Source organism: Paenibacillus sp. NMA1017 (assembly GCF_058895805.1).
This window is the reverse complement of record NZ_JBZXYR010000005.1, coordinates 230687-288357: the sequence shown is the minus strand read 5'-3', so window position 1 is coordinate 288357 and position 57671 is coordinate 230687. Positions and strand designations below refer to the sequence as shown.

Here is a 57671-nt window from a genome sequence, read left to right as displayed (position 1 = left end):
GTTGAAACGCGTTTCATGTCAAGTATTTTTTTCTTATGTGAGGAGAAGCACCATGTCGAATCTTGATCAAATTGCAAAACTGGCGGGCTTTTCCAAAGCTACGGTATCCAGAGTATTAAATCAGTCCCCCCATGTCAGTCACGAAACAAGAACTAAGATTTTGAAAATCATGCAGGAATTAGATTATGTTCCTAATCGGAATGCCATTTCTCTATCCAAGGGTCAGACGCTTCAGATCGGTATCATTACTTCAACTATTAATGAAATTGTTCTCGCTTTTCTGGACAGCTTTGTAGAAGTAGCGGGCCAATATGAATTTCAAACCATTATTTATACTTCAGGAGAAGACAAAAAGAAAGAGCTTCAAGCCTTTGAGGACTTAAAAAGAAAAAGAGTCGATGCGCTGGTCATCATTTCCTGTGTGAATGATACTAATTTTTTGAGTACCTATTGCAAATATGGCCCGATCGTGTCGTGGCAACGAATGGAGCATACCGATATTCGCTCCGTTGCTATGGATCAGTATGAAGGATATATGTTAGCGCTCAAGCATTTGATACAAAAAGGCTATACTCGCATAGCCAATGCTTTTGGCCGTCCGAGCAGCATCAATACCCATAGCAGACAACGAGCCTATGAACAGATCATGAGTGAGCACAATCTGCCAGTGTTGCAACACTGGAATCACTCTTCTATTTATAATATCCGTGATGGCGAACAGGTCGTAAGGGATTTGTTACAGCGTCGGAACGAATTCCCAGAGGCTATTTTATGTGCTAACGATTATGTAGCAGTGGGCATTCTCTGTGAAGCACGCAGACAACGGCTGAATGTACCGGGGGATCTGGCGATTGTTGGTTTCGATAACACGGAGCTGGCGCATACATTGGGGATTACAACGATTCAAAATCCTATCATGGCTCAAGCACAAAATGCCTTTTTCATGCTTTCCCCTCAGCTGATTGGACGCCAAATGGAGCTTCATTCGTTAGAATACAGTCTCATTGAACGTACGACCACGTAAGGTAACGATGTACTTGCAAATTAGGCAAAAGGGCCTTGATATGAAATATTTTTTGTCGAAACAGAATAAAATATGTTGAAATCGCTTTTTTTTGTGCTACAATAGCACTATATCGAAGGATTGTGACCGGTGATGCGGGCAATGCCTGAGTTCAATTGAGTGCTATTGCTAACAATAGTATTGAATTGTGCTTAGGCATTTTTTATTGGTAAAGGATGGGAGGGGGAACTTCAATGATTATTGAGAAGGTGCTCAATAACAACGTCCTATTGACTAAAAACGATAAAGGCAAAGAGGTCATCGTGATGGGAAGAGGTATTTCCTTCAAAAAGGTGGCTGGCGATCAAGTCGATGATGATAAAATAGATAAGATTTTCATGTTAAATGAAAACGAGTTCACGGCCAAACTAACCGAGCTGCTGAACGATATTCCTGTATCTCATCTGGAGGTCGTGAATGAAATTGTAACCCATGCAGCAGAAGTGCTGGATACAGAGTTAAGTGATAATATTTATTTAACATTGACCGACCATATTCATTTTGCCATACAACGGCAAGAAAAAGGACTGGCACTCCAAAACGCGATGCTGTATGAAATTAAACGCTTTTACAAAAAAGAATTTGCAGTTGGACTGGATGCTCTCCAAAAAATTGAAAATACGCTCGGAGTAAAATTGGGCGAAGATGAAGCGGGATTTATTGCATTGCATATGGTGAATGCACGAATCGACGGTAACGAAATGAAATCTACGCTGAAAATGACTGAGATCGTCCAACATATCTTGAACATTATTACGTACCATTACGGGATTGTGCTGGATGAGTCTTCTTTTAGCTATTCGAGATTTTTGACACATTTGCAATATTTTGCGATGCGAGTGATTCGCAAAGAAGTCATTCACAGTGGCGAAGAATTTTTGTACAACCAGGTGAAGCAGACGTATACCGAAGCTTTTGCTTGTGCCCAAAAGATCAATGAGTATCTGGAAAAAACATACGATCAATATTTAAGCAAGGATGAATACGTATATCTAACTATCCATATTCATCGGGTAACTGAGCGTAATAACATATAAGACTAACAACTTCATACCCCTCATCGTTCATGGATTGTGACTGGTAAGGCAGGCAAAACCTAAACTGATGGTGAAATCGACGTTCCTCTATAGGAGAGAGTGCGTAGTTTTCACCACGAGTTTAGGTTTTTCTTGTTTACGAGTTTAAAAAGATGCACGCCGGCGCATCTTAGCAACAGATGTAAACAGTAAACCCTATCAGTAGCAAGAATAACCCATAAGGAGTTCTGAATATGAGTGATAAAGAACTATCTAAAAAAATAGTGACCCTCGTTGGTGGCGAAGAGAATGTCAATTCGGTATTCCATTGCGCTACACGCTTGAGATTTAAATTAAATGATCGTACCAAAGCAGACAAAGCCGCACTGGAGGCAACCCCTGGTGTCATTACAGTAGTGGAAAGCAGCGGCCAGTTTCAAGTGGTCATCGGCAACAATGTAGGTCAAGTGTTTGAGCATATGATGGCAGAAACGAATTTGCAGGATGCAGACAATCCTAATGCCAAAAAGGAAGAATCTTCAGAAAAAACGAATTTCCTTGGCAAAGCGGTCGATATCATTTCCAGCATTTTCTCTCCTCTCTTGGGCGCTCTAGCCGGAGCAGGTTTGCTCAAAGGGATTTTGGCATTAATTTTGTCGCTTCATTGGATTAATGATAAAAGCGGTACGTATATGATCCTAAACGCAGCTTCGGACAGCGTATTTTATTTCCTTCCGGTATTTCTAGCTGTTACATCGTCCCGTAAATTTAAGACAAACACCTTTGTATCGGTGGCAATCGCCGGAGCTCTGGTCTATCCAGCAGTTATAGCGGCGGTAAGTAACCCAGAAAGATTGGCGTTCCTAGGTATTCCAATTATTCTGATTAATTATAGTTCTAGTGTCATTCCCATTATTCTGGCGGTCTGGGTACAGTCCTATGTAGAGCGCTGGTTCAATTCCTTTATCCATCAATCGGTTAAAAACATTATCGTACCGATGCTTTCACTACTGGTCGTTATTCCGTTAACATTCCTTGCCTTTGGTCCAATAGGTAACCTGATCAGTCAAGGCCTGGCAAACGGTTTTACATGGGTATACAACTTAAGTCCATTAATCGCCGGGGCTGTGGCTGGTGCATTCTGGCAAGTGTTTGTTATTTTCGGTGTACATTGGGGCTTCGTTCCGGTCATGCTGTCGAATATTGCAACATTGGGTTATGACACGATGCTTCCAATGCTTACAGCTGCCGTACTTTCTCAAGCAGGTGCGACACTGGGGGTATTCCTGAAATCACGGAATACTCAAATGAAGGCTTTGGCTGGTTCCTCTACACTGGCAGCTGTATTCGGGATTACTGAACCAACGATTTATGGTGTAACTTTAAAATTGAAAAAGCCTTTCATTTATGCTTGTATTTCCGGTGGTATTGGGGGCGCTATTATCGCTTCTGGCGGAGCGACTGCAAAATCCTTCTCCCTGCCTAGTTTACTGGCGCTGCCAACATATTTTGGAGCTGGATTCTTGTGGGTAGTCATCGGTTTACTCGTTGCCTTTGTACTCGCAGTTGTGTTGGTTATGGTTTTAGGCTTTGATGATCCAAAAGAAGAAACTGCAAAAACAGAAGCTGCACCTATAAAGAAAGAAGTGGCAATCGAGAAAGAAATTCTCGTAAGCCCACTGCAAGGTAAAGTGTTGCCTTTGGAACAATCTTCTGATGTAGCTTTTGCTTCAGGTGCTATGGGGAAAGGAATCCTCATTGATCCTACAGAAGGTGTGCTGACATCTCCTGTCAATGGAACGATTACGACCGTATTCCCGACCGGACATGCCATCGGTATTACTTCCAATGACGGAGCAGAAATTCTGATTCACGTTGGTGTGAATACAGTGAAGCTGAAAGGACAATTCTTTGACAAGCGCGTCAAGGAAGGCGATGTGGTTAAGCAAGGACAACTGTTGCTTGAATTTGATATCGAGCAAATTAAGGCGGCAGGCTATACTACGGCTACACCAATTATCGTAACAAATTCCGCTCAATACCTGGATGTGTTGAACACAATGGAAACTGAAGTGAAGCGTGAGGATTACTTGTTGACTGTTGTGGTCTAACATTTAATTTTCAGACTAGAGCATTTTGCATACATCCCAGAGCGTTTTCAAATCAGCAGTATATAGATCGAAACGCTTTAGTTCGTCTATATACTGTACTTACAAGCGTTGGGAATCGAATTATGCAAAATGCTGACTAAAGAAGCTTTCCCAATGGAAGGCTTCTTTTTTTAACCATAATGAGACAAGTGTTACAGCGAAAAATGGAAATATCATTTATTGTAAGTGTAAGAATGTAAAAAAAGGAGGATTTCTGTGAAAAAAGGATATATCGCCGGGTTAAGTGTGATTGTGTTACTTGTCATTGGTATAGCTATTTCAGCTGTAGTTAAATTTCAAGACCTGGAGCAGGTTGTTCAACAAAAAGACAAAGAAATCCAAGCGAGCAAAAGCAATTACCCCGAAATATATGACCACTTGAATGCGGTTACAGTTGATGGCTTTAAGAGTTTGATTCAACAGGATCAAAGTGTATTTATCTATGTTGGCAGACCGAGTTGTGGCGATTGCAATCGGTTTGAGCCTAACTTTAACAAGATGATTGAGCAGTATAATCTAGGCTCTAAAATCACTTTTTTGAACGTTCACAAAATCCATAAGGACAAGCCCCAATGGAATAAATTCAAAGAGGACTACAACGTTAAATACACCCCCACCATTGCAGAATTCAGAAACGGCAAGCTGGTTGATAAAATAGAATGGACGCCTAAAAGGGACCTCAGTACGGACGCCGTAAAAGAGTGGCTGACTTCCAAGAAAATTATTTTATAACTCTCTTTTCTATTCATTTCATTACAAACACAAAGAAATGTTTATGCAAAAAAAGGTATTCATCCATATATCGCATGAATACCTTTTTTTAGGAATGTACAGGTCATCTAAGCTCTAATAAAAAATAGTTCCTACTACTCTTCATTGCCATCTAATAAACCTCGTTCGTATCTATCAGTCCCTATGTTGTAGACAATTCATACAGTATGGCCGTCAATCGAATCGGGAAATTCATATCGGATAATATCCGTTTCGGATACAATATGTCCGATTTGTGACTCAATGAATTCTAAATCTCCCTCTACTGCCCCTATAAAATGCTTTGTACCGGGTTCTATGACGATGACCTCACCAGGGCTGACTGTCTGTGTCACGCCATTGATAGAGACACTTCCGGTTCCAGAAACTATGGTCCAAACTTCTTTACGAAACTGATGCTCATGATAGCTGATAAATCTCCCGTTTGAAATGACCACGCGTTTGGTCACTGTCTGCAATCCACTTGCTGCCTGCTGATGGGATAATACCGTTTGCCTCCCCCAGAAGCGCTCCTCAAAACGCGGACCGATTTCAATTTCCGCCACCATATCCTTAATTCCAGTTGACGACTGTCGATCCGTAACCAGCACGCCATCTGGACCAGCAACGACGATAATGTTAGGGACATTCCAGATACTGACCGGAATCTCCAGTTCATTGATGATATGCGAGTCATGTGAAGCTTCTGAGATATATCCTGGACCACTTAGCTTCGAACTTACTTCCCGCACCAACGAATCCCACGTCCCCAAATCCCTCCACTCTCCATGATAAGGAAGCACGGAGAGCTTACGAGTATGCTCTACTACCGCAATATCGAAGCTGGTTTTAGGCAAGTCTGCGTAATTTGTCGAAAGAGATTCATAGTCGACTGGTAAACTCATTTGCTTCAGAATATCCAACAAAAAGCCCAGCCTAAAAGCAAACACCCCGCAATTCCATAAGGCCCCTTCACGGATCAATGCTTCCGAACGGATCAGATCCGGCTTTTCTACAAATGAACTAACCCTATAATATGGCTGGTCAAGTGAAGGAGAGGCTGAAGGCACAATATATCCGTATTTATCTGAGGGTTCCGTTGGAGCAGCCCCCATTAATGCGATATGGCATCCTGATTGCTCTAATATGGAAGGAAGCCTGCGCAGATGCTCAAAAAATTCATCCCCCGCATACCCGTCCACGGGCATGACCCCTACGATCTCGTCGCGTGATGCGCCTGCAACGTCATGCAAGTAGGCCGTAGCCAGGGAAATGGCCGGGAAGGTATCCCGTTGAGTCGGCTCCTCAATCACTACAGCATCTCCGCCAATTTGCCCCCGAATCAGCTCGGCCTGAGTTCCACTCGTTGAAAAATAGGCCTCATCTGCCAAATTTGCCTCATCTAATTGCCTCCATATTCGTTGCAGCATGCTTTCCGGCCGTTCATCATGACGTAGAATGGAAAGAAACTGCTTGGGGCGGTTCACATTGGATAGGGGCCATAGACGTTTACCCGAACCTCCAGATAATAAAATCATTCGCAAAGATGCAACCTTCTTCCTGTAAATTAATATTTTTCTTTCATTATAGGACTGTTCGATTTTCGCATTTCTGCCGAATACATAAGTATGTATTATCGTGGCAAATACATGATTATGCAATGCTATTGTATCTTTGTCTGTACAGGAGATGTCAGTCATGTCCATAAAAATACTCATCATTGAAGATCAAAAAGGTTTGGCAGATATGATTGCTCTTCATCTTCAGGAGGAAGGCTATCATACCGAACTTATCTATGACTCTAAACTTGCAATTCCTACACTTATGCGTTTTAAGCCGGATATTATTGTGACCGCTCTGATGTTTTCCGGTAGAGTCGAATGTGCGCTGATCAGCCAAATCCGTCAATTTACCACGGTTCCTATGCTGGTCATCTCTAATAACACCCTGCTGAATATAAGAATAAAGGCTCTGGATGACGGAGCGGATGACTTTTTATGCAAGCCTTTCAGTCTAAGAGAGTTAAATGCCCGCATCAACGCCTTGTTGCGCCGCTGCGGCCGCAACTTGCCCACTGAATCGCAAACGGTCATGCAAAAGCTTAAAAAGGTAAGAGTTTGGGTTAATGATTACCGTCATAGCTTGTTAGTCGATGACCAAGAAATAGAAGTCACTCAAATCGAATTTTCTATTATAAAAGAGATGTCCTGCAATCCAGGTAAAGTCTTTACCCGCAGTGAGCTGATGGATCGGATCAAAGGCGGAGATGGCGCTTATCTGGATCGCACCATCGACGTACATATCTCCAGCCTTCGCAAAAAAATTGAGCGTGACCCTAAAAATCCTCAGCATATCCGTACCGTCTGGGGTAGAGGCTACAAATATGAGATGTAGCCGTATCATGGCTACTCATTTCCCCACTGAGCAGCTTGCTTTTTATGGAAGATTTCGCTTCTTCCATCGCCGATAAGGAAGAAAACAAGCTGCTCCACCCAGTATCCCTATGAGGAACAATCCCCATCCGAAACGGTAGGCAGAGGCTAAAATAATAACAACCTTACCGTTTCCGCTGCCATTGGTAATGAATCCAGTAGTTACTCCATTCACAGACAGACGGGCTCGCTGATTTTCGCCACCCAGCCTGAACTCCCATAGTGGATTGGGTGATTCGGTCTCCCGGATCAGCACCTGCTGATGCGTTGGATTATATAGCGTAAAACTACGTTCCATGGAATTCTCACGAGTAGCCTGAATGCTTTCCGAAGTATGTGGTGCCGTAAAAAAGGTATCCATATCCGTTCCCTCAAACAACGTAAATTGATCCACTGTAATCATCGCTTGATAAGGGATAATGGAATATTCCTTCATTTGAAATAAGCCTGACTGCTTCTTGTGCGCATGCGCCAAAATCTGAAACTGCATCAAGGCAGTTCCTGCCGGAGCCTTCACAATTTGATCATAATGATTCCATTGTTCCTTATCTCTCTCCTCCACCTCATCAATATAGGAGGTTTGGAGAACCTGGGACGCTTTATTCAAAAAAATGACCTTCATGTGCCGACTTCCAACTTGTTCTGATCGCGCATCCAACTGAACGGCATACTCTTGCAGCGGCTCTGCCTTCATTTTCTTGGACGCATAAATATTCCAGTCACAGGAATAGCTAGGTGCGTAACGGATAGACAGTCCTGTGTCCCTGATTGACAGATTCGTCTGCCCAGGTCGAATATCCGCCACACATCCGACATCCGTCGTGCTCAATGATTCCTTCGTGTTCTCCCCAGGCATTACCGTCACTTCCTGCGCAGCCATTCGATGAATATCTCCAAAACTACTCAATGACGGTACTTGGCTGTCCAGCACAAGGGTTAAGCGATACTTTCCCTTGGTTAGGAACAGATTTTTAAATTCTACTCGGCCGTAGTCATTCAGCAGACCGGGAATTTGTATGATTTTTTTGGCAAAACCATCCTGATCGGACACCGTTTCAATAACCAGCTTTTCGGATAAAGAGGTAGCGGGTAGCCGCTTATACGACTCCTCCGTGCGAATCGTTCTGGTCAGCACCTTTCCTGTCTCTTCATTCATCAACTTTATCGTTAATGACCCCTGATACCCGGCAGGTAGATTAGCCAAAATAGCTGTGGCATAGGTTCCCGTTTTGGCGACTTCCACATCCCTGCTTAACGTCCCCTTCTGATAGCTGATCCCTCGCCCCATACTAAGTCTGGGTAAAGCACGTTCCGTCTGCACATTTCCTTGGGCGTTAAAATCGTTTTCTGCCTCCAAGGTGAAAAAGAGCTTGCCCCGCTTCAATGCCTGCTCCACTGGAAAAGATAGCTGATCTAGCTGATCCACAGGCACAATCGCAAATTGATTAATCGCATTAAAGCCTTGCAGGTTATTAACCGTGACCGGGGTATCTCCTTTAGGAAAGGCATGCACTCCCAGATCAACCCATTGGAATTGGTTCAAGCCATCATCCTGAGTTTTGATACTTACTACTTTGTCCGGCAGTGTGACTTGTAATTTCCCGCCTGCCTTATTCATAAACACTCTAGCATATACATGCGAGGTTTGAGGTTGATCCAGTTTTTTGTGCATCGTAAACATGTTAGGCTTGCTGTATTGCCCCAAATCACGCAGCTGGATATCATGAATCCACCAGTAATTTTTTTGCTGTGGACGCTGCAGGGTTAACAAATCCATTCGCATCCAATAGCTGCCGGGCGGCGACACATATTCCCCGTAAAATTTCACACTGTCAAAATTATATCCTTCCGAAGGCGCCACGACATAGCTAACCCCCAGCTCACGCATTTGCTTATCGTAAAATCTCATTTTCACATGCATTTTGTTCGTTCCACGACCGGAAACGGTAATTTGGAATTGATACGGATTATTTTCCTTGGCTTCCAGCAAACCTGATCTAGCGACCTGCCATATATTACTCGGGTCTCCCTTCATAATTTCGCCGTGCAGAGTTGGCACATCATTCAATTCCTCACGGGGATTAGCCTGCACACTGAACAACTGCGGATTATCCGGCTTGAAGAAGGTTTCGGTCCGCAACATAGAATCAAAGTCCACGACCGTCTTCCCTTCGATACTGCTCATCTGATACGGGGCCACATCCAGCTTCTTACTGGCAAAGGTGACTGCAATCCCTGCATCCATTTCCATATCGAACGGAAAGTTCCGTATATTTTGAGAGGATAAATACCATAACCAATCGTTGGTCGAGGCAAAGGTTTTGGACCATTTTAAAAAGGCGTTACCATCCTCAATGGCATCAAAAGGCCGTAAGTAATCCTCTGCTGGAAGCTGTGACAACAGCAAATCATTAAAGGACGCCGCTTCCACATAATCCCCTTTGTTAATCGTCTGGATGGTTTTTAGCTCAGGCTTTAACGCACTGAACAGCACTCCAAAGCGGCTAAAATCAAAACCAGGCAGATGACTGTAGCTCTCCAGTCGGCTAAAACCGTAAGGTGTTACAATTTTACTCGCAAGGATGTTCATATAGGGCGGTGCCTGTTCTAGATTGAATATGGAAAACAACCCGTTCTGGTACGTACGTTTCAGCCCGGTCTGACCTTCCAGCTGAGACAGGTGGAAATCCTGACGTTTCTCCTGCCCCACATATTCATCATGGTAGACCAACTGGTTGACCCCAAAGGTAGAGAACAGCCAGCCTAATCGGGAGCTTAATCCATTGTCCATAACATACTGCAGAAAATTCATATAGTATGTAATACCGGGATCATTGCCTTCATGATGAAAGATCGTATTTTTAGGAGAAGAGTATACCTGAAAATCTCCGGTTGCCTTCTCGTTTGCGGTCTTCCCTTTATTCCATTTGGGCGTGGCTACTCCGTTATAGCTCTGAATCATATTGTCAGCAATCGGAAAGTACAATGCCTTGCTATCGAAACGATCCGGGTCAGTCAGCTTTTCAGCCATTTGACCATAGGCCTCCGGCACTTGTACCGGCTTGTAATACCCCTCAATGAATTGAGTACGCAAGGGAGCAAAATATACCCCCAGGCACAAGACGACGATAACGACCGCCAGCTTTTTATATACACGCTGCAACGGGGATGATCCGAACCATTCCATAAATTGAATGACGCCAAAGGTCAGCAACACGCCGAAATTAAGGGCAATCAGTCCAATAAACTTGTTAGGATCACGGAAAACCGAACCAATTACAGGAGTTTTCGTAACCAGAATGACAAACCACTTGGCAATGGACGGAAACGTCGTCCCTGTAGCTGCAACCAGAAACAGCAGCGTAAGTAGCGAAAAGATTAGAATAATCGGATTTTTATGTGAACGTGTCACCATCGCATATCCGATCAATAGCAACAAAAATCCCCCTCCTACATAAAACATGACAGGCAGCGAGGACAAGGAAAACATGGGCCACCAATAGCTCAGTAAATAACCCACATTATTTAAACTGCTGTTGCGGCTGAACAGAGACAACGTATCCACGACATTGATATTATGCTGAGACGCTTGAGCGTCCATCAACATGCTACCAACATATAGAGACAACCAATAAAAACTGAGCAGACTAAAAAACACGCCAAATATGATCCCTTTACGCAAAAAATTGCTGTATAGCGGCTGCAAATAGGTGCGACCGGCTTTACGGTGGGTCCAGGTCAACTTGATCAATAGCAACATGGTGAACAAGCCCAAATAAATCATGCCGAAGAAAAAATAATGAATTGCCGCAGCACTAACGGTGAATACCGCAGCCAACAGGAACAGGTCGATCCAGTTCCGCTGATACAGCTTGTGGGGATGATAGTTTTTAATTTGTTGAATTTGAAACTTGGGGTCCACCGCACTGAAAAAGAATCGCAGCATTAACGGAAACAAACTATATCCACAGAGCAAATAAATATGCTGAATGCGGAAAATAACCCACGGATTCAGCGCATAAAACAACGAGCCGACCATGATGGCAAAAATACGGGTCTTTGTAAAGCTTGGTGAATAATACACGCTAACCAATCGCTTGGCAAAGGCATACATCGAAAATGCCGAAACAAATAACAAGCCTGTAATAAACGACTTGAGCAAGACCGGGCCGCTTTCGTCAAATAAGAGTGACAGTCCATAGAAGGGCAAGATGTACAGGATACGTGGAGCATTGAACAAGGTCGAGGTAGACCAACGCTCGTTCCATACCCCGGTTATTTCCTCCAGATACCGATGAGAGGTGGCTCCAAAAGCAATGTCGCTAAACACAATTTGCCCTGGTCCATAGATAGGTGCAAGATATGCAACAATCGCAATCAACATCAACATCATTGCCGCCATATCGTAGCGGTAGCGAAATATCCATTTTTTCATGCTTGTCCCCCTCTCTTGAACTTCTCGTATATCTGTCGGTTATCTTGGGCCTATCTTCTCAAACGAACGATTGCCTGCAAGCCCTGATCGGTATTACGCAGCTTTAAACGACCGCCTATGGTCTTCAGGTATGCATCCATTTGGTACAGGCTGAACGCATGCTCCTGCGAGTTTTGGGAATAGTCCGGCTGGAAATAGCTCCAACGCATTTTATCATCAATCCCGCCGCCTGTGTCTTCAATGTTAATAATAATTTCTCCTTCTTCCAGCCGTGAACTAACCTTAAGCACTTGAGATTTTCGCTTGGACCGCAGACCTGTTCGGCCCTGTTCCTGATCCTCAGGCAGTTCTCCGCCTTGGCCCATGGCCTGCACTGCATTTTCCAGCAGCCCCTGAATCGTTTTGTACAGCATAGGTGCTTGTGCTGCAATGGATGGAACAGGCTCTTGCCGCAAGACCACTTGAATGTTCTTCATGTTCAACGAACGGTTCGCCCATTTCAGCGACTCAGACAATACTTCATTCATATCTGTAAAGCTAATTCCACTATTATCATGCATCTTCTCTTCCAGCTCATCGCGCAGGCTACGGACTCCTGTCAGTAACTCTCCCAGTGAGGATTCCTGTCTGAGACGACCCTGGATGAAATTTTCATTCAACTCGCGAAAATACTCCAGTTCCTCATGGGAGGCTCCTTTTCCCTGACTGGAAGCCGCTTCAAAGCGGTTTGCTAGATCATGATAAAATCCGAGCAGTTTCAAATCATCACCGCCCGTGAGACGGCTAGTCTGCTCTTGCAGCTCTTGCAGCTGCTGCTCAATCGTCTGCATTAATGGCAAATAATACGTGTCCTGCTGCTGTCGCATATCTTCATCACGCCGTTGGTCACGCACCTGATTGTTCACGATGGCATCCTTTACAATCCGTTTGCGGAACTGTACGAGCATGGCCCACAGAATGAACAATATCAGAACCATGACCATCCACAACTGTTTGCGAAAGGAGCTGATTCGCTGAGCTGTATCCTGACTGACATCCTTAACCGATATGTAAAGGGCCTCTTCCCCAATGCGGCTGTATCCTATTCCGTGTTTCTCTCCGCCATCTTCGATGATACCTGTATTGCCCTCCAGCAGCCTACGGGTGACGCCCGTGATGTCCGTTCGGTTAATATCCGAAGTACTTCGGGAAGCTACGACCTTAAATTGACCGTTATAAAATAAGGTCTCATGCTGGTTAACCGGTTTACTTTTAATAATCCCGCTGAGCATATCAGCGTCAACCGTGCGCACCATAAAACCGCCCATCTGTGCTCCTTGAATCCTGCATGCTATATACTGGGCAGGCTGATGATCCTCTGTCACAAAAGAGCTTACTGCACAACCATTTTGCAGCCATTTAATCTGCTGGACCGCACTTTTCATCTCGCGATTGTCTCGTCCGACCATAACATGATACTGCTCATCCAGCACATAAAAGGTACCGCCTTCACGCTTAAATCCCTCAGGATACTGGCGTGTTCCCTGATTCAGCATATCTCTGCCCAGACTGGACGACAGCTCCTTCAGCTCAGCCTGCCATGCGGCATAACGCTCGGTTATGCTGCTAGAAAGTTCCTGTACCTCATACTGGAGCTGTTCGTTCTGAATCTCCGCCAAATGATTACTGAATTGTCGCACGACAAACCATTGAAGAACAGCGGCCAAGAACACTATCACACCCAGAACGATCAGGTACAGGATCAGCTTTTGCCAACCTGGTTTCAACAAAGCCCATTGTTTCATGCTTCCCTGTCCCCTCCATTTTGTTCAAGACGGCTCAAAATAGCCTGCATCAGGCATTCCAGCTCATAGCTGACCAGCGGTATCCGTGCGCACAGCAACCGGGGAGTGCGGCGCTGGAGGGCAGCAAACCTCGCAGCGGTTTCCGTTGCCCCGTCCGTCAGTAGGATCAACTCGCATGTTTTTGCGATATATAAGCGATCCAGCTCTTCCTCGCCGTATTCTCGCAGATCAACAACGTAAATATCATGACGATCGTCCATATGCTGAAGTGCGCTGGAGACAGCCAGGGTCACCCCTGTATGTCGTGCAGCATGATACTGATGAAGGAGACGCATACCTTTTTCCCAGAGGGCATGCTCAGCCGAATCAAATCGTTCACAAAAAAGACGCAACGCCCGTTCTGTATTGACATCTTTCAAAAATGCCAAAACGCTGATATTATACATGTAGTTCCTCATTTCTTACTTCCTGATTGGAGTTGCGCAGTTCTTATGACACCCCAAAACATTCTATTTGTTGACGACAGCCCTATGGTTCTGTCCCTGCTTGAACGGACCTTGACGCAAGAAGCATTCACCTTACATACCGCTCACACGCCCAAAGAAGCCCTACAAGTGCTGGAACAGCACCCGATTGATGTGGTCGTTTCCGATCTGCTCATGCCTGGTCTGGATGGGATTACCTTCCTTCGCATGATTAAGAAAGATTATCCACATATCGTACGAATCATTTTGTCTGGTCACCTGCATACGCAGTCCATTTTATCGGCGATTAATCAAGTCGGTGTGTTCCGTTTTTTGACGAAACCGCTGGAGCTGGATGATGATACGCTAAAAAAAATACTGTATGAGGCGCTTGATCAGGCCAAACTCAATCGAAACAGCCTGCATGCAGAGCAGAACGTAGCTTCCGACCTGTCAGTATTTATAGACAGCATTTTGAATGCTCCGTACAGACCCTATGTGCTGCTGAATGAACAAGATATCGTAACCGCTGTACACTTTGCACTCGCTGAGCTGTATCCTGTCGGCCGCTCACTACGTCATCCTGACGGAGAAGGTATTCAGTTAACCACGCATTCATTATATATACCGTATAAGGAGTCGGAATCTTCCGATCCCGACCTGTACACGCTGGATACGCTGACTCTCGGCCATTCATCGTTACGCCTTATCCGCCTTAGCGAGATCGCCTGAGTGACGGGTGCCGCCCTTTAACACGGCGGCCGCCCCAATCACAGTCAGGCATACATACATCCACAACATCCCCATCGTCAGCAACGGGTGACGGATATAGTTTTTCAAATTCCCCCATGTATACAGCACCGGACGGAAGAAATACCAACGTTCCAGCGCCTTTCGCAATCCGCCCTCTTCAGATGACATCGTACGATCCATCACCGAAAAGTAGTAGGCTTTTTTACGTAATACATCCTGCAGATACACCTGTTTTTCATCATGGTATACCCGTGTAAATACCGCCCGGCGAATGACTCCACCAGACTCTATATAACGCAAGGTCGGCTGTATTTCTTCAAAAGCAATCTGCTCCGCATTAAAGCCGCCCGTCGATTCGTAAGCGCTCATTCGCCAGAAGCGTGCCGCTTCAATGGAGCGTTTTCCCAAGGTCTCACCCGCGTTGTTAATTACATTTCGCTCAAAAACTTTCACTTTGGAAAAAAAATTGTCCGCTTCCGAATACGCCTCCTCCGGAACGACCAAGGCGCCAATATCCTGATGATCGTCAAAAAAGTCGATGCTCTGCTGAATCAGATGTTCGGCTAAAATCATATCGGAATCCAATACAAATATGTATTCGGCACCCAAGCGTTTCGCTTCCTCAACCGCCCTGACCCTAGCGACTCCCCGTTCCCCATGGGGAAGCTCCAATATCGTTACGGGTACTGCACTCCCTGCCGACAACATGCGAATCGTCTCGACGGTCCGGTCAGTGGAGCCATCATCAGCAATTACAATATGCAGATCCTTGTAATTTTGCCCCATACAGCTTCGCAAACAAGGCTCTATCGTCCGTTCATTGTTGTATGTGGAGAAGAGAATGACCACTTTGTCCACTCTGTTCCGCCTCCTCTACCCAATCTTTCATCAACTGCTCAAACGCAGCAGCCGTATGATCAAAATGGAATCTTAACGCATATTGATACGCACGCTCACGGATGGCCATGTAATCCTCGCCACCCTGCGCTGCTCTTTCCATTTGTTCAGATAATCCCCGGATGTCGCCGTGGAAGCATAGATACCCGCTTTTCCCAAAATCCGTGGCATCCACCAGACCCGGTGAATTGCTGACAATGCTGGGAGTTCCAACGGCTGCCGCTTCGGTAATCGTCAACCCCCAGCCTTCACGTAAGGAAGGGAACACCAGCGCGTGGGCACGACTCATTAGCTCCAGCTTATGCTCTGCTGAAACAAATCCGTAAAAGGTAATATCGGCTTGCGATCGTCCCTGTTCATCCGGTTCTCCGTATGTCAATCCATATCGTTTCATAATCGGCAACAATTGTTCTGCCACATAGGTTTTATCGGTTTTTCCGGCAATCCATAACATAGCCTGAGGGAACTTTTCCTTGAGCTGCCCAAAGGCCTCAACGACCAGATCAATGCCTTTATATTTGACGAAGCGCCCAGCGTACATGAAGGTCGGATTCGGCTCCTTCGATAAAAATTGTTCGCGCGGCCAATGATCAAACTCAATGCCTTCCGGTAAAAGATGGACACGATCCGGGTGAAAGCCCAGCTTAAGCAGATCATATCGAGTAGACGGAGATACCGTAAGCGTCTGATCCTTACGAGCCAGCTTAAGCATCAAGGGCTCCATATGAAACCCAATAACATTTAGCGGGAATTTGGCATTTTCAAACCATATTTCCCTTGTTAGCTGATGTATAAAGAAAATCCGCTTAGATGCCTCCACCCAAAATCGGGTAAAAAATTGATGCGTATTCGCCTGGTTAATTACATAGTCGATCTTCCTTCGATGACGACGGTAATAGCGCATCGCATAATAAATAACACTGTATATGTTCCCTTTTCGAATATACGTAACACCGTCGATAATTTCATGCTCAGGCATCCCCTCAAATTGGGGTGAAAAATGAATGAACTGGAAGCGGCCTTGCTGTGAGCGTTTAAGCATTTCGTGGGTGAAAATTTCTGCTCCCCCACTTTTAGGTGAACGAATGTCACGCCAGGAAAGCAATAGAACTACAGTTTTACCGTCCTGTTCATGTATGGTATTCATGGGGTAAATCCCCCTTTATCTTTATTTTGAACAAATGCACATAGGCGTCTATCACAAAGTAGAGAGCCATAGCTCCGTAAACCATGAACTCAGATAGCAAAAAATCTACCGGCTCTGTGTGGGCAATATGAAAGGCTACTAATAAAGCCGCGGCTCCTGCCATCAGACTGAACATAAATTTGCGTCTACCCACCAATACGTGCACATGCACAAAAAACAGCACGATGGAAAATAGCCAGTACACCCATCCCCCCCATGGAATATAGGCCTCGGCCGATTGGTAAGAGGCTCCGAATAATATGGGAATAGAGGTTGGGAATACAAAGGTCGTGCCCACGTATACACAGATCGCAGCTACTGCCATTAATCCGGCATAGACGGCAATCAGCTTGCCCAAAGCTTGGCGGTCATGCCCCTGCGCACCGATCTTTGGAATAAAGGCAGCAATTAGGCTATACGAAACGTAATAGACCAACTGGCTGTACTTCAGCGCAATGGCATAGCTGCTGGCCTGCTCGGGAAAGTAATGCTGTACATACAACATGTCGATGGAGATACAAAACAAAATGAATAAATTCGTCATAAGGCTATCGGTGAAATCCTGACCCAATGATTTCCATAGCCCAGAAGGGATATGTTCTCCACTATATGTGAATAAGGACAAGCCACGAGCCGAAACGATCCAGCCGTGGAGCAGCGACAGCAACATTCCCCCACAGCTCGCTAACAGTAGGGCTTCCAGCTTTAACCCCAGTGCAGCCAGAACAAAAAACAGGCTCAGCTTCCCCAATACCTCAATGTAATAGTTCACATTGAGCGCCAACATGCGTTCCCTGCCCTGTAAGTCTCCGCGGCACGAACTCACCAGAATATGCAGTCCGATCAAGCCATACAGCATGAACAGCGGGCTGGATTCGACGCCTAATAGCGAGCGCAGTAACGGATGAAAGATGAGTAAAATGATCATGGCAAGCACGGTTAGTATCAGAGGAGCTTTTAGTAATAGAGAACCGAGCGGTAAGCTTCGTAGTGCAAGTTTTTTGTCTCCCTTAGAGACCAGTTTGGCGGTTAATAGCTGAATGGATAAACCCAAAACGGATAAAAGTGCAAAAAGTGCCAGCAGCGCATTCGCCTGGCCATAAGCTTGTCCGGTAAGATACCAACTCGCTGCAATGTGGAAGAAAAAATTAAATCCGTTAAGCAGCACATTAAAGAGAGGAAACATCAACGATCGCAATCGGTTGTTCACGTTGTTATCTCACCCGCCGATCCAGTCGCCAAATATCAATGATGGAGCGTAAAAAACGAATAGAATCCTTCCAGACATGGATGTGCGATCCATCCCGGTCAATACATTTGACGGGTAATTGCAGCACACGAAGCTGGAGTCGCTTGGCAATAAACATCATTTCTAGATCCAGCGCCAGTCCGAGCTGTTCCTTTAAATGCGGAAACATCCGTTTCACTGCAACCGAACTCATCACTTTAAGCCCAGTCTGGGAATCCACCACACCTGTTGGTAAAAAAGGACGGGAAATGACCCGTTTACCAAAGCTGACAACAGATCGCAATAAAGATCGATTCTCGGCGGTCATATCCTTGGTTCCGATCACGACATCATAATAGCCCTGCTGAACAACATTAATCATTCTGGCAATATCCTCAATAAAAAAGGAGTCGTCCGCGTCCACAAATACATAGTAATCCGCACCAATGGTTCGCATCCCTTCCAGATACGTCCCTGCCTTACGTGTATTGCGTCCCAATTCCCTTGTTTGAAGCAGCGGACTAAGATTCTGATTAATCCGGTTTACGGACAAGTCCGTTGCTGCCTCCAGCGCTTTAATCAAGGCATTGGTACCATCGTGGCTGCCATCATCAATGAGATAAATCGAACCTTCAATAATATGGCTGCGGATAAAGGCTTGCAGTCGTTCAGCAAAGGTTTTGACATGAACAAAACGTTGCTCTTCGTTATATACAGACAAGATAAATGCAATATGTTGGCTTTTGGTCGAATACTCGGGATAAAGCAAGCTTTGTATTTCCGAAAGCATCTCTTCGGTGTTATTGGCTTGCCAAAATAGCAGGCGCAAACGGCCTACTCCGGTGATTTGCACCATATGCTGATCACTGAACGGAAATGTTACATCCGTTACCAGTAACAATGGCATTTGCGGAAATTGGCTACGGATCTGATTGGCTTTCCGCACCGCCTGCCCCGGCTCCCTATAATCAATCAAGCAACAACATGCGTTCTCGTAGACTGAAGCTGCCTCCGTGTCCTTGCACTGTATATATTGGTAAAAACAAATCACATTGGGATAATCAATAGCCCTGTCGTTATCGCTAAAAATGGCTATAGGTCCCTGCACACAAACCTCTCCTTTTCCTCCGAATAGTTCTATTTTGTTGAAAAAGAATTAAGAATGTTTGTTTATAGAGGTTAAATTAATGTCCAAATACTTCATATTTTCTTAACAAAATAGCTGACACTCCATGATATATAAGGGAAGAAGAGAAGAAAAACTAATTTTCATATTTGATAAAAACAGAGTATTTGGACCTGATTCATTAGAACCGAAATCATCAGCATCAGTTAGCAAATCCATATCGAAAATTAGTTCTTCTAGACCGATAGGGAGAAATAAATATGGTTATTTTGTCATAGATAAATGAACGAATAAAACAAATTGGCACGTCCATACTATGGACAACATGTCATCTTTCATTATGAATAATTGAGGATTTTGCAAAAATCCGATAAGCGACTTTCAATGAACAAGATATAGATCGAAATGGTTTAGTTCGTCTATATCTTGCACTTCGGAGCGACTGGAATCGAATTTTGTAAAATCCTTACAATATAAAAAATGAAGAGAAGGAAGGTCTTTCTATGGAAGCATTTTATGTCAATCGCGATGGGTCATTATCTACTCCTTTACGGGGGAAGGATGTGTTGGCAAATCCCCTACTGAACAAAGGTGTCGCTTTTACAGAAGAAGAACGCAAAGAACTGGGTTTGGATGGAATCCTTCCTCCAACCGTCCTTTCATTGGAGAAACAGAGCGTACGAGCATATCAGCAATTTCTCGCACAACCTACCATGTTGCGTAAAAATGCTTCTCTCAACGACCTCCACAACCGAAATGTCGTCCTCTACTATCGGCTACTAACCGATCATTTAAGTGAAATGCTACCCGTAGTCTATACGCCGACCGTCGGAACCGCGATTCAAGAATATAGTCACGAGTACAACCGCCCTGGGGGCGTATATTTGTCGATAGATAACCCGAACGGTATTGGACAAGCGTTTTATAATTCCGGTTTGAGTGGTGAAGATGTGGATCTGATCGTCGTAACGGATTCTGAAAGTATTTTGGGCATCGGAGACTGGGGTGTCGGGGGGATTAACATTGCTATCGGTAAGCTTGCTGTGTATACAGCTGCGGCAGGCATTCATCCAGGGCGGGTGCTGCCCATTGTACTGGATGTAGGCACGAATAATGAAAAGCTGCTGAATGATCCGCTGTACATCGGAAACCGCCATAAACGGGTTCGCGGAGAAGCCTATAACCAGTTTATTGATACTTTTATCAGCAAAACGTTAGCTCAATTCCCGAAGGCGCTTTTACATTGGGAAGATGTGGGTAGCGTAAATGCCCGCCATATTATAAGAAAATACGGACAAAGCATTCTCACCTTCAACGATGATATACAAGGCACAGGTGCGGTAACCTTGGCTGCGATTCTTTCGGCAGTAGGTGTCACCAAGATTCCGCTGCGTGAGCAAAAAGTAGTTGTCTTTGGCCCGGGGGCAGCAGGAATCGGCAACGCTGACCAAATTCGGGGAGCCATGATCGCGGATGGTCTTTCGGAGGAAGATTCATTCAAGCCATTTTGGGCTTTTGATTACCGCGGACTGTTAACGGACGATATGGAAGATGTCCTGGATTATCAGAAACCATATGTACGTAAAAAAGAAGAGGTCAGCTCATGGACGCGGTCGGATGACGGCAAAATACCACTGCTGGAGGTCATCCGTCAGGTGAAGCCTACTCTATTGATTGGAACTTCCGGTGTAGCAGGTGCCTTTTCAGAAGAGATTATCAAGGAAATGGCCAAGCATGTGGAACGCCCGATCATCATGCCCATGTCCAATCCTACAAACCTTGCCGAAGCGGTACCCGAGGATTTGATACAGTGGACCGATGGCAAAGCATTGATCGCTACCGGAAGTCCTTTTGAGCCCGTTACCTATAACGGTACGGAATTTGAAATTGGACAGGCGAACAATGCCTTTGTTTTCCCGGGACTAGGTCTGGGTGCGATTGTAGTGAAAGCCAAAAGGATTACGCCTGCCATGTTTTCAGCCGCAGCAGATGCCGTTGCCAATGGCGTGGATTCGAATAAGCCTGGCGGTGCGCTGCTCCCTCATATCCGAAAATTACGTGATGTTTCGTACGCTGTTGCGGTTGCGGTTGCGAAAGCCGCGATTCAGGATCAGGTAGCTCAAGCACACATTTCAAATGTGGAACAAGCTATACGAGATGCAATGTGGAAACCGGAATATACGAAGGTCAAAGCAGTGGAAAGTGTAATTCATCACCCTCACTAATGCCCCGTTTAGGAAAAATATTGCCTTGTTCAGACAGGCAGAATACGTCAGTTCAAGCGAGGAGAATCGATCTATGAGTGTCGGACATATCTTGTATATTTTGGTGCCGATTTTTTTCGTAATTATTTTAGGGTGGTTAGCGGGGCATTACAAAAGCTTTGATGCCTCTTCCTCCAAGGCCCTAAATGCACTGGTTACCAAATTTGCACTGCCTGCGCATCTATTCATCGGTATCACGACAACGGACAGGAAAGCACTCATCGAGCAATGGCCATTCCTGCTGGCTCTGTTCATTGGCATTGTCGTTTTTTTTGCCGTTCTCCTTCTACTGTCCCGCTTTGCGAGGAAGCAGTCAGTGAAGGATGCCGCCATGTTTGCTTTGAACTCAGCACAGCCTACCTTTGCTTTTATGGGTATCCCGGTGCTTGGAGCCATCTACGGTTCCTCTGCTGTCGCCATTCCGATTGCGCTTACGGGAATTGTAGTCAATGCCGTCCTTGACCCGGCGGCTACTATTATAGCTACCGTAGCCAGCCGGAATTCAGGCAAGGAACGGAACGGTCACCTCGGAAGGTTAATCTGGGACTCCATTCTTCATGGCTTAAAAGAACCGCTGGCGCTGGTTCCACTGATTGGTGTAATTTTGACCTTGTTCGGCTTCCATTCACCGGATTTGTTGAACAAATCGTTGAATCAAATCGGAGACATTACGTCCGGGGCCGCTTTATTCGCGGTCGGAGTGACCATTGGCGTACGCAACATTAGTTTTAGTGTAAGTGCCTTTGCCATCGCACTGTTAAAAACAATTGTACAGCCTTTATTAATGCTGCTGATCGCCTACCTGTGCGGTCTGTCGTCTGCAGATACTGTGAAGGCAGTTCTGCTCGTTTCCTTCCCGGGTTCAGCAGTCGCCGCTATGATCGCCACCCGTTTTGAAAGCCTGGAATCAGAAACAGCCTCCTCCTTTGTCATCAGTGCTGTCATATCGCTCGTTACACTCCCAGTACTGATTTCTCTTTTGGTATAAATTCTGATTTTTTAGACACTGGAGCCTGCCGCGAACTCCTTCGTGTAGACGGAACTGACCTTCTCCAGCACCTTTTCCCCTCGAAAGCCAACTTCAGCTCTGTCACTTGACCTTTGACCAGATAGACGTATGTTTGACATAGCGTATGAACGAATGTACAGTAATAGTCAAAAGAATAGAAGTCCACTAGGGGAGCCACTATGGCTGAGACAAGAACGTATCTTGGACCCTTTGAACCTGATCTAGTTCGCACTAGCGTAGGAAAGTGGAGCCTTTATATATAAGGTTTCAAGCGTTTTTTTTGCGTATTGGGCCTATTGTTGAAGCCGCTCCATTTTCCGGGGCGGCTTTTTAGCGTTGTTCCGGAATTGTATCCTTACAGGACTTCTTGCTCTTCAATTTGATGGAGGTGGGGAAATTGAGTTTTACACAAAAACTCCGTCGGCAGGCGGACGGCATTTTTCAAGCGATTTTTGAGCATCCCTTTGTGAGAGGTATTGCTGAAGGAAGTTTGACAAGGGGACAGCTGATTCACTATGTAAAACAGGACTTTGAATATTTGAACGCCTACATGCGGATATACGGCATCGCAATCTCCAAATGCACGAATCGGGAGGACATGGCTGTATTTAATGAACAAATCTCTTTTATTCTACACAGCGAGGTTCATCCGCATCAAAATTTCTGTGCTGTCGCAGGGGTGACCTATGAAGAGTTGCAGGGATATCCACTCGCTCCGTCGGCCCATCACTATATCCGTCACATGCTAACGGTCGCGCATGAGGGCAGCCTGGGCGAGATTTTGGCTGTGCTGCTGCCATGTATGTGGACGTATGCCGAGATTGGTCGCAGGCTGCTGGATGAAGTAAAGCCGGATGAGTCCCATCCGTTTTATGAATGGATGGGCTTCTATGGAGACCAGCTTGATGATACAACACTCAAGTTCCGAGAACGTGTAGATGCTTGGGCGGAAGACGCAACGGCTGCTGAGCGGGAGCGGATGATTGAGCATTTTATACTGAGCTGCCAGCTGGAATATAAGTTCTGGGACATGGCTTATAAGCAGGAAGAATGGCCGGTCCAGATGCAGGCAGCGGTCTTGGAATAGTCAGCCTGGCAATTCGATACATGAAGTACGGTTAATGCCCTGTTGAACCACCAACTATAGAGAGGATAATCATGATGAGTACATGGGAACAAAGTTATTCGGATCTCCTGACGAAGGTACAAAACAGCAAACCCCTCGTTCACAATATGACCAATGTGGTAGTCACCAACTTTACGGCCAACGGCCTGTATGCATTGGGCGCCTCCCCGGTGATGGCCTATGCACCCGAGGAAGTAGCAGACATGGCAAAAATAGCGGGTGCCGTTGTGTTAAACATCGGTACGCTGAACCGCGAACTGGTGGATGCCATGATCATTGCTGGACAATCAGCAAATGCACACGGTGTCCCAGTCCTGCTAGATCCGGTCGGTGCGGGAGCAACGAGCTTTAGAACTGAGTCGGCACTACGAATCCTGAGAGAAGTCAAAATCTCATTGGTGCGAGGCAATGCAGCCGAAGTCGCGCATCTTGTTGGAGAAGCCCGTGAGATTAAAGGCGTAGATGCTGGTGACAGTGCTGACAACGGCAATGTCGATCTGGCAATTCGGGCTGCTCGAACGCTCAATACAATGGTAGTCATCACTGGAAAAGAAGACGTCATTACCGATGGGGCCGAAGCACGAATGATTAGCGGTGGAGACGCGCTGCTCACGAAGGTAACCGGAGCAGGCTGCCTGCTGACCTCTGTGTTAGGTGCCTTTGCAGCTGTTGAACCCAACCTGCTGCTCGCAGGTACAGCAGGCTTGGCATTTTACGGTGCAGCAGCTTCCCGAGCCGCAGCATGCACCTCAGAGCTGGGGCCCGGCAGCTTCCAGATTGCCTTTCTCGACGAGCTCGCCAAACTACATACAGGTTCGCTGGAGGGGCATGTCACTGTCCGTGAAGCCGGAACAACCACAGCAGGTGGTGCTCGATGACAGACGTTCGTGTACCCAGAGCACTGACGATTGCCGGTTCGGACAGTGGCGGCGGGGCAGGAATTCAGGCCGACCTCAAAACCTTTCAAGAACTTGGCGTGTACGGCATGTCAGCTATTACGGCCATTACCGTACAGAATACCTTAGGGGTTCACGGCGTATATCCGCTGCCACCGGAAGCAACAGCGGAACAGATCAAAGCTGTAGGATTAGACCTTGGAGTGGATGCCCTGAAGACTGGCATGCTGTTTAATGCGGGCATCATCCGACTTGTGAGCGAGCAGATCCGAAAGTTCGGCTGGAAAAAGGTCGTCGTCGATCCCGTGATGATTGCCAAGGGAGGCGCTGAACTGCTGCAACTGGAAGCGGTGCAAGCTTTGAAGGACGACTTGCTCCCCTTGGCCCTGGTCGTTACACCGAATATTCCGGAGGCGGAAGCCCTGACCGGGATCAGTATCCGTACGATGGAGGATCGCCGCGAGGCTGCAAGACATATTAGCAGTATGGGATCAAAATTCGTTGTGATCAAGGGTGGCCACTCTGACGAGAGCGAGAGCAGCGAACAGATTGTCGACCTGCTCTTTGACGGAACCGCCTTTACAGAGCTGAGCGGCAAGCGAGTACGGACTGTCCATACACACGGAACTGGGTGCACCTTCTCGGCAGCGATTACCGCGGAATTAGGGAAAGGGATGTCTGTACCGGAGGCTATCTTGAATGGCAAAGCCTTCATCCAGGCGGCGATTGAGGAATCTTTGCAGCTTGGACAAGGACATGGGCCCACCAATCATTGGGCCTTCCGTCGTCGTCAGGAGATGCTTCTATGAGCGGCAGAATGTTGTCAGAGGTGGTGCGCCGCCAGCTACAGATGTACCTGGTGCTTGGAAGCGTGAATTGCCTCGCGGAACCAGGCTGGGTTGTGCAGGAGGCTCTGGCTGGAGGCGCAACCATGGTCCAGTTCCGGGAAAAGGGTCTTGGCGCGTTAACGGGCGTTCCTATGTTCGAACTTGCGTGCCAGCTACAGGAACTGTGCCGCCACGCTGGTGTCCCCTTCATCATCAATGACGATGTGGAGCTGGCTCTTGAACTCGACGCTGACGGTGTTCACATCGGTCAGGACGATGAATCCGCCGAATCTGTCCGCGAGCGAATCGGAAATCGAATTCTAGGCGTCTCCGCCCATACCATTGAGGAAGCACGTCGTGCCATCCTGCAGGGTGCTGATTATCTTGGCGTCGGGCCAATCTATCCCACCATCTCGAAGGATGATGCCCATGCTGTACATGGACCGGCAATTTTATATGAGATGCGTAAAGCGGGAATTGATGTGCCGATTGTTGGGATCGGAGGTATTACAGTGGACCGTGTTGAGGAAGTCGCACGTGCAGGTGCAGATGGTGTGGCGGTGATTTCAGCCGTGACACAGACAAAGCAGGTTAGAGATGCGGTTGTGGAATTCAAAAAAAATATGGTCTCATTTTTCAATGATCCGATCTACGCGTTTGATAATGATTCAACAGATCATCCAGCTTTTTAGATTGTTCGACTACTTTGGGATGTGTTAAAAATCCATACTTTTTCTGGACCTGGTACAGTTTCTTCCTAGCTCGTTCGACACAAAGTAAAGTCACACCTTGGTTCATCAGCATGATCCCTCCTATATGTCATATTTTATAACAAAAAGACGTTTTTTGGATTTTTAAATAATGCGCCTAACAAAAAAAGAACATCTCAAAAGTTTGCATAAACAAAGATGTGCCTAAATCCACGTTAAAGAGCCTCCGTTTCCACTAATTAAGTGGAACAGAGGCCCTTTTTCATAAAATGAATATTAGAGCATACAAACCAAATTTGACTTAGAAATTAACCTTATGTTGTTTGATCTCATTATTCTTTTTCTCAGCAATAAGTAATCCTAACAAAGTGTACCCTCTGTACAATACTCCTATGATTAGAACAATACCAACAATTGAAAGAAGAATAAGTAGAATATTCGCTATAAGTAAAATGACCGCCGTAGTCAAAAATAACACATCCTCCAAAATATACTAATACTTTAAGAGTTCCTATTTACAATGTGCTCCCTTGATTACAGGAGAAAAATCTCCACTAACCTTAACTGGTCGTCGAGGATTTATTTGTTTCTATCGGTTTAAGAGCCCCCAATTTGTACTTGAGGTTGAATACTCTGATTATGGCTATAAGACTGAACAGGTATAGCTACAATAAACAAAAAGCTAGTCGCGACGATCAGCAGTACCATTTTTTTTAACATTATTTAACCACACCTTTTCAATGATATTTGAAAACTCTAGTTTTGTTTCATCCATTGCGTATCCTTTAAAATGTTCGAATAGTCCCATACAGTTTATAAAATAAGTTTCGTTATTTAGTATAATCGCTTTTAGCGTCGCAGACTTCAAATATTTAAAGCCATCACTATACATTCCTTTATATAAATAGTAATAGGCCAATTCATAACCAAAATATGCAAGATAATTTGGTAAGACCTGTTGAGTGTACATATCAGTAGATGCTGATAATTGAGTAAAGGAATCAATGTCTTTTTCAAATTTTGAGAGTACATCATCGATATCTATCATATATCGGTTAGCTGCTATCATAACGTTCAACAGCTTTGAGAGCTTTTCGTTTTCGTCAGTGATTGATGTTGCTGTAATATATTTAACATAATTTGGAAGCACACTTGTATCTCCAGAGTGAAGTTTATTTACAAAAGTATTACCTTTTGCCCAATGTTGATACAAGTTAACCCAGTATTGAGTATTTTCGTCCGTTTCTATGACCCAATCTAAATCAGCGTAGGCGTACGTAAATTGTAAAGCTTGTTGATAATCACCTTGGGCTTCACAGACACTCGCACATAGTAAATCGGCATAAGTGATATACACAAACATGGGACGACTCAGCTTCTCGGCAGCTTCCTCACGCTTCCTGACTTTCTGTCGATGTTTCAAAGTATATTGAGTTTCCGCTTTATCTCTCATTTTTCGAGCCGTCCCATAAAGCATGTCCCATTCTTGTAAAGAACGGTATACGTTCGCCAAATCTTTTAAAGCATCAAGCTGTTCTATTTCATCCAGACGTTCAACAAAGGGTTCAAATCGGGTGGCTGCCTTGAGATTTCGATTCTGATCGTCTCCAACCTGAATCGTAAAGATTCGATATTGACAAATGGCCAATCTTTCGGAGTGTTGGTACTTTTCCGCTTCTGCAATCCCCTCATAGAGTAACAACGCAGCAGCATGCTGGCCCTGTGCAAATAATTGTTCTGCCGCCTCAAATAGCTTCGAGGAATAAAGTAGATTTTCCATAATATGTCCCACTACAAGCTGGATAGCATCCAACTTGTCCAGTTCCGCACAGCGAAACAACAACGGCTCAATTCGCCTCCAATCCGGGGAACGCTCAATGATGTAGTTATCTATGTATAGTTCGTAAAAAAAACCTTCTGGTAGTCCCATAGCCCAAGTGATTCGATCTAGCTGATGTATCGCAACAGGACGATGCTTGGCAATCCAATTATTAAGTGTTCTTTGATGAACACCTGAATATTCGGCAAATTGTGCCAGCGTCAAATTATTTTCCCCTAAATAATCCTCTAACTTCGCCAAAATCGTAGGTGTATGTCCCAAGTCATAACCACCCTTCATACAAAAAATCCAAATTTTGTACTTTCACTTCACATTATTCATCAAGCATTAACATGTGTCAACATTTTTCTTCCATTATTCCTACTATATAAACTTGAATATGGTAATTAATAACCACTAATATGAAATCCCTTTTAGAATTAAGTGGTCGCTCGCTCTACTAATTTGAATTCCAGATGATGTATCGTTTCATCCAGCCCTTCCAGGGCATTGCGAATCATAATGAACGCATTCTCAGCTTGCTTGTCTATCGGGTAATGAATCGTTGTTAAATCAAGCAAATGTGAGATTTCGGTATTATCAAAGCCTACTACTGCAAAATCGCTTGGTACAGAAACACCGAGTCTCCGTGCTTCAGTCAAAAGACCTGCTGCCAAGTAATCGGTAGAACAGGCAAAGGCATCCGGTCTGTCTGTTGGTGCTCGTTCTGCCCACCAATGAGCTATTTGTTCACCAGCATCTATTGAATTTAAATCATAAAAATGCGGGAAGGCCTCAGCATCCAAATCATATTTTTCGCAAAAGTCATGATAAGCTCGAATGCGTTCTTTCGTATTCAACCCCCGCATGCTGCCGTACACATTCACAATTTTCCGGTATCCTTGGGCGTACAAATGCTCCAACGCCAGCGTATAGCCTTGATACTGATCCATAAATACAGACGGGATTGCCTCAATGTTTACACGCTGCCAGGTCACAATCGGACCATATTTTGTATAATGCTCAATCACACTCCACTCATTGACGCGAATCATGCAGACCAAGGCGTCCAGTTGCTTTCTCCGCAACATTTCCAGCGCTTCAAGCTCCCGTTCCTTCTCCCCATTCGTAATAAACAGCGCGATATTAAAGCCATGCTCCTGAGCATACATTGTAAATCCACGCACAAATAAACCCAATGAATCATTAAAAGAAAGTGAAATAATCCCTATGAGTTTGGTCATCCCCTTTTTTAAAGATACCGCATTTAAATTGGGAACATAATCCAGCCGATCTATGACCTCCTGCACACGCTGCCTTGTCGGTTCACTCACGTACGGATGGTTGTTAATGACACGGGACACCGTAGCCGAGGATACCCCCGCCAGCTTTGCAATTTCATGAATATTCGCCATTTTTCTCACCTCGTTCTTTCTATTTTAGCATGTTCGTGTTTAGCATGTTCGTGATGCCCGCCCTATAATTGTCACCTTCCCAAAATAAGTTTTTTAAAAGCGCTTGACCTGTAATGCATTACAGGGATTACAGTGAGTTTGTGCTTAAGAAAGCGGTTTACAAAACATACTTAGGAGGCACTAACCATGAAAAAAGGCATAAAGATTGCAACCATTGGCGGAGGCTCCAGCTATACACCAGAATTAGTAGAAGGCTTCATCAAACGTTATGCAGAGCTTCCCATTCGGGAATTGTGGCTGGTAGATATTGAGGCAGGACGTGAAAAACTGGAGATCGTAGGCGCCATGGCCAAACGGATGGTAAAGGCCGCAGGCATTGATTGTGAGGTACATTTGACCCTGGATCGTCGGGAAGCGTTGAAGGACGCTGATTTTGTAACGACCCAATTTCGGGTAGGCTTGCTGGAGGCCCGGATTAAGGATGAAAGTATTCCGTTAAAACATGGCATGATTGGTCAGGAGACCAATGGTGCCGGAGGAATGTTCAAAGCGTTTCGCACCATACCCGTTATCCTCAGTATCGTCGAAGATATGAAAGAACTGTGTCCGAATGCATGGTTGATTAATTTTACCAACCCTGCGGGTATGGTCACCGAAGCCGTGCTTCGTTATGGTCAGTGGGATAAAGTCATCGGATTATGTAATGTTCCAATCGGCGCGATCAAGAGTGCATCGGCCGTGCTGGACAAACCGGAAGAAGAGCTGTTCTTTAAATTTGCAGGGATTAACCACCTTCATTGGCACAAAGTTTATGACAAAACCGGAGCCGAATTAACAGAGCAAGTCATTGAAGGATTGTATGCTCCTGGCGCAAAGCCGGAGAAAGTCGTTGAAAATATTAAAAACATGCGCTTCCTGTATGATCAAGTTCGTCAATTGAAAATGCTGCCTTGTCCTTACCATCGGTACTACTATATGACGGATAACATGCTCAAGGAAGAATTAGAGGAAGCCAAAAACGAAGGAACTCGGGGCCAAGTGGTCAAACGTCTGGAAGAAAGTCTGTTCGAACTGTATAAAGATCCGAATCTGGATTACAAACCAGAGGAACTATCCAAACGCGGTGGTGCGCATTACAGCGATGCAGCCTGTGAGATCATTAATTCCATCTATAACAACAAAGGCACATTGATGGTAGTTAGTACACGTAACAATGGTGCGATTGATGATGTTCCTTATGATAGCGCCATCGAAGTGACCAGTGTCATTCGCGCCCATGGTGCCGAACCTGTCAACTTTGGCAAATTCCCACCTGCACAGCGGGGCTTGCTGCAAGTAATGAAGGCAATGGAAGAGCTGACGATTGAAGCGGCAGTCACCGGTGACTATGCAACCGCACTACAAGCCTTTACCCTGAATCCGCTCGTACCAAGCGGTGACATTGCTCAAACCGTGCTGGATGAATTGCTAGAAGCACATAAAGAGCATCTGCCTCAATTCTTTGCTCATAAGGAGAAAGCGACGGTATAAAAAGGCCGCCTATCATCCCACTAAAACACAAAAAAGCTTCCTACATGTAGGAAGCTTTTTGCTATACGTCCCAGGAGTACTTGCTGGGACATTGGTGTTATTGGTTTGTACTTGGCTTGACAATCCGTCATTAAGCTTATTGATAATTTTGTTAGACTTTTTTAAAGTATCATCTCCGTTGAAAAAGCAATAACCGCTTTCCCCGTAATTTGAACTAATACGGGTTTTCCCTGTTCCTTTTTCACATGGACATGCATTGTTCCCTCCCTTTTGATTGCCTCACCTTGTAAAATATTAAAATCAAAAGACTGCTCATTCTCATTTTGCAAAATGTTATAGTGTACCAAATAGGCTCCAAGCGGTCCGTTTGCATTTCCTGTCACCGGGTCTTCAGCTATTCCAATTGCAGGAGCAAACATTCTTCCGTGAACCAATATATCCTCTTGTGGATTTAATGTAAAAACATAATATCCATTACATCCAATATGCTTGCTGATTTCTGTAAGCTTCTGCAAATCAGGTTTTAAACTATGTAGTATTTCATTGGAGTAAATCGGAACCATTACCTTAGAATGACCTGTTGAAGATATCGCAACTGGATATTCCATGCAAATATCTTTACAAGAAATACCTAACGCATTTGCAATCTGACTTCTTATTTCATCATTTAAAGGCTCTGATACAGAAGGTTCTCCCTGTGTCATTACAATAGAATAGTCATCTTCATGCTTTATAACATCAACAGGCAATATACCTGCTTTTGTTTTCTGAATAATTCTTCCAGTTTCAGCTTTTCTCTCAATTGCATAAACATAATGTGCTGCTACTGTTGCATGACCACAAATTGGAACCTCTGTTGTTGGAGTGAAAAATCTTACTCCAACATCATAATTTGAAGAATTTGTTTCAAAAATAAATGCAGTTTCCGAATTATTTAATTCTCTTGCAATTCTCTGCATCTGCTCATCTGTAAGTCCATTTGCATTTGGAACAACTCCAGCAGGGTTGCCATGAAATCTATTTTTTGTAAATGAGTCTACTTGATATATTCTATATTTTTTCACAATTTCGCCTCTATAAATACTAGTTTGTCTGTCTGTTAAATCTGATATTAGCATACTTTTTAGGCAGTTTCACTTAAATTAAAAGATATAATATGACACTTTAATGAAAACGAACTGATCCTTATTATAGAATCGCGCTCTTTTATGGAAGATTGTTATTAAACTAAAGCCGCAGTTAGCTGAAATGGTCTTCTCAATCCTTATCTAAAAATGGAATAAATCTTTTATGATTATAGATACTTTTAGATTCTGCCACGCCTGTTGAGTAACTCAATTCATAAAACAAGAGGTGCACTGAAGAAGAACGTGCTGAATCTGAATCAGCCATTCAACAGGTAAGTTTTGAAGAAGAAATAGACGAGAAAATCGCGCAAAGGAAAGAACGGCATGTTGGGGCCATGAGGTCTGAGCAGCAACAAATAGCCAATTGAGCAGGACATAGACGATTAGAGCACAGAATAATTGCCCATAGACCGCATTTTCAGTCATGCCCAACAGCGTTGGAATATTCAAATGTTGCTTGATCCAACGAAAGAAGACTTCAATCTGCCATCAAGCCTTTTGATCTGTTTTGCCCCCCTGAAGGGGTTGCCCATTTTCTGCTCGTAAAGCGACATGAAGTTTAATACCTGCACGCTCTCCGTGATAAGGAGCCCAATGGATCGATAGCTACCCCATTGTTCCAACGCAGCCATGCACCAGTATTGGAGTAAATGGTACACCGTAAACTTGCGGGCTTTGTCTTCATAACCTATTAACTTCACAACCCTTTGAACTTCTTCAGGAGTCAGCATGGATTGAAGGATAGATGTAATCGTGATAGAATTTCTCATAAGATCGTCTTCTTTCGGATTCGTTTGGATGGTACCAACGATTCTGCAGAAAAGACGATCTTTTTTCTGCCATTTTGTGGTTATTCAACAGGCGTGCTACTATATAGGGGTATTAGTTTATATAGCGTGTAAAAATCGTGTGTATAATTTGAGTAAACAGGTGTATTAATCACACCTTTTTCTAACGTTTTCTATCGTAACCCCAATAAAAGAAAAAACGCCCCAAACCCTTATATATCAAGGATTTGAAGCATTTTTAATTTCGTTCAAACTTTACATATCTGAACGCTTCGACGTCCCAGGAGGGATTCGAACCCCCGACCGACGGCTTAGAAGGCCGTTGCTCTATCCAGCTGAGCTACTGGGACAAAATGGTGATCAATAAAACCTTATGTATTCAGCGCATTGATTATTATATCACATTTCGGGCAACTGTCAAAAGCATTTTTTCATGATATAGGGAAGCTGGCTACAAAAGGAATCATTTGGACGCTAACGGGGTATTATGTACAAAGAACCATGCATAAAGGAGGGGTTGAGCCGTGAGAGGTCTTTTGTCGTCACTTTGTTATTTCAGCATTTTCTTCGCACCTTTTCTAGTGCCTGTCATTGTGTGGATTGCAGTACGGGACGAATATGTTCAGGGACATGCAAAAAAAGCTATTTTATCGCATATTTTCCCCATTATTGCGGCAATTCCGCTAGTGTATTTTATAATAACGTCGAATCATGCAGGTTCAGTGATCGGGTTTGTACTGCTATTCGTAGTGGTCTATCTCGGGGTTTTTGTGTATAACATCTACAAAGGGATTATGACGCTGCGTGAAGCGGCTTAGTTCAAAAAGAAGCCTCCTACATACCGCTAATGTGGCGGGATACGGAGGCTTCTTTAGGGTCATTTTTGATAAGTTGCTGCTGCTATTTGGTTCAATGGCTGCTTATTTATTCCCAAAGCGTTTAGGACTTCTCCGTACTTCATGTCTTACGTTTTTCTCCAGCACTTCTTCCGCGAACTCATTGTTATGAATATAACTGCTACCTTTATTTTTCTTATAATTCGCTTTGCCGTCTATGATTTTCCCCTCCTTTCACGCTGATCCGGCGATGGCGCCGGGGCCCAAATCAACAAAAGCCGAGGCATAGCACACCATATCCTCATGCCCCGAACTCCTTGGCGAACTCTGTGCTGAGCTGCCCATAGGAGAGCAATTCTTTTTTAAACTTCTCTCGCTCCTCACCAGCAGTAATGTGTGTAGAGTCGGTAAAAGCCTTGTCTGTCACTTCCTCAAATGCCGAATGCAGATTATTGTCGTACCAATCCAGTTCCAGGTCGGCGTCATTGCGGATGATCCTTACCATGTCATAGTCATGGTGACCATCCTTCTGATCCGTGGCCGTGATATAGACCAGCAGTTCCGGGTCATCTGCGGCACCAGGCCGCACCTCTACTTCAGCGCAGCGCACTCCGTCAAGTTCAGTGAAGCGGCGTATTTTGGCATCCTTGATGTAGTACATTGTCTCCCTCCTTCCTTGCGAGTAGACGGGTTGCCCCATCTGTAGTTTTCGGAACGGACAGACATTTTATGCTTCTTTTCGGCATATATACTGATGAACTGGGGATTTAGTTTTTGATTCATTCCAACACTGGATGAACACGACAAAGAGAGGATGAACAGACATGTGCGGAATTACAGGTTTCATACAGTGGAACGGAGACTTAATGCATCAATCTGAGCTGCTGCTGAATATGACGCAAACGCTCTCCGATCGCGGACCGGATGCTGCGGGTACCTGGATATCCAACCCGTGTGCCTTCGGACACCGAAGACTGAGCGTTATGGACCCGGAAAATGGCGCTCAGCCCATGATCCGGCAGCTGGAGGATATCACTTATACGATTGTATATAACGGGGAAATATATAACGCGCCTGAGCTAAAAAAAGAGCTTCAACAACGCGGTCATTTTTTCCGTACACAATGCGACACGGAGGTGCTGCTCGAATCCTATATCGAATGGGGCCCTGAATGTGTGGATCGGTTGAACGGCATTTTTGCGTTTGCGGTCTGGGATAGTGAGCGGGAGCAGGTGTTTCTGGCACGGGATCGGCTGGGAGTGAAGCCGTTATTTTATAGCCAAACTGGAGATGTATTCGTATTTGGCTCAGAACCCAAAGCACTGCTCCAGCATCCAGCGGTAGAGGCAGCAGTGGATGCCGAGGGATTGGCCGAAATTTTTATCATCGGGCCTGCACGTACCCCCGGACACGGCGTCTATTCGTCCATGAAGGAGCTACGCCCCGGGCATACGCTAACCTACAGCCGCGACGGTGTACGCATTCAAGCCTACTGGACACTGGAAAGCATCGCGCATGAGGATAACACCGAAGAAACGGCGCTTAAGGTACGAGAACTATTGCTGGATACGGTGGAGCGGCAGCTCATTTCGGATGTTCCAGTGTGCACCTTATTGTCTGGCGGGCTGGATTCAAGCGCTCTATCCGCATTGGCTGTCGATTATTACAAACGTACCGGGCAGGGACAAGTTCATACGTATTCGGTCGATTATGTCGATAACGACAAGCATTTTAAAGCCCATGCGTTTCAACCTGGAGCCGATGCCCCCTGGATTCAGCGAATGGTGGATGAATTAGGGACAAATCATCACTGGATTGAATTCGATACGCCAGAAGTCGTAGCAGCTCTGAACAACTCCACGCTAACACGGGATTTACCCGGAATGGCGGACGTGGATTCGTCGCTGTATCTCTTTTGCCGGGAGATTAAAAAAGGAGCTACGGTCGCTATTTCTGGTGAGGCTGCGGATGAAGTTTTTGGCGGATATCCATGGTTCCACCGGGAGGATATGCTGAATTCGGGCACATTCCCGTGGGCAGTTGCACCCGACATGAGAGCCAGTCTGTTGTCTCCCGAGGTGCGGGACTGGATCAAGCCGCTGGAGTATTTGAATGACCGCTACTCCGAAGCGGTAGGAGAAGTGCCGAAGCTACCGGGGGAAACAGGAAAAGCTGCGCAAATGCGCGTCATGTCCTATTTGAACATCACCCGCTTTATGCCTACTCTACTGGATCGCAAGGATCGGATGAGTATGGGAGCCGGACTCGAAGTACGGGTGCCGTATTGCGATCATCGATTGGTGCAATATGTATGGAACATTCCGTGGAGTATCAAGATGACAGGCGGACGTGAAAAAGGCATTTTGCGCAAGGCGCTGGAGGGTGTACTGCCGGATGATGTGCTGTATCGCAAAAAAAGCCCATATCCCAAAACGCATAACCCTTCCTACCTTGAGGCTGTGAAAAAGCAGGCGCTGCAGCTGCTGGATGATTCCTCTTCCCCACTGCTCAAGCTGATTGATGCGCAAAAGGTACGCGATATTGCCGCCTCACCGGAGGCATCCACCAATCTGCCTTGGTTTGGTCAACTGATGTCGGGTCCGCAGTTGTTTGCCTATTTGGCCCAAGTGGATAACTGGTTGCGCACTTACAAGGTAGCTATTCGATAAGCTAAAAATACCAAAAAGGCTATCCGCAGCTCATGACTGACGGATAGCCTTTTTTACGTTATGTGAATGGGGGATGATTTCGCCCCTGTTACCAAGCTATACCTGTGGATTACCCAGCTTTGTTGCCAAATCCCGCAGAGCTATCCCTCGGTGGCTGATAGCCTGCTTTTGTTCCAACGTCAGCTCGGCCATTGTCTTCTCAAACTCTGGCAAATAAAACAGCGGATCGTACCCAAACCCGCCGCTGCCGGCGGTTTCAGTAGTAATCCAACCCTCCACGGAGCCTGTCGATTCCAACGTCTCGCCAGTCTGCGGATTATACAGAATCAAGGTACAGACGAATTGAGCCGGGCTTAGCAAAGGCTGTCCCGTATCATCACCCAGCTGCTTCGATTCCAGAACGTCGAGCAGCTTAATATTGTTTTCGTGATCGCTGGCACCTTCTCCAGCATAACGGGCAGAGTATACCCCCGGAGCACCGTCCAGCAAGTCCACGCAGAGGCCAGAATCATCGGCCAGCACGGGCAATCCGAGCACATCTCCAACCGCTTTAGCTTTTTTCAGTGCATTTTCGGCAAAGGTTTTGCCATCTTCAACGACATCAGGAATGTCGGGATAATCGTACATGCTTCTGACTTCCTTGCCAAACGGCGCAAAAGCATGCGCAAATTCCCGCACCTTTCCTTTATTTTTCGTAGCGACAATGACGACCGGGCCATCCAGCCGCATTAGGCGCCAGCTCCTGTACGTCCAGCACCGATCTTATCAGCAATCGGTCCAAGCACTTCTTTTTGGCGCTCAATCATTTGCAGAATCCCTTGTTCGCCCAAGCTAAGCAGTTGATCCAATTCGTTACGGTCAAATGGGCTTTCTTCACCTGTACCTTGCAGCTCAACATATTTTCCACTGCCAGTCATGACAAGATTCATGTCCACTTTGGCCTTGGAATCCTCTTCATAGTTCAGATCCAGCAACGCTTTTTCACCAACAACCCCTACGCTGACGGAAGCCAGGAAATCGGTAATTGGAAAAACAGGCAGCTTGTGCTGGGTGGCAATTTTATTGACCGCAATCGCCAACGCTACGAAAGAACCGGTAATTGAGGTTGTGCGTGTTCCGCCGTCCGCCTGAATGACGTCACAATCCAACGTAATCGTACGTTCACCAAGCGCCTGCAAATTGACCACCGAACGCAACGCTCTTCCAATCAGACGCTGAATTTCCATGGTACGGCCTGTCAGCTTGCCACGAGCAGCTTCACGCTGATTACGGCTATGAGTCGCACGCGGAAGCATGGAATACTCTGCGGTCACCCAGCCTTTTCCTTGTCCCTTCATAAAGGGTGGTACGCGTTCTTCTACAGTAGCCGTGCAAATGACTTTCGTCTCGCCAACCTCTATAAAAACAGAGCCCTCCGCGTATTTATTTACTCCTGCTGTCAATTTCATCGGGCGCAGCTCATCACCGTTTCGTCCGTTAGATCTACTCATGCTTTTTCCTCCTACGTCGTATGCAACCTGTTCTTATATGTTTATTTTACCAAAGTGTGCAGGCAAAAGCACCCCAAGGACGATTCCCGCCCTTAAAGAGGGATTTCGTTAATATGTTGCGGCTTGGCTACAGGCTCTCCGTAATTTTGATTATTTTGTCCAATTACGCTTTTTTCACCATTCAGTTCAATCCGAATTTTTGTTTTGACCGCATCATCTGAATTGTCTGCCGCTGTCAGCACAACCGATTCCAAAAATTCAGCAGGCACGGCTTCTCCCTTAGCAAACATATCATCCGAGAGCGATACCGTAATTACGTTGTCTTTGGAGCGTTCTACAGATTTTAGCGCCGTCTCCCCTGTCATTACTTCTTGTAACCCATCCTTGGTCTGCGGCCCTTGAATCAATTGATGCAGCGCTGACTGAACACGATCTTTTTCAGGGCTGACTAACCGTGTTACAGGTACATAGTATTGAACTCCAGCAGGAGAAGATGAAGAGAAATACACGGTGACTGGACTAGAATCCAGTGGTGTTACGCCATGACCGATCTCCAAGTTAATGCCTACTGCACGTGTCAACGGATGATCCAGCGGTGTGCCGCCAACAGGCATTTCGTTCAGCTTTTTGCCCTCCACCCAGATCTGTACGCTCTCAATATCGGGACGGTCGGTCAGGGTCCAGGTCAAGCTCTCCATTAATTTTCGTTCTTCCTGTGGCTTATAGTTGGCGAAAGATTTGTTGAATTCGACAACAGCCAGCTTGTTGTTCTTGTCCACCGTCACACTTTTCACTTCCGTACCTTGGGGTATTACACCTTTAAATCCCTCTGGTAATAATCCGGCATATGGCCCGCCCTCAACTAGTGTTTCCAGCGCTGACTTGGCATCTGCCTGTACATCACCTGTAGCAATCGGTAAAGATACCGGAGCCAGCAAACCGTTATGATCTTGCAAAAAAACAGCCCTCAGTTGTCCTGTACTGGCAGGTGCTTTTCCGGTTACAGCCTTAATCATGGACTGCTCTGTCGTGGACGGCGGGGGGTCAATGGATGCCGATTCGTTGCCAAAAAGGCTGCAGCCTGACAACAACAGGGGTAGGGATAGCAGTCCAGCTACAGAGGTCATACGCCATGGGTGTTTTATATTCATAAGTGAAGTTCCTCCCTAACAATTTTGTACAGATTGTACTAATATGTATACGAGCCTCGCGTAAAAAATAACTACTTTTTCAGCAGACTGGACACACTGGTCATAATTGCAGTAGAAATCAGGATCTATACGAGGAGGAGAATTTCAACTTTATGGACAAGAAAAAAGCACCATACAGCCTGAATAGTAAAAAGGTAGCCGATGCCACCCGCGAGTGGCTGCACAAGCGTGGTGTACACCTGACTGAAATCGCAGAACTGGTCATGCTTTTACAAAAGAAATATTACCCGACCCTAACGATGGAAGAATGTATGGAGAATGTGGACAAGGTGCTAATGAAGCGCGAGGTTCAAAATGCCGTACTCACGGGCATCCAATTGGATATCCTTGCTGAACAGGGCGCTCTTCTTCCCCCATTGCAGGATATGATTGAGAATGATGAGGGATTATACGGGGTGGATGAGATTCTGGCCTTCTCCATCGTAAATGTGTACGGTAGCATTGGATTTACCAATTACGGTTATGTCGATAAGCTGAAACCGGGTGTGCTGGAACGCCTGAATGATAAAAGCCTCGGACCGATCCATACGTTCCTGGACGACATTGTGGGCGCTATCGCAGCTTCGGCCAGCAGCCGTATCGCCCATCGCAAACAGGCAGAGCGCGAGCAGGAGCTTGGGGAAGAAAGCGCACCGAATACAACACGTTAAACAACAACACGCTAAATAACAAACAACGCTTGGAATACAACAGATATATACAGGGTTAGAGGAGAACTAGACATGGCAAACGTAACTGAAGGATATACATTCCGTACGATGCAGGCTGACGATTATGATCAGGCCATTGACCTTTGGAATGGCTTAGACGGATTGGGATTAAGCGAGGCCGACTCACCGGAACGGATTGCACGCTTTTTACAACGAAATGAAGGACTTAGCTTTGTCTGTGAGTACGCTGGAAACATCATAGGCACGATTTTAGCAGGCCATGATAGTCGCAGGGGGTTTTTGTATCATCTGGGTGTAGCCACAGCACATCGTGGTCAAGGGATCGCGCCCAGACTGGTGGATAAGGCGTTATCTGCTTTGCTGAGAGAAGGCATTGATAAATGTCATCTGTTTGTGATGGAGCATAACGCAGGGGGTCAACGCTTCTGGTCAGCTAACGGCTGGGAGAAACGGGATGGAATTTTACTATATTCCCGAGGGCTGGAATAGGATTTAAGCGCTTGATCTATACAAATAGGAACGCCGGGTCTGATTCAAGTCGAGCTAGAGACGATCAGACCCGGTGCATAATACTCACAGCCTATTCATTGGCAATCCTAACCTTTCAAGCTCAGACTACCTTCATTCATAAATTACAATCCATTTTGTGGACGCAGTGCACGTTCTACAATTCCCAGCGTGGATTGACGAGAGAAGAGCCGGGATACCTGAGCTACCCAATAGTTTTGGCGACCGGAAATGATGTGACTACGCCCCTTTTCAAATGCTCTCAACGCGTTCTTCACAACGGTTTGGGGAGTTTCCCTAATTCCAATTGACGCTTCACTTGCGCCAACAATATCAAAAAACGGCGTTTCTGTTGATCCTGGACAAAGGGCCAAAACTTTAAGCCCCCGTTTCCGATTCTCGGCCCATAGCGCTTCAGTAAAAGAAAGCACAAATGCTTTGGTTGCTCCATATACGGCCATATAAGGATCGGGCTGAAATGCAGCTGTGGAAGAAACATTGATTAATCCACCATCCCGCTTACGCAATAAATCAGGCATAAATGCATGTGTGATGTCGACTAAAGCAGCCACATTGAGCATCACTTCCTCATGCTGTCGTTCCCCTGAAACCTGCTCAAAGTATCCATAGGTGGCAAAACCCGCGTTGTTAATCAGGAGATCTACCTTTAGCTGTTGTTTTTGAACCTCCTGATGCAATGTTTGAGGTGCTCCGGGTGTGGAAAGATCCAGCGCAATCACTGTTGCTTTTACGTTATATTTAGCTATGAGTTCCATGGCCAGCGCTTCTAATTTGGTTTCATTCCGAGCTACCAAAATGAGGTCACATTTCTTAGCTGCGAGCGAATAGGCAAATGCCTCGCCAATCCCGGATGAAGCCCCTGTGATCAGAGCTGTTTTGTTTGCGTACATAAACATGATGATAACCTCCATAGTATCGTTGTTTTATTTCGGAAACATTGTTACCACTACTCTATAATGAACTGAAGTCATCTATTATGACGACCTCAGCACACTTCATATTTACGATGGGGATGAGGATGTTTTAAATGCTACGAGCGTATTCTTCAGTGTAAATGCATACACCCCTTGAGCCATATCTACATCTGAAAAATGACCTGCAAACTGAAGATGTATGACTCCATGTAAAGCAGACCAAAACATCCGGACAACCAGCAACGGGTCATGCTCTTTCAATGCTCCCTGCTCCATAGCGTGTATGACGGTTTGCAGGATGCGTGACAGTGCCGTTGTAGTACCCTCCAAGCTCTGTTCATCCGGCTTGAAATCAGATAATGCTCCGCCAAACATCATTTTATAATAGGCTGAATGGAGCTGCGCAAATTCCCAATATGCCCAGCATAGAGCTTCCAAGTCAGCGATTACGCTTTCGGTAACAGGTACTTGCTGGAAGGTTTCAGCCAATAGCCGACATCCATCCAGGTACATCTCATTGGCAAGACCATCCTTACTGCCAAAAATATTGTAAATGATCTTGGTGGAACAGCTTAATTTCTGCGCAACTCGCCGTACGGTCACAGCCTCAGGCCCTTCTTCCACAAGAAGGATGCATGCGGCATCGATGACATTTTTACGTAGCAATTGCTGCTGCTGTAGCTTCACTTCCGAATAGGTTTTATAGGGATGCGATGGCTCGGACATGATTCAATGCACTTCCTTTTGCTTGAGGATTTTTCAAAAATCCCATAAGCGACTTCCAATGAACAAGATATAGATCGAAATGGTTTAGTTCATCTATATACTGCACTTCGGAGCGACTGGAATCGAATTTTACAAAATCCTGGCTTATTAAAAACTGTTGCTTCTTACTACTATAAATAGATTAAAGATCTACGCAAGATTTTAGGTAACAGTGTTTCCGTTAAGAACCATAGTATTCTAAGCCTGAGTATTTGTCAAATAAAAAAAGGACGCCATAAGTAGGGACACTTACCGCCCTCTGGTTGAATACTTTAAAAATGAAGCTATGTTTGGCGTCCACGATCAGTAGGCAATGCCTATCCGTGTACGGATAAATTCGTAACTCTTGCATTGCCGATAAGTAAAATCTGCCGTATCCGCGGTGGTAATTTGTGAGCCACCTTCAGGCAGAAAATCTTTTTCCACGCGATAAATACCTGTCCGCGCTCCATCTGGCAGATAGGTTGGACATACGATTGTCCAGTCTAGTCCCGATTCACGCAGCAATTCGTACACTCGCCGATGTTCCTCGGCCGCACGAGTGCTGCGTCGCTGGGTCTCGGAGGACTCGTAACGATACAGGTCCGGTTCGGTCCGGCTTTGCAAAATCCCTGCCGTTCCTACCGTAATGAGCCGGGAAATGGACTGCTCCTGCATGAGCCGGACCAGCAGGGCTATATTAACGGATAAGGTAGTCGTTCCATCCGTATTCAGCGCACTGATCACAGCCGTTGCCCCGCCCTTCAGCGCTTGTGCTACGTCCTCTGCATTAGTGGCATCGCCTTGTATGATTTGCAACTGATTCCCGTACCCGGGTGCATAATTCTCCAGCTTGTCCGGTGAACGAACAAGGACCGTAACGGTATGACCGTCCGCTAATGCATAAGCTAATATATACCGTCCTACGCGTCCGGTAGCTCCCAGCAGCAGCAAATTCATAAAATCCTCTTTTCTGGCATGCATGCCGCTTGTCATGTTGCTTCGTCATGTCACTTGTTGGGTAACTTTCCGCGACTATTGACGGCAAAGGGGATAGAAGCGCGTGATGGGGTCCGTCTCGCTCATAGATACCCGTTCACGGCGCACCAGCTCCACCAGATGAGCCAGCGTCTCGGACATGGCAAACCTTAGCTGGTGAATACCCAGCTTACCACCGAACATGGCAATGCACAGCTCATAGGCTGTGCTGCCCTCCGGTTGGATCAGCTGCTGGAATTTCTCCAGCCGTTCTTCATGATGCGCCAGCAACCCTTGCGTCCGCTCCCGAAAATAACCAAACGGATTGCGGTGCCCCGGATAGGCCCACGCTACCTCCAGCTCGCCTAGACGCTGCAAGCCGTCTACATAAGACTTCAACGGCTGGATATCACTGCCTGGCAGCAGACTGATATTAGGAGAAATCTGCGGCAAAACTGCGTCACCGCAGAGGATAACGCCGCTATTCGGGTCATATAAGGACACATGTCCGGGCGCATGCCCTCCTGTCTCAACGGGTAGCCAACTGCGTCCACCCCATTCCAGACGAGTGTCCATTCCGGTAGGAATAACAGTAATCTCAGGTTGTGGATTTACTTGCAAATAAGCCTGCCGCATATGTAATTCCAAGGCCGACACTTGCTCCAAAGGAAAGCCATGCTGGACAAAAAAGCTGGGAAGCCTGTTCTCCATAGCGACCGTCGATTCTGGAGCGTCCCACATCATCATCGCTTCCTTATGGCTTCGAGCTGACATATGTACACGAGCCTGACTTTGCTGCTGCATCCAGCCCGCCAATCCGTAATGATCGGGGTGATGATGAGTGACCACAATGTCCGAAATATCCCCAAAGGACATCCCCAGCTGTTGGAAGACATGCGTCCATTCTGCCTCGGTATCCATATTGCGCGGTCCCGGGTCTACAATCGTAAAACCGTGCTGTCCCTTGAGTACATAGCTATTCACCCAGCGCAGCGGAAAGGACATGGATATTTTGACCTGAAAGCCTCCGTCTATTCGCTCACACGGTGTAAGCTCTGGCAATTTCATGGCTTCCATCCGCCTTTCTGTTTCAAGCCCGCACGCCGACAAAAATCATTCGAGGCGAAGCATCTTCGATATATTGATCTTCATTATAACTTCCGTGTACCTGCTCTACGGATAGTCCGGCTTGCTCTAGCAATCCACGAAACTTTTCATATGGATATAGCTTCACTCGTTCATGATACACGCGCGCAGCTTCTCCCTCAGTAGGAGTCGTTCCCGGAGCAGAGGCTGCTTCAGTGCCCGTAACGGATGCAGCTGACCGAATCGCAATTTGTTTTTTCACAAAGCCATCTTCAATGACCCGATGCTCCTCAATCCAATTACCTTCATCCTCCCGTGACGAATGCGGTACCAAATGAGCGGTTACATAAGCAGGGTTCAAATAATCTATGATAAAGCGTCCTCCCGGCTTCAACAGCCGATATATTTCCTTTAGTACTTTAAGCTGCTCCTCATCCTTTTCAAAATAACCGAAGGAGGTGAACAAATTCATCACCGCGTCATAGCTTTCATCCAGCGGCACCTCTCTCATATCCCCTTGATGCCAACTTACCCGCCCTTCGGAATCAGCTGCACGAGCCTCTCTCAGCAGCACATTAGAAAGGTCCACACCTGTCACCTTATAACCTGCATCTGCGAGCGCAAGCGAATGACGTCCCATCCCACAGCATAAATCCAATACGCTGGAGCCTTGCGGTAATTTGAGCCAGGAGATCATTTTTTGCACTTCCTGATAGGCTCCCTGAAAGTCGCGATGCTTGTATACCAATAAATAATCTTCCCCAAAGCTTTGCTCGTACCATTCTGCCATATCGTTTCTCCTCCATGAACTCATTTCGCTCTATTACATACTATATTAGCTTTTTCAAACTGGAAACTCAAAAGCATTACGAATAAGGATTTTACAAAATCCTGAACAACAAAACATGTTACAATAACCGTTATTTGAGCTTAAATATTCATAGGAACTTCATACCAACTTCATGTGATTCACCCCATTTTATCATTAAAATGATTCATGGGAACGCCTTTAGAAGTATTCATAAGAGAAAGGAGCGGGGAAGTTATGATTCAAATTGGACTTACGGGTTGGGGCGATCATGATGACTTGTATCCAACGGGCACCAAAGCTAACCAAAAACTAAGCGTCTATGGAAGCCATTTTCCGGTAGTGGAGATGGATAGTTCTTTCTATGCGGTGCAGCCCACAGATCGTATGGCACGCTGGGCGGCGGAAACCCCTGACTCTTTTTCATTTCTCGTCAAAGCCTATCAAGGCATGACTGGACATACCCGCGGCAAGCAGCCTTACTTCAAAACAATAGATGCCATGTACGAAGCACTGCATGCATCCATACAGCCTCTTCGCGAAGCGGACAAGCTCAAAGCCGTACTGTTTCAGTACCCGCCTTGGTTCGACTGTACACGTGAGAATGTCGCTGTACTGCGAGACACGAAAAAAAGGATGGGCGAGGTCCCATCCGTACTTGAATTCAGACATCAAAGCTGGTTCACACCCGATTTTCGGAAACAAACGCTGGCATTCATGCGTGAAGAAGGCTGGATACACAGCGTATGCGACGAGCCGCAGGCAGGACCAGGGTCGGTTCCCATTGTGCCGTTGGCTACAGACGGTGATCTGACAGTCGTACGTCTCCACGGGCGGAACATATCGGGCTGGAATCAAAGCTCCGCGCCGAATTGGCGGGAGGTTCGTTATCTGTATCGGTATAATGAACAAGAATTGACCGAATGGAGAGACAGATTGCTGAAGCTGGAGCAGCAAAGCTGTGAGGTGTGTGTTATTTTCAACAACAACTCAGGTGGAGACGCCGCTGCTAACGCCAAGCAGCTCATGACCATGCTTGGCATGCAACCTAAACCTTTTCCCCCTCGCAAGCCACCCGAAGAGGATAATGGGCCGGAACAGCTTGAACTATTTTGAGGAACGGGCTGAGGGTGGGGAGTTGGATATAGCCTCCCTGAGCTTGCGTGCATTATCCAGCAAATGCGGGTCATCAGGTAAATAGCGTAAAGCGGTTTGGTTATGCTCATACGAAGCGTCCAGCTTACCTACATGGGCATAGCAATGGCTAAGCCGCACATAAGGTAACCAGGAGTAGCATGGTAGTGGAACAGGTCGCATACCCGGAAGGTGATGCTGTTGCTCCAATGCCTTTTCGTACCAGTATGCAGCAGTGCTCCATTCGTTTCTTGTGAAAAACCAGTCACCGATCATGCAGCACAAGTCTGATTGCGGTACACCGTATCGAAAGGAGCGTAACAGACTATCCAGCTGTTGCTCCGGCTTCCCGAGGTGAAGATAGCATTCCGCCGACCGCGCACAAGCGGTAATCCGATCCTCACGGTAGCCGCTCGGCTCCTCCAACAGATGGCTGAACGCCTCTGCCGCCTCGGCATATTCTTTACGGTCAAAACATTCATTGGCGTGCAAATACAGCAGACGCCCCTCCAGCTTGCCGCTTTCGCTGATCCACCGGGCGAGAATACGTTGGTTACGGAGCGTGTGGTCGTGCATTCGGCGGTGAGTTACTGCCACATCCGAATGCACGATTTGTCCCTGAGGTATCACCAGATCCTCATGTAGACGCCCTTCCCAGCGGTATTGTCGCTCACGCTTCACGAGACGGATACGGCGTGAGGTGAACAACAGTTCACCCTGCTCCCCCTCTGCCAAATGAAGTGGCATTACCACTGCGTCGATATCCATAGACAAACGCCTCTTCAAGGCACGCAGGCGCTTACGGTCCGGCTCCAGCAGCACATCGTCCGCATCCAGCCACATAATGTAGGAACACGTCGCCTTGTCAAACGATTCATTACGGGCGGCTGCAAAATCATCCCTCCATTCAAACGTATATAGCCGATCCGTATATCGGGCTGCTATCGTCTTCGTCTGATCCGTCGATCCCGTGTCCACAATGATGATTTCATCCATCAGGTCTGCGACCGAATCCAGACAGCGGGCCAGTGTCTGCTCCTCGTTTTTTACGATCATGCACAAGCTGATAGTCATTGGATGCTCAGTCATGACTTCACGTCATCCCCTTTACCTTTGGCTGAATCTGCCGTCGTTTTTCCGGTAGACTCGCCATCAGTATATGCACCTCTCCTTTCAGCCTGCCTCTTGTCTAGCTGTTCGACACGTGCATACCTTTCCATCGACAAAAGTTGTTCCTCCATATGCCGGATTCGCTGTACCGCCTTGTCGAGTGCGGCCTTTCGCTGATTCATTTTGCGAACATGCTGCTGCTCCACCAGTCGAAACTGCTCCTCGTCCAGTTTCATCCACTCATTCAGATGCTCTGCCTCTGGTTTGGCCTTACGCAGTTCTTTCGACTTCTTGTGGCCTGCAAAGCACAAATATTTGTGATGCACCTCCAGCGCTTGTTCATCAAAATAAGGATACAATACACGGGAGAGGCTCCCGGCATAGTAAGTCCGCTTGTGATCATGAAACGGATGGTATCCATAAGGTACAGATAGGACGAGCGTTCCCTTTTTATTCAACAAACGATAAGCATGAGCCAGCAGGGTATCGGGATGCGCAAAATGTTCCAAAATCTCCCCTAAAATAATGGTGTCAAATCCACCGGGAGGACGCTCAAATTGTGAAATGTCCTTTAACTGAAAGTGGACTCTTCCCCGGACGGGTGCGGATTCCTGACGAAGTTCTTTTTTTGCATAAGAAATGCTGCCCTCTTCCAAATCAATGGCCGTTACCTCAAATCCTTCCCGCCCGAGCAAAATGGATGTTATGCCCTGACTGCACCCAACATCCAGCACGGTATGGCCCTGTACATGGCGGCAAATCCAGTGAATTCTATTGCGGGTGGCTTCATGGGACTCCTCCGAATTGATTTGCCCGTAATAACGTTCGTTTACCTGATCACGGTTAGCCAACAGCGGCGCCCCCTCCATCACCGGGATGCCCCAAGATCACGACATGTCCACCTGTACAATGTGCAGTCGCATTACGTGTATCGAAGACCAGCGGGGCATGGTCGACCAGTTGTTGGTAATCCACCACAGAATGGTCTGTCGTGATGACTACGATATCTGCACTTTCCCATAGCTGGGCATTTGCCGTTCGAGATGGGATTGCTTCACCGTTCAGCTTAAAGCTCGATACATACGGGTCGGTGAAGCTCACCGAAGCTCCCATTTTTATTAGATGCTCAAACAGGACAAGAGCTGGGGATTCCCGAACATCATCAATGTCCTTTTTGTAGGCCACACCTGCCAGAATGATTTTGGCCTTGTTTACGGCTTTACCTTCCTGAGCAAGCATAGCTTCAACTCGCTCCGCGATATACAGCGGCATACGCCGATTCATGCGATCTGCCAAGTCCACGAATTCCAGTGGAAAACCATGCTGCTCGGATTTCCATGACAAGTATAGCGGATCAACCGGGATACAGTGCCCCCCGATGCCAGGTCCCGGATAAAAAGGCATATAGCCGAATGGCTTGGTTGCCGCTGCATCCAGTACCTCCCATATATTGATGCCAATTTTCTCACAGGCAGCAGTCAGCTCATTGACCATTCCAATGTTGACACTGCGAAACGTATTCTCGAACAGCTTGGCGGCTTCCGCCACGGTTGTCGAACTGACCGGAACAATCTGATCCAAAAAGGACCCATAAAAACCTGCTCCCGCTGCCAGACAATCCGGCGTGCAGCCACCGATCACCTTGGGTGTGTTGCGAATGTTAAAATGAACGCTGCCCGGATCAACACGCTCCGGTGAAAAGCACACATAAAAATCCTTACCTACTGTCCAGCCCCTGCGCTGCTCTATCACCGGACGAATCAATTCCTCAGTCGTTCCGGGATAGGTGGTGCTTTCCAGAATCAACAGTGTTTGTCTGCGCAAATGAGGTATGGCCTGATCAATAGCCGTTTCAATATAGGACGTATCCGGCTGGTGTCCGTCCGTCAGTGGCGTAGGCACGCAGATTACAACGACATCCGCATGCTCCAGCACCTTGATATCCGTAACCGGATGCAATTGCTGCCCGATCAGACCTTCCAATGCATTATCGCCAATGTCTATAATGTACGATTTTCCTTGAAGCAGCTTGGCTACTTTGACGGGATCGGAATCCACACCATATACATCATAACCAGCCCTTGCCATTTCCACTGCCATGGGCAGTCCTACATAACCGAGGCCGATGACCGCAACCTTTACAGTTCCTTTAGTTATTTTTTCCATAAGCTGCAAAATACCCACCTCTTTCATCGTTACTCCATGCCTCGCAGTAGCTCAGCAATTCCAGCGCGATCCATTAACTCATCGTCCGAGCGATATTGATCAAAGCTCACTCGTTCCAATCCACCATATTGGCTCAATAAGCGCTCGTCTGCTTGCTGGGGAAGAATAACAAAATAACGATCATCATAGCGATACGTGTGCGGCACCTCATAGGGTGAAATCAGCACCTCATGCAGCTTTTCCCCACCACGTATACCAATCTCCTTCACTTTCAACGTAGGCTCACCTGCCTGTTCTTTCATCACTTCTGCCAGATCTGCAATATTGCAGCCCTTCATTTTCATCACTAGCGTCTCTCCCCCAATCGCCGTGACAGAAGCCTTCAGCAGCAAGCCAATCGCCTCTCCGAGCGTGAGGAAAAAGCGTGTCATATCTGGGCTCGTCAGCGTTAAATCCTGTCCTTCTGCGATTTGGCGCTTGAACAGGGGCACGACACTTCCACTCGTTCCCAACACGTTGCCGCCGCGAATACACACAAAGCGAGTACGCTCACTTAAAGTGTTGGCGCGGATCATCAGTCTTTCACCGATCGCCTTCGTCATGCCATATACATTCACCGGATCTACCGCCTTGTCTGTAGAGACATCAATTACCTTGGCGACTCCCTGCTCAATGCTGGCCCGGATCACGTTTTCCGTACCGTGTACGTTCGTCTTGAAAGCCTCTTCCGGCTGTCTCTCACACACGGGGACATGCTTTAATGCCGCCAAATGGAATACATAGTCCACTCCGCGACATGCCTCCTGCAATGCCTGAAGATCTCGAATATCTCCAATCATGAAATTCAGGCGAGGATCAGATTGAAACTGCCGCTGCATGGCAATCTGTGCAAATTCACCGCGTGAGAAAATACGAATTTCCGCCGGTCCCTCCTTCAGCAATTCAGCCGTTAGGCGTTGCCCCCAAGATCCCGTTCCTCCGGTCACCAGCAGTTTTTTTCCTTTGAACAATATAATCTCCTCCTGACCGTTACGAATTGGCAATGCCTGTTCCCAGAAATTCAGCCAGCACAGCATTCATTTCATTCTCTGACAGCCGATCCTTCGCTGGCACTTTTTTCACCGAAGTATTGGCGGCGTGAATGACGTTCACATAGTTGCGAAGCGGAATGACCTCATGCGGCAGCTCCGTTACATATCCGTGCGTGCCTTTTCCAGGAATGACGATACGATAATCATTCAGAAAATCCTCCACTTGATAGCGAAACACATAAAAAGAAGGCGAACGGTGAAACACCGGTGCCATCTGCCCCTCAACCGCATCCCACAGGTAACCCAGCTGGTTCACCAGCGCAACCGTCTCCGGTTGAAACTTGTAATCATGCAACTGTTGTACAAATGACTGGTGATACAAATCGTCGGAATCTATTCGAGCAATGAGCAGTTCGTCCGCGCCTTCGATGTGCGCATTGATACGACGTTTACTTTCGATGCTCGTACCGAAACGGATGTGGTCGGGAATAGGCTCATGTCGGGCCAGCTCCTCTTCCACGATGTCACTGCATCCACCCGCCAGCTTGACGACAGATAGGAAATCCGCATTTGTCTGACTGAGTAAACTACGCAGCGTAAAGGTTCTGAATATATCCAGTCGCTCGCTGATCCACTCACGTGTCAGGCGGTTGGGATTCATCCCATAGTTATTAAAATTAATTTCAATTACAATCTTGCGATTCATTGATCTTCCTCCCCTTCAACCGTCTTCTCTCAAGTTATGAAGACACTCCTGAAACGGCACGTACAGATGCAACGAATCTTGTAAAAATAGGTAGAATCCAAAAAGAATAGCCGTTCATACAAAAACCTTTTCACTTTCGACATATGATAGAATACAAAGTTTTTTACTCCATCTGAAAAGTTGAACAAGCAGGAACGACAGGGAGGAAACATGATATGACGAATCCAAAGTATCTGGAGATTGACGAGGTACTGCAACGCTTGAAGCTGGCACTCGATCAGCACCAGTCCTTTTCGCTCATTCGTATTGGAGATGGTGAAAATTTGGTGTTGGCGCAGGATACCGTCTGGCCGATGGAAAAGGTATTACAGGAACGTTGGGCGGTCAAAGCCAATCTCGGTCAAAAGGGACTGTTTCTACCAAATACGGAACTACGGGACGCGGTGGCTGAGGCAGTGAGCAAAGCCAGCATTGCTGGCATTTTGCCATATGATGACGAATCTATTAAAGCACCATCCTATATGAAGCGGGAGCTGACCGATCAGGTCTTTGCTCACTATGCTCTTTCTCCCGCGCTGACCTGCCACGCATGTCTGAATCGGTATTTGGCTGGGACACCCGCTTTCTGGGACATGCTGAAAAATCGACGCATTCTGCTGGTCACCCGGACGGCCGCTGAAGTAAAGCCTGTTCTTGAGGCCGATCCGTACAAGCTGCATATCGCCCACACACTGGCATTTCATCAATATGAACAAATGCCTGAAACACTCCAATGGATCGCAGCACACAAAGATGACTTTGATATTGCGCTGTTCTCTTGTGGTGTCAATGCAGTCGTGTTAGCCCAAAAAACAGCAGAACTCACTGGCAAAGTAGGCATAGACTTCGGCAAGGCGATTAATATCGTCATGTTCGGCAAAGCAAATTAATAGCTAGAAGAATATTTGTGAAAAAATATACTTAGCAAGTAATCTTTGCTCCGTATATCGAAAAGGCACCAGCAAATTTCAATTTTGCTGGTGTCTTTTTGATATCATATGTGGTTCTAAGTCCGTGATCAAAAAGAATAATCCATATAAAACCTTGGACTCTTGCTTGTTTAGAAATAGAATTTGAGATTCCCTGTCACTTCTTTTACAATATTACAGAAACTAGCATTCATTTAGAAATCATGAGGAGGATGTTGAAATGTCACATAACAAGAGATTGAAGACATACCCACTTACAAAAGCAAAGCATATAAAGGTTCATGGTCGAACTACGCAAACACGTTCACCTCTTACTCTGTTTTGGACAGGCAGTGGCATTGAATTGAACATCAAAGGCTCAGAGCTGTGGATTGAAATTGGGGCCGATTACCAGGTGTATGAACCCTGGATCAGTATTGTCATCAATGGTGTTCCGATGAGTCGCCTGATGGTGACCGCAGGACGACATTGGATCTGTGTTTTGAGAGGGTTGAACCCTGATACGGTCAAAAATGTCCGTGTGGTCAAGGATGTCCAGCCTATGAGTTCGGACTCGCGCTGCTTGTTGCAAATCCATGCCCTGAAGGTTGACGGGGAATTGCTGCCAGTTACTGATAAGCCCCTCAAGGTGGAATTTATCGGTGATAGCATTACCTCGGGAGAAGGAACGATTGGAGCGAAGGAGGAGACAGACTGGGTCCCCATGCTGTTCACAGCACTACGCAATTATACAGCCATAACAGCCGAAGCACTGAATGCGGATTACCGAGTGTTATCACAAAGCGGATGGGGTGTCCTGACAAGCTGGGATAATAATCCGCATGCGAACATACCGGCATATTATGAGCAGGTATGTGGTGTACTCACCGGAGAGAGAAATGAAGCATTAGGGGCATTTGCAGATCATGATTTTACCACATGGCAACCGGACGTGGTCATAGTGAATTTGGGGACTAATGACGGGGGAGCCTTTTATTCTCCTGCATGGACGGACCCGGCAAGCGGAAAAGTGTACAAGCAACGCCTGAACGAGGACGGCACATTTAATGAAGAAGATTTACAAGCTTTTGAAAGCGCTATCGAATGTTTTCTTGTCAAACTTCGGACCTGCAATCCTGCTGCCCATATTGTGTGGGCCTATGGGATGCTGGGTACTCCGATGATGCCCTCAATCTACCGAGCGGTAGACGCATACAAGAAAAGAACGAGGGATCGGAATGTGTCCGTATTCCAGCTGCCTAACACGACGGAAGAAACGATAGGATCTCGCAGCCATCCCGGACTCTCCGCCCATGCCAAAGCAGCAGATGAGTTGACAGTGTATTTGCGAGAGATTCTAAAGAAATAGAATCCGAGAAGCACAATCAACTCTGTAGAACACGCTCATAAAGGAAATTACAACAACTAGGCCATTTATGCTCTGGGTGTTGTTGAGAACTATAGCCACGAGTCTGCGGCAGATGCCTGTCTATGCTCGTGGCTAGTTAAGCTTGGGCGCAGCGGCCTATCCTAGAGAATCACGAACAGGCAGCGAGCATTTACGAAAGAAATATTCACCTGATATATTTACAAAAACGGAGTCGAAGCGATGCCCGTGAATACCTCTGGACCATTACGAACAGTAGTCGATACACCAGAAATATAAGAAGAATATACTGTTTGTATTGCCCAGGGAGCGGACAGATCCTGTGCATTAAAAGCTTGCGTTTCATTAGATCCAGTCACGCCCAATACCCCCTCGGCGCGGTAGACTACCTCGCTCGGATCATAGTCGGCTCCACGCACGATTTCAACCGCATACGTATCCCCAAGCTCACCGATCAGACCAATGGAACCACTAAAAGTTACAATCGGACTCGGCACAAGAAAGGTTCGCAGGGTGATCAAACCGAACCGTTCCGGTATAAGACCCAGCTGTATATCGGGACCCTCACCTGTTTTTGATGAATTGGTGGAACTTCTCATATCCAGAAAAAAACCCATACCTTATCCCTCCAAATTGCAAGATACTCCATGCTATGCAAGAAATTCTTTAGCGTATTGGACAAATTAGTAATAAATCTATCAATTCAGCTCAAAAAAACCGATAGTAAATACATATGATATAAATATTAGAAATGAATATGTAGATAGAAAGCAGGGGTTCGATGAAACAACTGAGACGACTCAAAACATTAACACTACGCAAGAAATTGACAGCAGCATTTCTACTGGTCATGCTTGTTCCAAGCATTATTGTAAGTTCTTTTTCTTATCAAGCAGCATATAACCAGACGGACCGCCAATTACTTGATAGTGCGACGACTAGCGTTACCGCATCCGATCGCGCAGTTACTCAAACGATTCAAGCCAAAATCGCGGATCTCGAATATTACTCTACAACGATGACGGCTAGTGATAACAGTGCTGAAGCAGATGATGCCATTCTAAAAAGATTACAAGTTTATTTGAAAATGCACGCGGAAGCTGTTGATATGTTTGTAGGAACTCCCGAAGGTAAGCTTATTATTGGCAAAGCCGTAGGCTCCACAAACGATCCTCGTGAGCGTCCGTGGTACAAACAGGCCATGGAGAAACCCGGTCAAACCGTAATCAGCCCTGTCGGACTCAATACGGCTAAGATCCCCGTTGTGTATATTTCACGTACACTTCCCGACAACAGCGGTGTTCTCGGTCTTTCCCTGAATCTGAAAAATTTGAAAGAAATCACAAATTTAAAAATCGGACAAAATGGCTATATTATGATATTAGATGGTACCAAACGTATCGTTACCCACCCGACAGAAGTCAGCGGAAGTACCAAAATGGGAGAAACGATACCCAAACTGTTTGACTCTAAGGAAGGCAGCTTTAATTACGATCTTAATGGCGTAGATAAACACCTGATTTTCAAAACCAATGCGCTGACAGGCTGGAAAATTGCCGGAACCATGGATAAAGCAGAAACCAGTGCCTCCGCCCAACCGATTCTTATCACGACGATCGTAGTGTTGGTGATTGCAGCCATCATCATTGGTGTGCTCGCAATGTGGCTAATCAGCAGTATACTTAAGCCCATCCATAGATTGCGTAATTCTATGGATGCCATCAGCGAAGGTAATCTTTCGATTAACGTGGCTACGACCAGCACAGATGAAATTGGTGAATTATCAAGATATTTTCAACAAATGGTAGATAACCTGCGTAACATGATTAGAGAAATTCAAGCGATGACAGGCAATTTGTCGGCATCCTCGCAAGAGCTTGCAGCAGGTGCAGAACAAACGACCCGGGCTATCGAGCATGTGACCATAGCCATTCAAGATGTGGCTGCAGGCAGCGAACGCCAAGTGGGCAGTGCTAAAGCTAATCAGACACGGGTTAGCGGCATGGCAACAGACATCACCGCTATGACCGAAACTATGGCTGAAATGACTACTTACTCCGCACAGGCCATTCAGGCATCGGATGCAGGCAGTGAGCATATCGGCAACAGCGTCGTTTCCATTGATGGCATTCGCACTACCGTGGAAGAACTGGACACCATTATCGGTGCTTTGAATGACCGATCTGGACGAATCGGAACGATTGTCACTGTCATTACGGAAATCGCCAGCCAGACTAATCTGCTCGCATTGAACGCTTCTATTGAAGCGGCACGCGCAGGGGAGCATGGCAAAGGTTTTGCTGTCGTGGCCACAGAGGTCCGCAAGCTGGCTGAAAACTCAGCTCATTCCGCACAACAAATTCGTGAACAGATTCAAGGGATACAGAGCGGTGTATCCGAAGCCCTGATCGCTATGGAATCCGCCAAGGAACGCGTAAGTGAAGGCATCAATTCCATTGACCTATCCGGTCGCTCCTTCTCCCGCATCCGTAGAGCGGTAGCCAAATCAGCGAAGCAGCTTGATAACGTCGCAGCTTCTACCGCGGGAGTCGCAGATGGAACGAGTACAGTCGTCAGCAGCATGGAGGAAATTACACGCATCGCTGAAGAAGCGGCATCCCATACGGAGACCGTGTCCGCAGCCGCAGAGGAACAGCTCGCCTCCATGGAAGAGATCGGTTCGTCTGCCGCAGATTTGACCCGTCTGGCAGAGCAGCTTCAAGATTTACTGACACAATTTCAATTGGATGAAACAAAATAACCGTTCCAACCGATAAATACAGAGAAAGAGTCTTCACCATGAAGGAGGGTTGGAACATGGATATCGCAGCATTATCAACAGGTATGAGTCAGGCCAGCTTGGCCCAAGCCGTAAGTGTGAAGGTATTAAGTATGGCTAAAGATCAGGCTAGTGAACAAGGACAGGCTTTAGTGCAGATGATGGAAAAAAGCGTACAGCCTCATCTCGGGGGTCAACTGGACATTCGCGCATAAGTGCATCCATATGCTTGGTTAAGAGCGATTCTGCTCAGGTCTGGACAGACCTGGGTAGAATCGTTTTTTTATCTCCCTATTTTTCGTTCAGCACAAAACGTAGTAAACTAGACATATCGTCCACGACCTCGGTTCGGAGGATAGCGCAACATTCACACGATTTACATTGAAAAAGGAGGATACATAGTTTATGAGTTATTCTGAATATTTTGAAAAAGCCAGAGAGCAACAACTGGGCGAGTTACAGGAGTGGTTGTCCATTCCGAGTATCTCAGCATTATCGGAACACAAAAAGGACATTAACCAAGCAGCTGATTGGCTGGCTGCCAAACTGACTGCTGCCGGTCTGGAAAACGTTGAAATCATTCCAACCAAAGGGCACCCACTGGTATATGCGGATCATTTGCACGCACCTGGTAAACCAACGATCCTCGTGTATGGACACTATGATGTACAACCCGTAGACCCGCTTCACCTGTGGGAAACCCCACCGTTTGAGCCATCCATCCGTGATGGAAAGTTGTATGCGCGCGGAGCGACAGATGATAAAGGACAGGTTTTCTTGCACATTAAGGCAGTTGAGGCCATTTTGAAGCAGGAAGGCAAATTGCCGCTGAACATCAAATTTTGCATTGAAGGCGAGGAAGAAGTGTCCAGTCCGAACCTGCTTGAGTTTTTGCAAACCGGAGCTGAACGTCTGGCAGCGGATGCTGTACTGGTGTCCGACACTTCCTTGATCGAAAAAGGGAAGCCTGCCATTTGCACAGGTTTGCGTGGACTATGTTCACTGGAAGTCGCCATTCACACGGCGAACACAGATCTACATTCCGGTTCTTTCGGTGGCGGCGTGCCGAATGCCCTGCATGCTCTGGTGTCCTTGCTGGCAACCCTGCATGACGACAAAGGCGGCGTAAGCGTCGAAGGATTCTACGACGATGTTGCTCCATTATCTGCAGAGATGAGAGAAGAATTCGTGAAGCAAGGCTTCAATGAGAGCAAGCTGCAACAAGACCTTGCACTTGATTCCCTCTATGGCGAAGAAGGATTCAGCTTCGTTGAGCGTGTGGGGGCTCGTCCGACACTGGAACTGAACGGCGTATACGGCGGCTTCCAAGGGGAAGGCACGAAAACGGTCATTCCGAAGGAAGCTCACGCTAAAATCACATGCCGCTTGGTGGCTAACCAGAATCCGCAAGACATTCTGGACAAAATCGAGCGCCATTTACGCGCTCATGTTCAAGTTGGAGCTACTCTGGATATTCAACAGGGTGAAAAAGCGAACGCCTTTAACATCGACCCGTCCCACGCGTTTCTGCAAGCGGCGGCCGATGCTTTTGAGAAGGTATACGGTGTGCGTGCCCTCTTTACCAAAGATGGAGGCTCCATCCCAATCGTGGAAACCTTCTCCCGTGTGCTGACTGCCCCAGTCGTGCTGATGGGTTTCGGCTTGCCGGATGAGAACCTGC

At 46.4% G+C, this 57671-nt stretch carries 51 protein-coding genes, 1 tRNA gene and 1 riboswitch (1 of these 53 cut by a window edge); of the genes, 23 read left to right on the top strand and 29 right to left on the bottom strand.

Going from position 1 to position 57671, the window contains the following annotated elements; genetic code table 11:
- The first annotated feature begins 52 nt into the window (after positions 1-52).
- The 4 genes from AC5ELV_RS15575 (at position 53) to AC5ELV_RS15560 (ending at position 4961) form a co-directional block, all read left to right on the top strand.
- Entirely contained in the window at positions 53-1024 is a 972-nt protein-coding gene (locus tag AC5ELV_RS15575; RefSeq protein WP_493430902.1) for a LacI family DNA-binding transcriptional regulator, read from the top strand.
- A 233-nt stretch (positions 1025-1257) separates the two neighbouring features.
- Positions 1258-2100 carry a BglG family transcription antiterminator LicT gene (licT, locus tag AC5ELV_RS15570; protein ID WP_493430901.1) on the top strand — a complete coding sequence of 281 codons (843 nt, stop codon included), beginning with the start codon at positions 1258-1260 and terminating at the stop codon, positions 2098-2100.
- A 233-nt stretch (positions 2101-2333) separates the two neighbouring features.
- Entirely contained in the window at positions 2334-4190 is a 1857-nt protein-coding gene (locus AC5ELV_RS15565; RefSeq protein WP_493430900.1) for a beta-glucoside-specific PTS transporter subunit IIABC, read from the top strand.
- A 255-nt stretch (positions 4191-4445) separates the two neighbouring features.
- Positions 4446-4961, top strand: a complete 516-nt coding sequence (locus AC5ELV_RS15560) for a thioredoxin family protein (protein WP_493430899.1) — start codon at positions 4446-4448, stop codon at positions 4959-4961.
- Between the two features lie 197 nt (positions 4962-5158).
- On the opposite strand, the gene AC5ELV_RS15555 is transcribed toward AC5ELV_RS15560, so the two are convergent.
- On the bottom strand, positions 5159-6517 hold the full coding sequence (locus AC5ELV_RS15555) for a sugar phosphate nucleotidyltransferase (RefSeq protein WP_493430949.1): 1359 nt from the start codon (positions 6515-6517) through the stop codon (positions 5159-5161).
- 160 nt (positions 6518-6677) lie between these two features.
- Here AC5ELV_RS15555 and AC5ELV_RS15550 point away from each other — a divergent pair, with 160 nt between their 5' ends.
- Entirely contained in the window at positions 6678-7373 is a 696-nt protein-coding gene (locus AC5ELV_RS15550) for a response regulator transcription factor (RefSeq protein WP_493430898.1), read from the top strand.
- Between the two features lie 42 nt (positions 7374-7415).
- Here the strand turns inward: AC5ELV_RS15550 and AC5ELV_RS15545 are convergent, their stop codons facing one another.
- Genes AC5ELV_RS15545 through AC5ELV_RS15535 form a run of 3 tightly spaced genes read right to left on the bottom strand, consistent with a single transcriptional unit; the run spans position 7416 to position 14076 of the window.
- On the bottom strand, positions 7416-11846 hold the full coding sequence (locus tag AC5ELV_RS15545) for a glycosyltransferase family protein (protein WP_493430897.1): 4431 nt from the start codon (positions 11844-11846) through the stop codon (positions 7416-7418).
- Between the two features lie 50 nt (positions 11847-11896).
- A complete protein-coding gene (locus AC5ELV_RS15540) occupies positions 11897-13630 on the bottom strand; it encodes an ATP-binding protein (protein WP_493430896.1) in 1734 nt (577 codons plus the stop codon).
- The gene (locus tag AC5ELV_RS15535) at positions 13627-14076 is read right to left on the bottom strand and encodes a hypothetical protein (protein WP_493430895.1); all 450 of its coding nucleotides are present in this window, start codon (positions 14074-14076) and stop codon (positions 13627-13629) included. Before AC5ELV_RS15535 ends, AC5ELV_RS15540 begins: the two co-directional genes overlap by 4 nt.
- A 45-nt stretch (positions 14077-14121) precedes the next feature.
- Here AC5ELV_RS15535 and AC5ELV_RS15530 point away from each other — a divergent pair, with 45 nt between their 5' ends.
- The gene (locus AC5ELV_RS15530) at positions 14122-14826 is read left to right on the top strand and encodes a response regulator (RefSeq protein WP_493430894.1); all 705 of its coding nucleotides are present in this window, start codon (positions 14122-14124) and stop codon (positions 14824-14826) included.
- Here AC5ELV_RS15530 and AC5ELV_RS15525 read toward each other — a convergent pair.
- Genes AC5ELV_RS15525 through AC5ELV_RS15510 form a run of 4 tightly spaced genes read right to left on the bottom strand, consistent with a single transcriptional unit; the run spans position 14794 to position 19266 of the window.
- Complete coding sequence (locus tag AC5ELV_RS15525) at positions 14794-15705, bottom strand: glycosyltransferase family A protein (protein ID WP_493430893.1); 912 nt, start codon at positions 15703-15705, stop codon at positions 14794-14796. The genes AC5ELV_RS15530 and AC5ELV_RS15525 overlap by 33 nt on opposite strands.
- Positions 15665-16891: a glycosyltransferase family 4 protein gene (locus AC5ELV_RS15520; RefSeq protein ID WP_493430892.1), complete on the bottom strand. Its 1227-nt coding sequence runs from the start codon at positions 16889-16891 to the stop codon at positions 15665-15667. The genes AC5ELV_RS15525 and AC5ELV_RS15520 overlap by 41 nt, the downstream gene beginning before the upstream one ends.
- Positions 16875-18140 (bottom strand): polysaccharide biosynthesis protein, encoded by a 1266-nt coding sequence (locus AC5ELV_RS15515; protein WP_493430891.1) that lies wholly within the window; start codon positions 18138-18140, stop codon positions 16875-16877. Before AC5ELV_RS15515 ends, AC5ELV_RS15520 begins: the two co-directional genes overlap by 17 nt.
- A 4-nt stretch (positions 18141-18144) precedes the next feature.
- Complete coding sequence (locus tag AC5ELV_RS15510; protein WP_342426969.1) at positions 18145-19266, bottom strand: glycosyltransferase; 1122 nt, start codon at positions 19264-19266, stop codon at positions 18145-18147.
- 521 nt (positions 19267-19787) lie between these two features.
- Between AC5ELV_RS15510 and AC5ELV_RS15505 the strand changes: the two genes are divergently transcribed.
- The 6 genes from AC5ELV_RS15505 to thiE all read left to right on the top strand — a co-directional run bounded on the left by AC5ELV_RS15505 (position 19788) and on the right by thiE (position 26098).
- A complete protein-coding gene (locus tag AC5ELV_RS15505; protein ID WP_493430890.1) occupies positions 19788-21509 on the top strand; it encodes an NAD-dependent malic enzyme in 1722 nt (573 codons plus the stop codon).
- A gap of 73 nt (positions 21510-21582) precedes the next feature.
- Positions 21583-22536 carry an AEC family transporter gene (locus AC5ELV_RS15500; RefSeq protein ID WP_493430889.1) on the top strand — a complete coding sequence of 318 codons (954 nt, stop codon included), beginning with the start codon at positions 21583-21585 and terminating at the stop codon, positions 22534-22536.
- Between the two features lie 178 nt (positions 22537-22714).
- Positions 22715-22817, top strand: a riboswitch (TPP riboswitch).
- A gap of 137 nt (positions 22818-22954) precedes the next feature.
- Positions 22955-23644 carry a thiaminase II gene (tenA, locus tag AC5ELV_RS15495; protein WP_493430888.1) on the top strand — a complete coding sequence of 230 codons (690 nt, stop codon included), beginning with the start codon at positions 22955-22957 and terminating at the stop codon, positions 23642-23644.
- Between the two features lie 71 nt (positions 23645-23715).
- On the top strand, positions 23716-24561 hold the full coding sequence (thiM, locus tag AC5ELV_RS15490) for a hydroxyethylthiazole kinase (protein ID WP_493430887.1): 846 nt from the start codon (positions 23716-23718) through the stop codon (positions 24559-24561).
- On the top strand, positions 24558-25388 hold the full coding sequence (gene thiD / locus AC5ELV_RS15485) for a bifunctional hydroxymethylpyrimidine kinase/phosphomethylpyrimidine kinase (RefSeq protein ID WP_493430886.1): 831 nt from the start codon (positions 24558-24560) through the stop codon (positions 25386-25388). Before thiM ends, thiD begins: the two co-directional genes overlap by 4 nt.
- Entirely contained in the window at positions 25385-26098 is a 714-nt protein-coding gene (gene thiE / locus AC5ELV_RS15480) for a thiamine phosphate synthase (RefSeq protein ID WP_493430885.1), read from the top strand. The genes thiD and thiE overlap by 4 nt, the downstream gene beginning before the upstream one ends.
- On the opposite strand, the gene AC5ELV_RS15475 is transcribed toward thiE, so the two are convergent.
- The 3 genes from AC5ELV_RS15475 to AC5ELV_RS15465 all read right to left on the bottom strand — a co-directional run bounded on the left by AC5ELV_RS15475 (position 26043) and on the right by AC5ELV_RS15465 (position 29350).
- On the bottom strand, positions 26043-26210 hold the full coding sequence (locus AC5ELV_RS15475; RefSeq protein ID WP_323873246.1) for an aspartyl-phosphate phosphatase Spo0E family protein: 168 nt from the start codon (positions 26208-26210) through the stop codon (positions 26043-26045). The two genes, thiE and AC5ELV_RS15475, sit on opposite strands and share 56 nt — an antisense overlap.
- Positions 26211-26798: 588 nt before the next feature.
- Positions 26799-28217: a helix-turn-helix domain-containing protein gene (locus AC5ELV_RS15470; RefSeq protein ID WP_493430884.1), complete on the bottom strand. Its 1419-nt coding sequence runs from the start codon at positions 28215-28217 to the stop codon at positions 26799-26801.
- Between the two features lie 158 nt (positions 28218-28375).
- Positions 28376-29350, bottom strand: a complete 975-nt coding sequence (locus AC5ELV_RS15465; RefSeq protein WP_493430883.1) for a LacI family DNA-binding transcriptional regulator — start codon at positions 29348-29350, stop codon at positions 28376-28378.
- Between the two features lie 186 nt (positions 29351-29536).
- Here AC5ELV_RS15465 and AC5ELV_RS15460 point away from each other — a divergent pair, with 186 nt between their 5' ends.
- The gene (locus AC5ELV_RS15460) at positions 29537-30880 is read left to right on the top strand and encodes a 6-phospho-beta-glucosidase (RefSeq protein ID WP_013311670.1); all 1344 of its coding nucleotides are present in this window, start codon (positions 29537-29539) and stop codon (positions 30878-30880) included.
- A 161-nt stretch (positions 30881-31041) separates the two neighbouring features.
- Here the strand turns inward: AC5ELV_RS15460 and AC5ELV_RS15455 are convergent, their stop codons facing one another.
- The 3 genes from AC5ELV_RS15455 to AC5ELV_RS15445 all read right to left on the bottom strand — a co-directional run bounded on the left by AC5ELV_RS15455 (position 31042) and on the right by AC5ELV_RS15445 (position 33145).
- On the bottom strand, positions 31042-31944 hold the full coding sequence (locus tag AC5ELV_RS15455; protein WP_322252267.1) for a PhzF family isomerase: 903 nt from the start codon (positions 31942-31944) through the stop codon (positions 31042-31044).
- 509 nt (positions 31945-32453) lie between these two features.
- Positions 32454-32777: a hypothetical protein gene (locus AC5ELV_RS15450; RefSeq protein WP_493430882.1), complete on the bottom strand. Its 324-nt coding sequence runs from the start codon at positions 32775-32777 to the stop codon at positions 32454-32456.
- 294 nt (positions 32778-33071) lie between these two features.
- Positions 33072-33145, bottom strand: a tRNA-Arg gene (locus AC5ELV_RS15445).
- 174 nt (positions 33146-33319) lie between these two features.
- On the opposite strand from AC5ELV_RS15445, the gene AC5ELV_RS15440 reads away from it, so the two are divergent.
- Entirely contained in the window at positions 33320-33613 is a 294-nt protein-coding gene (locus tag AC5ELV_RS15440) for a magnetosome magnetite crystal formation protein family (RefSeq protein WP_264454632.1), read from the top strand.
- A 319-nt stretch (positions 33614-33932) separates the two neighbouring features.
- Here AC5ELV_RS15440 and AC5ELV_RS15435 read toward each other — a convergent pair whose 3' ends face one another.
- Positions 33933-34292 (bottom strand): hypothetical protein, encoded by a 360-nt coding sequence (locus AC5ELV_RS15435; RefSeq protein WP_493430948.1) that lies wholly within the window; start codon positions 34290-34292, stop codon positions 33933-33935.
- A 163-nt stretch (positions 34293-34455) separates the two neighbouring features.
- Between AC5ELV_RS15435 and asnB the strand changes: the two genes are divergently transcribed.
- Entirely contained in the window at positions 34456-36300 is a 1845-nt protein-coding gene (asnB, locus tag AC5ELV_RS15430) for an asparagine synthase (glutamine-hydrolyzing) (RefSeq protein ID WP_493430881.1), read from the top strand.
- Between the two features lie 96 nt (positions 36301-36396).
- Here asnB and AC5ELV_RS15425 read toward each other — a convergent pair whose 3' ends face one another.
- The 3 genes from AC5ELV_RS15425 to AC5ELV_RS15415 form a co-directional block, all read right to left on the bottom strand.
- Complete coding sequence (locus AC5ELV_RS15425; protein ID WP_493430880.1) at positions 36397-37029, bottom strand: XTP/dITP diphosphatase; 633 nt, start codon at positions 37027-37029, stop codon at positions 36397-36399.
- A complete protein-coding gene (gene rph / locus AC5ELV_RS15420; protein WP_013311675.1) occupies positions 37029-37790 on the bottom strand; it encodes a ribonuclease PH in 762 nt (253 codons plus the stop codon). The genes AC5ELV_RS15425 and rph overlap by 1 nt, the downstream gene beginning before the upstream one ends.
- A gap of 92 nt (positions 37791-37882) precedes the next feature.
- On the bottom strand, positions 37883-38941 hold the full coding sequence (locus tag AC5ELV_RS15415; RefSeq protein ID WP_103050106.1) for a GerMN domain-containing protein: 1059 nt from the start codon (positions 38939-38941) through the stop codon (positions 37883-37885).
- Positions 38942-39093: 152 nt separating this feature from the next.
- Between AC5ELV_RS15415 and AC5ELV_RS15410 the strand changes: the two genes are divergently transcribed.
- Together AC5ELV_RS15410 and AC5ELV_RS15405 are read left to right on the top strand one after the other, a co-directional pair.
- Positions 39094-39651, top strand: coding sequence for a phosphatidylglycerophosphatase A family protein (locus tag AC5ELV_RS15410; protein ID WP_250270387.1), 558 nt, complete (start codon positions 39094-39096; stop codon positions 39649-39651).
- A 72-nt stretch (positions 39652-39723) separates the two neighbouring features.
- Positions 39724-40161: a GNAT family N-acetyltransferase gene (locus AC5ELV_RS15405; protein WP_493430879.1), complete on the top strand. Its 438-nt coding sequence runs from the start codon at positions 39724-39726 to the stop codon at positions 40159-40161.
- Between the two features lie 143 nt (positions 40162-40304).
- On the opposite strand, the gene AC5ELV_RS15400 is transcribed toward AC5ELV_RS15405, so the two are convergent.
- The 5 genes from AC5ELV_RS15400 to AC5ELV_RS15380 form a co-directional block, all read right to left on the bottom strand.
- The gene (locus AC5ELV_RS15400) at positions 40305-41096 is read right to left on the bottom strand and encodes an SDR family NAD(P)-dependent oxidoreductase (protein WP_493430878.1); all 792 of its coding nucleotides are present in this window, start codon (positions 41094-41096) and stop codon (positions 40305-40307) included.
- 105 nt (positions 41097-41201) lie between these two features.
- Positions 41202-41840, bottom strand: a complete 639-nt coding sequence (locus tag AC5ELV_RS15395) for a TetR/AcrR family transcriptional regulator (protein WP_493430877.1) — start codon at positions 41838-41840, stop codon at positions 41202-41204.
- Positions 41841-42182: 342 nt separating this feature from the next.
- Positions 42183-42818 carry an NAD(P)-dependent oxidoreductase gene (locus tag AC5ELV_RS15390; protein ID WP_493430876.1) on the bottom strand — a complete coding sequence of 212 codons (636 nt, stop codon included), beginning with the start codon at positions 42816-42818 and terminating at the stop codon, positions 42183-42185.
- A 75-nt stretch (positions 42819-42893) separates the two neighbouring features.
- Positions 42894-43904 (bottom strand): MBL fold metallo-hydrolase, encoded by a 1011-nt coding sequence (locus tag AC5ELV_RS15385; protein ID WP_493430875.1) that lies wholly within the window; start codon positions 43902-43904, stop codon positions 42894-42896.
- A 22-nt stretch (positions 43905-43926) separates the two neighbouring features.
- Positions 43927-44712 (bottom strand): class I SAM-dependent methyltransferase, encoded by a 786-nt coding sequence (locus tag AC5ELV_RS15380; RefSeq protein ID WP_493430874.1) that lies wholly within the window; start codon positions 44710-44712, stop codon positions 43927-43929.
- Positions 44713-44967: 255 nt separating this feature from the next.
- Here AC5ELV_RS15380 and AC5ELV_RS15375 point away from each other — a divergent pair, with 255 nt between their 5' ends.
- Positions 44968-45846 carry a DUF72 domain-containing protein gene (locus AC5ELV_RS15375; protein ID WP_493430873.1) on the top strand — a complete coding sequence of 293 codons (879 nt, stop codon included), beginning with the start codon at positions 44968-44970 and terminating at the stop codon, positions 45844-45846.
- Here AC5ELV_RS15375 and AC5ELV_RS15370 read toward each other — a convergent pair.
- From AC5ELV_RS15370 to AC5ELV_RS15350, 5 genes are read right to left on the bottom strand one after another with little or no spacing between them, the layout of a single operon-like run.
- Positions 45838-46953, bottom strand: coding sequence for a tetratricopeptide repeat-containing glycosyltransferase family 2 protein (locus AC5ELV_RS15370; protein WP_493430872.1), 1116 nt, complete (start codon positions 46951-46953; stop codon positions 45838-45840). The two genes, AC5ELV_RS15375 and AC5ELV_RS15370, sit on opposite strands and share 9 nt — an antisense overlap.
- Complete coding sequence (locus AC5ELV_RS15365) at positions 46950-47825, bottom strand: class I SAM-dependent methyltransferase (protein ID WP_493430871.1); 876 nt, start codon at positions 47823-47825, stop codon at positions 46950-46952. Before AC5ELV_RS15365 ends, AC5ELV_RS15370 begins: the two co-directional genes overlap by 4 nt.
- A complete protein-coding gene (locus AC5ELV_RS15360) occupies positions 47818-49167 on the bottom strand; it encodes a nucleotide sugar dehydrogenase (RefSeq protein WP_493430870.1) in 1350 nt (449 codons plus the stop codon). The genes AC5ELV_RS15365 and AC5ELV_RS15360 overlap by 8 nt, the downstream gene beginning before the upstream one ends.
- 2 nt (positions 49168-49169) lie before the next feature.
- The gene (locus tag AC5ELV_RS15355; protein WP_493430869.1) at positions 49170-50150 is read right to left on the bottom strand and encodes a polysaccharide biosynthesis protein; all 981 of its coding nucleotides are present in this window, start codon (positions 50148-50150) and stop codon (positions 49170-49172) included.
- A 19-nt stretch (positions 50151-50169) separates the two neighbouring features.
- Positions 50170-50877: a glycosyltransferase gene (locus AC5ELV_RS15350; protein WP_493430868.1), complete on the bottom strand. Its 708-nt coding sequence runs from the start codon at positions 50875-50877 to the stop codon at positions 50170-50172.
- 215 nt (positions 50878-51092) lie between these two features.
- On the opposite strand from AC5ELV_RS15350, the gene AC5ELV_RS15345 reads away from it, so the two are divergent.
- Both AC5ELV_RS15345 and AC5ELV_RS15340 read left to right on the top strand, forming a co-directional pair.
- Positions 51093-51806, top strand: a complete 714-nt coding sequence (locus AC5ELV_RS15345) for a GT-D fold domain-containing glycosyltransferase (protein ID WP_493430867.1) — start codon at positions 51093-51095, stop codon at positions 51804-51806.
- 259 nt (positions 51807-52065) lie between these two features.
- Positions 52066-53193 carry an SGNH/GDSL hydrolase family protein gene (locus AC5ELV_RS15340; RefSeq protein ID WP_493430866.1) on the top strand — a complete coding sequence of 376 codons (1128 nt, stop codon included), beginning with the start codon at positions 52066-52068 and terminating at the stop codon, positions 53191-53193.
- A 218-nt stretch (positions 53194-53411) separates the two neighbouring features.
- Here the strand turns inward: AC5ELV_RS15340 and AC5ELV_RS15335 are convergent, their stop codons facing one another.
- On the bottom strand, positions 53412-53828 hold the full coding sequence (locus AC5ELV_RS15335; RefSeq protein ID WP_493430865.1) for a hypothetical protein: 417 nt from the start codon (positions 53826-53828) through the stop codon (positions 53412-53414).
- Positions 53829-53992: 164 nt separating this feature from the next.
- Here AC5ELV_RS15335 and AC5ELV_RS15330 point away from each other — a divergent pair, with 164 nt between their 5' ends.
- The 3 genes from AC5ELV_RS15330 to AC5ELV_RS15320 all read left to right on the top strand — a co-directional run.
- The gene (locus tag AC5ELV_RS15330; protein WP_493430864.1) at positions 53993-55972 is read left to right on the top strand and encodes a methyl-accepting chemotaxis protein; all 1980 of its coding nucleotides are present in this window, start codon (positions 53993-53995) and stop codon (positions 55970-55972) included.
- A 56-nt stretch (positions 55973-56028) separates the two neighbouring features.
- Positions 56029-56205, top strand: coding sequence for a YjfB family protein (locus AC5ELV_RS15325; protein WP_023990044.1), 177 nt, complete (start codon positions 56029-56031; stop codon positions 56203-56205).
- A gap of 190 nt (positions 56206-56395) precedes the next feature.
- On the top strand, positions 56396-57671 hold the 5' portion of the coding sequence (locus AC5ELV_RS15320; protein WP_493430863.1) for a dipeptidase. 80 nt of this gene lie beyond the right edge of the window; the window shows 1276 of its 1356 coding nt (coding positions 1-1276); it begins with the start codon at positions 56396-56398; its stop codon lies beyond the right edge, outside the window.

Bases quoted from the DNA above. Each gene is read 5' to 3' on its own strand.
- AC5ELV_RS15575 (WP_493430902.1), top strand. From the start codon at position 53: ATGTCGAATCTTGATCAAATTGCAAAACTGGCGGGCTTTTCCAAAGCT.
- licT (WP_493430901.1), top strand. From the start codon at position 1,258: ATGATTATTGAGAAGGTGCTCAATAACAACGTCCTATTGACTAAAAAC.
- AC5ELV_RS15565 (WP_493430900.1), top strand. From the start codon at position 2,334: ATGAGTGATAAAGAACTATCTAAAAAAATAGTGACCCTCGTTGGTGGC.
- AC5ELV_RS15555 (WP_493430949.1), bottom strand. From the start codon at position 6,517: ATGATTTTATTATCTGGAGGTTCGGGTAAACGTCTATGGCCCCTATCC.
- AC5ELV_RS15550 (WP_493430898.1), top strand. From the start codon at position 6,678: ATGTCCATAAAAATACTCATCATTGAAGATCAAAAAGGTTTGGCAGAT.
- AC5ELV_RS15545 (WP_493430897.1), bottom strand. From the start codon at position 11,846: ATGAAAAAATGGATATTTCGCTACCGCTACGATATGGCGGCAATGATG.
- AC5ELV_RS15540 (WP_493430896.1), bottom strand. From the start codon at position 13,630: ATGAAACAATGGGCTTTGTTGAAACCAGGTTGGCAAAAGCTGATCCTG.
- AC5ELV_RS15535 (WP_493430895.1), bottom strand. From the start codon at position 14,076: ATGTATAATATCAGCGTTTTGGCATTTTTGAAAGATGTCAATACAGAA.
- AC5ELV_RS15530 (WP_493430894.1), top strand. From the start codon at position 14,122: ATGACACCCCAAAACATTCTATTTGTTGACGACAGCCCTATGGTTCTG.
- AC5ELV_RS15520 (WP_493430892.1), bottom strand. From the start codon at position 16,891: ATGAATACCATACATGAACAGGACGGTAAAACTGTAGTTCTATTGCTT.
- AC5ELV_RS15505 (WP_493430890.1), top strand. From the start codon at position 19,788: ATGGAAGCATTTTATGTCAATCGCGATGGGTCATTATCTACTCCTTTA.
- AC5ELV_RS15500 (WP_493430889.1), top strand. From the start codon at position 21,583: ATGAGTGTCGGACATATCTTGTATATTTTGGTGCCGATTTTTTTCGTA.
- thiM (WP_493430887.1), top strand. From the start codon at position 23,716: ATGATGAGTACATGGGAACAAAGTTATTCGGATCTCCTGACGAAGGTA.
- thiD (WP_493430886.1), top strand. From the start codon at position 24,558: ATGACAGACGTTCGTGTACCCAGAGCACTGACGATTGCCGGTTCGGAC.
- thiE (WP_493430885.1), top strand. From the start codon at position 25,385: ATGAGCGGCAGAATGTTGTCAGAGGTGGTGCGCCGCCAGCTACAGATG.
- AC5ELV_RS15475 (WP_323873246.1), bottom strand. From the start codon at position 26,210: ATGCTGATGAACCAAGGTGTGACTTTACTTTGTGTCGAACGAGCTAGG.
- AC5ELV_RS15465 (WP_493430883.1), bottom strand. From the start codon at position 29,350: ATGGCGAATATTCATGAAATTGCAAAGCTGGCGGGGGTATCCTCGGCT.
- AC5ELV_RS15460 (WP_013311670.1), top strand. From the start codon at position 29,537: ATGAAAAAAGGCATAAAGATTGCAACCATTGGCGGAGGCTCCAGCTAT.
- AC5ELV_RS15450 (WP_493430882.1), bottom strand. From the start codon at position 32,777: ATGAGAAATTCTATCACGATTACATCTATCCTTCAATCCATGCTGACT.
- AC5ELV_RS15435 (WP_493430948.1), bottom strand. From the start codon at position 34,292: ATGTACTACATCAAGGATGCCAAAATACGCCGCTTCACTGAACTTGAC.
- asnB (WP_493430881.1), top strand. From the start codon at position 34,456: ATGTGCGGAATTACAGGTTTCATACAGTGGAACGGAGACTTAATGCAT.
- AC5ELV_RS15425 (WP_493430880.1), bottom strand. From the start codon at position 37,029: ATGCGGCTGGATGGCCCGGTCGTCATTGTCGCTACGAAAAATAAAGGA.
- rph (WP_013311675.1), bottom strand. From the start codon at position 37,790: ATGAGTAGATCTAACGGACGAAACGGTGATGAGCTGCGCCCGATGAAA.
- AC5ELV_RS15415 (WP_103050106.1), bottom strand. From the start codon at position 38,941: ATGAATATAAAACACCCATGGCGTATGACCTCTGTAGCTGGACTGCTA.
- AC5ELV_RS15410 (WP_250270387.1), top strand. From the start codon at position 39,094: ATGGACAAGAAAAAAGCACCATACAGCCTGAATAGTAAAAAGGTAGCC.
- AC5ELV_RS15405 (WP_493430879.1), top strand. From the start codon at position 39,724: ATGGCAAACGTAACTGAAGGATATACATTCCGTACGATGCAGGCTGAC.
- AC5ELV_RS15400 (WP_493430878.1), bottom strand. From the start codon at position 41,096: ATGTTTATGTACGCAAACAAAACAGCTCTGATCACAGGGGCTTCATCC.
- AC5ELV_RS15395 (WP_493430877.1), bottom strand. From the start codon at position 41,840: ATGTCCGAGCCATCGCATCCCTATAAAACCTATTCGGAAGTGAAGCTA.
- AC5ELV_RS15390 (WP_493430876.1), bottom strand. From the start codon at position 42,818: ATGAATTTGCTGCTGCTGGGAGCTACCGGACGCGTAGGACGGTATATA.
- AC5ELV_RS15385 (WP_493430875.1), bottom strand. From the start codon at position 43,904: ATGAAATTGCCAGAGCTTACACCGTGTGAGCGAATAGACGGAGGCTTT.
- AC5ELV_RS15380 (WP_493430874.1), bottom strand. From the start codon at position 44,712: ATGGCAGAATGGTACGAGCAAAGCTTTGGGGAAGATTATTTATTGGTA.
- AC5ELV_RS15375 (WP_493430873.1), top strand. From the start codon at position 44,968: ATGATTCAAATTGGACTTACGGGTTGGGGCGATCATGATGACTTGTAT.
- AC5ELV_RS15370 (WP_493430872.1), bottom strand. From the start codon at position 46,953: ATGACTGAGCATCCAATGACTATCAGCTTGTGCATGATCGTAAAAAAC.
- AC5ELV_RS15360 (WP_493430870.1), bottom strand. From the start codon at position 49,167: ATGAAAGAGGTGGGTATTTTGCAGCTTATGGAAAAAATAACTAAAGGA.
- AC5ELV_RS15350 (WP_493430868.1), bottom strand. From the start codon at position 50,877: ATGAATCGCAAGATTGTAATTGAAATTAATTTTAATAACTATGGGATG.
- AC5ELV_RS15345 (WP_493430867.1), top strand. From the start codon at position 51,093: ATGACGAATCCAAAGTATCTGGAGATTGACGAGGTACTGCAACGCTTG.
- AC5ELV_RS15340 (WP_493430866.1), top strand. From the start codon at position 52,066: ATGTCACATAACAAGAGATTGAAGACATACCCACTTACAAAAGCAAAG.
- AC5ELV_RS15335 (WP_493430865.1), bottom strand. From the start codon at position 53,828: ATGGGTTTTTTTCTGGATATGAGAAGTTCCACCAATTCATCAAAAACA.
- AC5ELV_RS15330 (WP_493430864.1), top strand. From the start codon at position 53,993: ATGAAACAACTGAGACGACTCAAAACATTAACACTACGCAAGAAATTG.
- AC5ELV_RS15325 (WP_023990044.1), top strand. From the start codon at position 56,029: ATGGATATCGCAGCATTATCAACAGGTATGAGTCAGGCCAGCTTGGCC.